The organism is Coleofasciculus sp. G1-WW12-02 (assembly GCF_040219735.1).
In the GTDB taxonomy this organism is placed as follows: Bacteria; Cyanobacteriota; Cyanobacteriia; order Cyanobacteriales; family Coleofasciculaceae; genus Coleofasciculus.
Genome location: NZ_JAVJRX010000029.1, coordinates 1 through 57,671, shown reverse-complemented (window position 1 = coordinate 57,671; position 57,671 = coordinate 1). Strand labels below are relative to the sequence as shown.

Below are 57,671 nucleotides of genomic sequence, written 5' to 3'. Positions count from 1 at the left end.
TAGCTACGAAATTCATCGGCTGTTGCTTCAAAGCCTAGGGATACTTGGTAATTATTGCCCTGATAACTAAAGCAACAAGGGTGCTCACTGACTGAAGTGGTACTAAATTCGTAATTATTTAAACTAATTTGGTGCATCTGCACGTTCAGACGGCAATCGGGTAAAAGGGTAATATCTTCGGGGGTAAGCTGCTGCAACAATTCGGGATGGCAACCTGCACCGCGAACGGTTTCTGGGTCTTTTATCTGATAATACTGTACCTGTAAGCCAGTGGAGGGTTGGTCACTTTGATACAGCCGGAAAATCCTTTGACGGTAGGGGCGAGCGAGGTTAGTAATCGGTGCTTGTTCGGCAAAGAGGGTGAGGCTGTCTTCGCTAAACAAGGGGATAGGGCGTTGCCACAGGTGTAAATGAACATACCAGACGGGTTCAGCCAACGCCTGTTGTTGGTTGTCAAATTCACCAGCCATGTAGCTTGCCAGGGTGATCAGTTCTGGCGGTAGAGTCATAAGTCGAGGGTTCACATTAACAGCGTCAAGCCAAAAAACATTATACTGATTTTTCAGTTTCGCCCAATAGTGTCGAAGGCGAGCGGTAGGAAGTGCGAGTAGGGGAATAACTGGTAAGATGGAAGGAATGACTCGGTTGGGACTCTACCCCCTAGGGTGAAAACCAAGCGTTCATCGTAGTGGATGCGCCCGAAAGGAGTGGAGTAGTAGCTTGGCAAAGGAGAGAGTCATCTCTTCTGGTTCTAGGGAATTGAGTCCCTCAAGCGAGACAATGGTAAAAAATATCCTTTATATTTTGCTCTGTGAGTAACGTTCGCACCGTCTCGGATACGAAACGAGATTTTTATAACTATCACACCCGCCCAATCAACTCGATTTACCGACGGGTGGTAGAAGAATTGATGGTCGAGATGCATTTGCTGGCGGTCAATGGGGATTTTAAGTATGATCCAATCTATGCCTTGGGCGTAGTCGCTTCCTTTAACCGCTTCATGCAAGGCTATCGACCGGAACGGGATAAAGAATCCATTTTTGACGCGCTGTGTCAGGCGGTGGGCAGCAATCCGCAACAGTATCAGCATGATGCCGAAAAACTGAAAGCGGCAGTAGGGCGTTTATCGGGGAAAGAACTGGTTAACTGGTTTAGTTCGCCAACGCCCCTAGAGGGTTCTGAGGATATTCATACCACGGTTGCCGCGATCGCAGATAATCCTAAGTTTAAATACTCTCGCCTGTTTGCGATTGGCTTGTATACCCTTCTGGAACAGGCAGATCCGGAGTTAGTCAAAGACGCGAAACAGTCTACGGAAACTCTCCAGAAAATCGGTCAAACCTTGCATCTTCCCCAAGAGAAATTACAAAAAGACTTGGAGTTGTATCGCAGTAACCTGGAAAAAATGGCTCAAGCTCAGATTGTCCTCGAAGATGCCATCAAAGCTGATCGCAAAAAACGGGAACAGCGGGAACAGGAAAAGAATAAAGCCACGATTCCGCCCAGTGATTCCCCAGAATCCACGACAGCATCGTGAAGCTGATCAGGGCGTGGGGAGGACGGATCTAGTTCTTGATCCAGCTTAAAATTAGTACCAAGTTCCGCGTTGGTAGAGACGTTCCGACGGAACGTCTCTATGCTTAGAGTAAGGGTTGTAGTCGTTCTATAAGCTGCTTTTCGGAGACTAGTCCCTCAATGCGTTCTACGGGTTTGGTACCCTTAAACAGTACCAAGGTAGGCAAGGCTTCAATATGATGCTCAGAGGCAATCTGGGGGTATTTGTCTGTATCAATTTTGACCACTTTTAGCTTACCCTTGAGCTGGACACCAATTTGCTCGAGGATCGGTGCCATCATTTGACATGGACCACACCAGGTCGCGTAAAAATCGACCAAAACGGGTACATCAGATCCAGAGAGGAGTTCCTGAAAACTGGCAAACTGTTTTTTTACTGCCATAACAAAACATCACGGTTATTAGTTGTTTGGCTCGATTCTAGTGCAAAATGCTAAAAGCTGACTTCAGCTAGTAGAGAGAGAGATTTTTTATGGAAGCATCACAGACATCTGCCCAACTCAGCGATCGCGTGGCGATTGTCACTGGGGCGTCGCGGGGAATTGGTCGCGCTGTGGCATTGGCATTAGCCGCAGAGGGCGCGAAGGTAGTGGTTAACTACGCCAGTTCCAGTGGGGCTGCCAATGAAGTTGTCGCCGCAATTACAGAAGCCGGAGGAGATGCGATCGCGCTTCAGGCAGATGTCTCGAAACTGGAAGATGTCGAGACTCTCGTCAAGGAAACCAAAGACAAATTTGGTCGCCTAGACGTATTGGTGAATAATGCCGGGATTACCCGCGACACCCTCTTGATCCGGATGAAACCCGACGATTGGCAGGCGGTGATTGACCTGAATCTGACGGGTGTCTTTTTCTGTACTCGGGCAGCCAGTAAAATCATGCTCAAGCAAAAATCAGGTCGGATTATTAATATTGCCTCCGTTGCTGGACAAATGGGCAATCCGGGTCAGGCTAATTATAGTGCAGCCAAGGCTGGAGTCATTGGGTTTACCAAAACCGTGGCGAAGGAATTAGCGCCTCGTGGGATTACCGTAAATGCTGTGGCTCCTGGATTTATTGAAACCGATATGACCAAAGACATTAAATCTGAGGATATCATCAAATATATTCCCCTAGGTCGCTATGGGAAGCCAGAGGAAATTGCTGGCATGGTGAGATTTTTAGCTGCCGATCCAGCCGCCGCTTATATTACTGGGCAGGTGTTCAATGTCGATGGCGGTATGGTTATGGCGTGAGCGATCGCCGTAGGGTTTGCCACCGTCGTCTAAGTACCTGGTTTTACCGATAATCGACCTAGAGAGTAACCATTTAAAATCTATGGGTCGATTATTGTCTATGGGAGAAGTTTACCCCTTTTTGCCACGGCGATTAAAATCGCTGCTATACAAACAAAGTCCGCTTGACAAGGACTGAATTATAACGGGGATGGGGAACCATGATTTAGTATGAGGCGTTGGGAGCGCTTAAGAAAATTTGTGTTTGTCCTGATAATTTGATTGGGTATTGTATGTAGTAGTGTTTGGCGATCACCTTTTCAGGGATGTTACTGATTGGGTTGTCTCCTCAAGCAATAGAGTGATTAAACTTCTGGATTCAGATGTATTAAAAGAACGTTAAATGCCTCCAACTTTCTTGCCCTCTACTCTAATTCGTAGGGCAAAAATACTCAGCCAATTTGTCTCTGCTCAACTGGTCGTTCAAGCGTTGGGATTTACCAGTGGAATTTTGCTAGTTCGCACTTTGGAACAGCAACAATATGCCTACTTTACTATCGCTAACACCATGCAAGCAACGATGAATGTACTAGCTGATATGGGGATTGGTAGTGGTCTTTCAGTAATTGGGGGTAAAGTCTGGCAAGATCAGTATCGCTTTGGGCAACTCATCAATACAGCTATGCAGTTGCGGCGTTACTTAGCTGTAATCGCTATAATTGTGGTTACGCCAATTCTGCTTTGGTTGCTAATTAGTAATGGCATTTCGATTGTTTATGCTACTTTAATTATCGTGATAGTGTTGGTGGAGTTTAATTTTAGATTAACTACGGGGGTGTTAGTTGTAGTTCCACGACTGCACTCACAGATTAATCGACTTCAAAGCTTGGAGCTAATTTTTGCAGCTTCTCGGCTGTGTATGTTGAGTTTTGCCTATTTAACTTACTTAAATGCTGCTGTTGCCCTGATTGCATCAACTGTTGCGTCAGGATTACAGCGCTTACTAATAGGTTATTGGGTTACCGATAACGTTAACAATAAAGCCTCAGTTCAGCCAAAGGATAGGGAAGAAATTCTCAAGCTTGTCAAAAGTCAGGCTCCTTATTTTATTTTTTATTGTATCCAAGGACAGTTTACTATATGGTTAATTAGTATTTTAGGGAATACCCAAAGTATTGCTGAAGTAGGAGCATTAGGAAGACTTGGAGTCTTGCTTGCAGTTATTGGCTCAGTTATGAGCAGTATTATTGCACCTAGTTTTGCTCGATGTCAGTCAGTCAATCAACTACGGTTTCGCTACTTTCAAACTATTGGTTTATTTATTTTTTTCTCATTATTTTTAATCGGTTTTGCAGCACTATTTCCCAGAGAATTACTTTGGATTTTAGGAGAAAAATATGCTCATCTTGAATCTGAATTAGTTTTTATGGCAGGTAATTCTATGATTAAATCATTGGCTTCTATTATGATATCACTTAATAGTTCTAAGGGATGGATTAAAAATTCATGGATAATAGTTCCTAGTACTATTGTTACGCAATTTATTACAATAACACTAGTACAAGTTTCTACCGTAAAAAAAATATTCATTTTTGAAATATTGTCAATGCTACCAACAATTTTCATAAATGCATTTATGACTTACCGAGGATTGTATGAGGACAAAAAAAGTGATTAAAATGATAAATTTTATTAAAAAATTTATAGAAACATACAAAGAAAAAGGATTAATTGAAGCTTTCAAAAAAGCTAAAAATAAACTTTTATATATGTACAAAGAAAATACATTTAAGCCTTACATTATAACCAAAAAATTTGCCGATGAAGAGTTTAAGGTTTTGATTAGCGATCTATTTGCTCAGGGTTGGTACGACTATCATACCGAGTGGCCGGAATTAGTATGGTTGAAAGAAAATCTTTTGAAAGAAGGTGATATCGTAGCTGATTGCGGAGCTAATATTGGTTTCACTGGCTTATTCTTTGCAAGGTGTGTGGGGTCTACTGGAAAAGTCATTGGCTTTGAAGCACTGCCAGCCAATGCAAAAGTAGCGTGGCAAAATATTAGACTTAACGACGTTACGAATTTTGAAGTTAAAAACGTTGCTGTTGGCGCTCAAAAGGGAGTAACTAAATTTACAAATCATCCAAATGGCTCAGTTGGTGAACGAGATGATATGGAAGTGATTGAAGTGACAATAATAAGTCTTGATGAAGTTTTTGTTCTGGAAAAACCTACTTTTTTGAAAGTTGATGTAGAAGGACATGAAATAGAAGTTTTAAAAGGGGCACGGCAGGTACTCCAAACACGACCAAAATTAGATATTGAGATTCATTGTTGCTACTTTTCAGAGCGTTTAAATGCTGTAAAGGAAATTCTAGAACTATTGCATTTATCCGATTACGAAGCTTATATTCAACTAGAAGTAGATGGTGATATTATACTTTTTGACACAGAAAAACACACGGCAGAATTAATTTCAAGATATAACAATGTTCATTTATTTGCGATACCCAATATAAAATATTTTCTTGAATCATTTTGATTGATTAAAAATAAATCAAACCCTAATGAATAAACTTGGGTTAAACAACTAATATAAATGCTATGAATATTTTGATTTCTCTACCAATTTATCATTCGCATTTACGCTCAGTGAATCAAGTTTTAGATGGTTCTTTGGAAGCTTAAAAATTAATCGCCCGCTGAGTGAAACATAAAATTACAAATAACGAACAGTAAAACAACATGAACAATCGTGAATTATTAAATTATCTTCATAAAGAATTGGCAAAATCCCCTTTAGCTGTTAAATTAGCAATTTTGTTACAAAATCAATGCCGTTGTATCATCAAATATCACTTAAACGAAGATGCTAATTTTTTTTACAATGGAGAAGCCTGGTTGGCTAGGCTCATAGCCCCAAATTCATCTACTTTTATTGATGTCGGTGCAAATATAGGGAACTGGACTAGCTTATTCCTAGAAGCTGCACCAAAACACATTGAAGGACTTCTGTTTGAGCCGTCTGATTACGCTATTGCAAAGCTAAAACAGCGCTTTGAAGGATTAGTAAATCTCTCACTAATCAAAGCAGCCGTTTCAGACAACATTGCAGAAATGTCTTTCTTTGAAGAACCAGAAGCCGGAGAAATGTCATCCTTGGTTGCAGGATTTAGCAACTCCCATGCTACTAAAAAATTGGTGAATGCAACGACTTTAGATGCTGAGGTAGAAAAGCGAAAACTGGGGCATATTGATTTTCTGAAGATTGATACTGAAGGATATGATCTTCATGTACTTCGAGGTGCTTCTGGTTTACTCTCGCAACATCAAATTGGAGTCATCCAATTTGAATACGGTGGTGCGTGGGCAAGCGCTGGTAGCACCCTAGCCGCAGGCTATAGTTTACTTGAATCTTATGATTACCAGGTATTATTACTTAAATCAACTGGATTATTTGAACTAGATTATAGAACTTATGGAGAATATTTTTGCTATTCTAATTTTGTAGCAATTTCGCCTCAAAATCAACTAAAAATGAAGCATTTAGTTAAAGAAAAAGTGTAAAAAAAGAGTTTTGGACTAGGTAAATGGATAATAATTGTATTTTATTTCTTTGTGATATGAATGAGTTAGATAGAGAACGAAGGGGATACTTTAATGGATTTTCTAAGATAACAAATACTGTTTGCATCTCCGATTTTAACAGCAATAAAATTGAAGATATAAATAAACTAATTTACAATGATATAAATCCTAGGTTAATTTTACAACCAGAAGCAAGTCCCAGACTTCCTCATGGTTTATTAAAAACTAAAGTGCCAACTGCTTGTTTTCAAATTGATACGTATAGTGGCACAGATAAACGTATTAAATGGTCAATGTTGTTTGATTATACCTTTGTCTTTCATCCAGGGTTTGAGCAATTTTTTCAAAACGCAGGTCATCCAAGAGCAATTTGTTTACCTCATGCAGTTGAGGTTGATTTGTTTATGAAACCGGAAACGGAAAGGATTTATGACGTGGGTTGGGTAGGCAGGCTTGAGGGAAAACACTACTCAGTGCGTCGTCGCTGTATTGAGCGATTGAAAGATTATTTTAAGATGAATGACATCAACCGTCACTACACTCCTGAAGAGATGGCAATTATATATAATAAATCAAAAGTTGTTGTTAATATTAGTCGTGATAATTATTTGGAAGATGCTAATTTGCGATGCTTTGAAGTCATGGCATCAGGAGCTTTGTTGATAACCTCTAAATATACTGAATTATCTAGAATAGGCTTCATTGAAGGAATCCATTACATTGGCTATGAAAAAGAAGAGGAAATCCCTGAATTGGTTAAGTTTTATTTAAAAGTTGAATTACAAAGAAATAAAATTAGTCGAGCTGCACGTTCTTTAGTTATGCAACATCATACTTATGATAGTAGGGTTAAAAGAATTATTGATATTCTTGATCAAGATAAAGGAAAACTGTTTGCTCCAGCTCGGTATTGGGATAACGCTAAGGTTCATGCAACCTATTTGCATTATTTTGCCAAGCATCTTATGTTAGACGCCGCCTTTCAAGAGTTACGTGAGATTCGTGGTATTTCTCGTAGCTTGGCTTGGTCTATGATTCCTACTGTTGGTAAAGCATTAATTCAGGCATTAAAGCTATCGTTATAGATCCTCTTAATACCATTAATTATGACACAAATGAAGATACTATCAATTAGTAATTGCTCACAAGTTGAATCTCAAGGCTCAGGATATGCAATTTTAAATTTCTCACATGGCTTGCGTAATCGCGGTCATGAGATAGACTTGTTTGCTCCAAATGCTTTTGAACCTTTTTCTTTCTTAAGAAAAGCTAAAAGATACAGGCAAGCTTTAGGTATGTTATTTTTTACTTTGTGTAAGCTTAATACGCAACACTATGATATTGTTGAATTCTACGGTGCTGAATCTTGGCTTACTGCATCAATACTCCGGAGAATCCAAAATCGAAAATTTTTATTGGTCAGTCATTCAAATGGACTAGAGACACATTGTCGCGGAGTATTGGTACAATTTTTAGGAGCTGCATCCTTAAATGGATTACCTCCTAAATGGTATCAATTCAATCAAAATATCCTACTTGAGAAAGCATTTACTCAGGTTGATGGTATCGTTACAGTCAGTGAGTACGACCGATCTTATGCTCTTAAGCAAAATTATCAGGATAAATTACACGTTGCACTAGTTGAATATGGGCTTATTGATAGCTTTTTGAACATCAATGTTGATTTTCATCGAAAACCTATAGTTGGTTATTGTGGGTCTTGGGTAGCGCGAAAAGGAATTAAAAGTATTCAAACTGATTTGTCTCAGTTACTTACTGATTTTCCTGATTGTTTATTTAAGATAATTGGAGTAGATTTATCCTTTGATAAAGAAAAATGGTTTCCGCCAGAAATAATTTCTCGCATAGAAGTTATTCCATTTGTCGAATCCAAAAATGATTTAAAAACAATCTATCAATCAATTTCTATTTTTATTGTTCCTTCTGTTTATGAGAGTTTTGGTTTAGTAACAGCAGAAGCCATGGCTTGTGGTTGTGCAGTTGTAGCAAATAAAACTGGTTTTGCGGCAAACCTTAAGCACCGACAGGAAGCCCTGATTCTTGACGAGCCTGTTTCACCATTTCTTTATGAGTCAGTTAAAGAACTGTTATTAAATGAATCGTTACGTCTACAAATTGCGAAAGCTGGATATCAGCGTGTTCAGAGCTTACGTTGGGATTTAGCAGTAGATCGCTTGGAGCAAACGTATCAAAAGTGGTTGCAAGAGTTGAGGCAAGTACAATGAACATTATCCAGTTTGTCCCCAGACTCCCTCCTGCAATTGACGGAGTAGGCGACTACGCTCTCAATCTAGCTTGCCAGCTACGTCAAGACTTTGGTATAAAAACACACTTTATTGTAAGTGACCCGACTTGGACTGGGGCAACTCATATCGAGGGGTTTCCCGTTCGCAAGGTAACAGTGCATTCTGCTGATACTTTATTATCTTTGTTGCCGAGCGATCGCGCCGCCACAGTCTTGCTGCACTACGTTGGCTATGGTTATGCCAAACGAGGCTGTCCTGTTTGGCTAGCTGATGGCTTACAGCGTTGGCGAACTGCTAGCACTCATCGAACTATTGTAACTATGTTCCATGAAGTTTATGCCTCTGGACGACCACCTTGGACGAGTGCTTTCTGGCTATTCCCACTACAAAGAAACCTGGCTAGTCAGTTAGTCCAACTGAGCGATCGCTGCCTTACCAGCAAGCAAGGTTATGGCGATATCCTCACTTACTTGAGCCAAGGCAAGCATACTTCTATTCCTTGCTTACCTGTCTTCTCCAACATTGGTGAACCAGAGCGAGTTTTACCCTTGACAGAACGTCAGCGACAATTAGTGGTGTTTGGCGGACGTGAAAAGCGGCTGCGCGTTTATCAAAACTCCTGGTCAATACTCAGCCATACCTGTCAACACCTAGAAATTGAGCAAATTTTAGATATTGGAACACCCACACAACTCTCTTTATCAACTATTGACCATGTGCCGATCATGGAAATGGGTCAGCAGTCTGCTAAAGAAATCAGTAGTATCTTGTCCAATTCTCTAGTCGGCTTCTTTGACTATCCTACTGACTTCTTAGCGAAATCAACGATTTTTGCCGCTTATTGCGCTCATGGAGTGCTGCCTGTTAGCGCCCAATGCACGGCATTGCCCGTTGATGGAATAGCACCTGGAAAACATTACTGGTTTCCGGATAAACAGACAACCGACTTGAAAAGTGTGACACAGATGCAGGCGATCGCAAACAATGCTTACAACTGGTATCAAACTCATAACTTATCAGTACAAGCTAAGACTTTTGCCACTCAGCTAACAGCCTTGTCGCAACCCAAATTTAGAAACAACAATTCATGAGTGTCAGTCAAGCTCTCAAAACTAAACGTAAACTGGCTTCTGAAGCCAGCAAGGGTATTAGCAGCGATCCAATCTACAGAACGTTTGAGCAGACATTAATCCGACTCAATCTCAAGGGTGACTTGCTGGACTTTGGTGCTGGTACAGGTAATCTCACTCGGCATATTCAGGCACTTGATCGCTTCCACTCCATCACCGCTATTGACATTATGCCGCGTCCCGTCGAAATTGACGACTCAGTGACATGGTTGAGCTGGGATCTAAACGATTCTATCGATATTCCCGATCAAACGTTCGACGTTATTGTATCTGCTGAAGTTATTGAACATCTAGAAAACCCTAGAGCCGTTACCAGAGAATGGTTCCGATTGCTCCGTCCAGGTGGAACACTTGTCTTTAGCACGCCTAACAATGAAAGCTGGCGCTCTTTATTGGCTCTTCTATTACAAGGTCATTTTGTGGCATTTGGTGATACTTGTTATCCAGCACATATTACTGCACTACTACGCAAAGATATTCAGCGCATCCTCAATGAAACTGGTTTTTCTCAGTTAGAGTTTGTTTTTACTAATGTGGGTGGTGTTCCTAAAATACCTCAGCTTCACTGGCAAATGGTTTCAGGTGGACTACTTAAGGGGATTCGTTATAGCGATAACTTATTAGGGATCGCCCAGAAGAAAATCTGAAACTCCTGTCATCCTAAAGCTAGAAAACTTTAATAATATGAATAAGCAATTCATCGTTTTTTTGAATCGACCAGAATATATTTTTAGATCTCTTCAAATCTATTATCGTATTTTTAATAAAACGAGCCAATCAAAAAAACAATTTGATAACCTTTTTCTTCCATGGGGAGTAGAATTAACAATTCCTACAGATTCAGATGATAAAGTGGGATATTCAATTTCTACACAAGGAATTTATGATTTGAGTGTCACTGAGGTACTGTGGCGGTTGGTTGATCCAGGGGATACTGCTTTAGATATTGGTGCAAATATTGGATACATGACAAGTATCATGGCTAAAAGAGTCGGAAAAACAGGTAAAGTTTGGTGTTTTGAACCCAATAGCGAAGTCTATGAAGAACTACTATCAAATATATACAATTGGTATAATAAATATAATTGGAATCATATTTATTGTCAAAAATTAGCTCTGTCAAATAAATCAGGTGTGGGACTACTGGAAGTCCCCAATAAAAACAGAGGAGAATCTTCTATTATTACAACTGATAAATATCAAAAAGTCGGCAAAGAAATAAATAATTGCAAAACTCATAAAATTCTTTTAACAACTTTAGATAAAACCTTGGACAAAAACGGCAAAATTGGTGTTGTTAAAATTGACGTTGAAGGACACGAGCTACAAGTTTTGCAGGGCGCTACTGAGCTAATAAGTAAACAACGAATCCGCGATATAGTCTTTGAAAATCATTGTGGTTATCCTAGTCCTGTGACTCAGTTATTGGAAGAATATGGGTATACCATATTCCGAATTTGGAAAGGATTTTGGAAACCGCTACTCAAACCTCCAACAAACAATTTAGTTCATCCGTGGGAACCACCTAACTACCTTGCAACTAAAGAACCTAAACGCGCCATTAAGCACTTGAAAAAGCGAGGATGGAATTCACTAACTGGTAAGTAGTCGGACATAAATAAACAGAAATCAAGACGCAAAAAACGGCTTGTAACCTTCGCCCCAAGGGGATTTAAGCTATATTGACAAAACTTTGTACAGCACCTAAAACTTTTGTCCTACTACTTAAGAGATATAGTTAATTGTAAATAGTATGATGAAAATTCTAATATCCTCTAGCTTATTTTATCCAAGTTTGGGTGGCAGTGAAACAGATGCTGAGATATTTGCTCGGGAATTTACGCGCCTAGGACATGTCATTAAAGTTATTACCAGAATTCCCGGCACTAATATAGCCGCCGACAGTTCGGAGTTCCCTTTTGAAGTGATTCGGCAACCAAGTCCTATTCAGCTTCTTAAGCTTGTCCATTGGTGTGACGTATATTTCCATAACGGGATTATCTTGAAGGATGCTTTGCCTCTTCTAATTATCCCTAGACCTTGGATTGTGCGTCACCAAAGCTGGATTAGATCCATTGACGGCACCCTAACTGGAATCGGAGGCAATTCTTCTAGCTGGAGAGTTCGCCTGAAACACTTTTTTGTCCGATTTTCGGTATCCATTTCAATTAGCCAAGCTATAGCTAATCATCTAAGATACCCTTCTACTGTTATTCCCAATCCTTACCGCGATAATTTATTCCGCGTGATTCCTGACAGTGCCAGAACCAAGGACTTAGTTTTTCTGGGGCGGCTCGTTTCAGAAAAGGGTGTAGGAGTATTGCTAGAGGCTTTGGGTAAACTGAAGCAGTGGGAGCTAAAACCTCAGCTAACGATTATTGGCAAAGGACCAGAAGAACCAAAACTACGTCAACAAGTTATAGATTTAGAAATTACTGAACAAGTCACTTTTGTAGGCGCGAAAGTTGGAGAAGAATTAGTCAATTTCTTAAATAAACATCAGATTATGGTAGTTTCTTCCCTTTATGACGAGCCTTTTGGAGTGGTTGCACTAGAAGGTATTGCCTGTGGTTGTGTCGTTGTTGGTTCAGAAGGAGGAGGCTTAAAAGATGCAATCGGTTCTTGCGGAGTAACCTTTCCCAATGGAGATGTTAACGCCTTAACTCAAACTCTGTTCGATTTATTAAGCAATCCCAAAAAACTGGACATTTACAGGGGAAATGCAGAATTCCATTTATCGCGCCACAAACAAGCAGAAGTAGCCAAGGCATATTTACAAGTGATTGAGGCAGCCCTTCAGTGAAACTTCTAATTGGTCTAGTAGCTGTTGTCGTTATAGTTTACATATCATTTCTTAACTGGCGTCGCTCGATTAAGGCAGTTTTTTTTCTGCTTGTGTTTGAAGGTGTTTTGCGAAAATGGGTATTACCCCAGGCGAGCGACATGATGTATTTCCTGAAAGACCTGGTACTTATCGGTGCTTACCTTCGGTACTATGCTTTTTCAGACTCAGAAAGAAAAGTTCCGATTAAAAGTGACTGGATTAAGATGTTAGTCTTTCTGGTTGCAGGTTGGTGCTTATTCCAAACTTTTAATCCTAGCCTGGGATCGCCTATTGTCGGATTTTTTGGACTCAGGGGCTATCTGTTTTACATCCCGCTAATATGGATGACACCAAATTTATTTCAATCTGAGGAAGATCTATATAAATTTTTGCGTTATCACCTCTTATTATTGATTCCTGTTTGCCTCTTAGGGGCGGCTCAATTCTTTAGCCCTGCTTCCAGTCCCATTAATGTCTATGCTGGCGGTGCAGAAGCAACGGCTGGATTTTCCGGAACAGGCAAAGTAAGGGTTACCGGAACATTTTCTTACCTAAGTGGTTACTCCATGTATCTAGCCGTATGCTTTGCTATATTATTACCCCTAGTTTTAAAAAAACAGTCACGCATGTGGCAATGGGTATCTACTGTAGAAATTGCTTTACTAACAGCCAATTCTTTTATGACAGGAGCGCGAGGATTAGTTCTTTTTGAGATTTTATTTTTAGGTGGATATTTAAGTTTAATGCTCCTTAAGCAAACTTCCATTATCCAGAATTACTTACAGCGTTTTACTGTACCAATTATCTTGTCTTTTCTAGCTGCCTACATCGGGTTTCGTCCGGCTGTCGATGCTTTTATGATGCGAACGACTTCCTCTGATAATCTGTCGCAACGTATTTTAAATAGCTTTAATGTAACTGAATATTTTCAATACAAACAAATATATGGCTATGGCACTGGAGCCACACACCAAGCGGTGGGAGCGCTACGCGGCGCACTAAATTTACCATCTGGGGAATTAATTCCAGTTGGGTTTGAATCAGAAATGGGTAGAATTGCTCTAGAATTAGGTCCTATTGGTTTTATTCTTTGGTATGGGTTTAGAACTGTTCTTATTGTTGCTCTTGGACTTACCTTTTGGAAGCTAAAAATATCTTTCCTGCGCCAATTAGCACTCGCTGCTTTTCTGACCCATGCCATCCTAATCAATGGTCAGCTAGTTGTTCACCATACCTTTTTAGTTTACTACTGGTTTCTTGCCAGTTTCATTTTCCTATTACCTCGTTTAGAGAAGATAGAAAATTTTCACAAATATCAAAAACTATTGCAAGAAAATGTTTTATCCGCGTATTTCAATGGTTCAAGCCACCAGTAGTCCATTTTCTCGAAATGCTGCCATCGCTTTGTCGGAAGCCGATTTGCTTTACGAAGTAATTACAACAATTGCTTATGATCCGAAAGGCTCTATTTCACAATACCTAAACTCCCTACCCAAGACAATCAGAAACTGCCTACATCAAGAACTGGGGCGGCGGACATGGACTGTCTCAAAAAAAGGGATTATCCGCACACATATAGGCAAAGAAGTTGTTCGGTTAGCTTTAGTACAGACAGGTTTGTATCGCTATTTAGGTTTGAGTCGTCGGGGACTAGTTGACTGGGTATATACCTCATTAGATCGTCACGCTGCCAAGCATCATCTTCAAAATATTGATGCTGTCTACGCCTACGAAGATGAAGCCGCCACAACGTTCCAAACCGCCAAACAGCAGGGCATCCTCTGCTTGTACGATTTAGCGATTATCTTCTATCACCTGAGTCGAGATATTCAAATTCAAGAAGCTGAACGCTTCCCTGATTTAGCTCCCGCATTATTAGCCACCAAAGAACCAGCTTGGAAAATTGAACGAAAAGAACAGGAAGTGCAACTTGCTGACCATATATTTGTGGCATCTTCGATTACTAAAAAATCATTGCTTGATGTTGGGATAAACTCCGAAAAAATTACTGTCATTCCCTATGGTGCGCCGATTGATTATTTCCAACCGAAACTCAAAGCTGACAAAAATTTCCGAGCGTTGTTTGTTGGTCGTGTCTCACCTCGTAAAGGTGTTCACTACTTACTGCAAGCTTGGCAGGAATTACAATTACCTGATGCCGAGTTATTATTCGTAGGCTCTAACCAGTTTCCAGAAGGTTGGCTAGATCAATACCAGGATTTGTTTCGCCATGTCCCCTCCGTACCCCATGCTTCATTGAATCAATACTACAGTTCTGGTAGTGTTCTTGTCTTTCCTTCTTTAGTCGAAGGCTTTGGTCTGGTTCTGCTAGAAGCAATGGCTTGCGGCATTCCAGTTATTACCACACTTAACACCGCTGCTCCTGATATCCTCACCCATGGGATAGAGGGCTTTATCGTACCCATTCGAGATGTGGAAGCCCTCAAAGAAAAACTTGAATGGTGTTATCGCCATCCCCAAGAATTAGCCGAAATGGGGCAAGCTGCTCGCCGGAAAGCCGAACAACTGACTTGGGATTTATATCGCCAGAAATTGAGCAGTCGGGTACGGGAAATTGTCGAGCATCAAAGGAGTCAGTCAGTCAAGTTACTATATTCATGATGAAAAATATACCTCACTCTACTTCTTTTCACCTTTGGTTACCAGATATATTTGAATTTAAGGGAGGCATTCAAGTCTACTCAGCGTTCTTGTTAGAGGCATTACAGAGTTTATATCCTCAGAGTAATTATGATGTTTTTCTCAAGCATGATAATCACTCCTTACCTGAGTTTTCTTTTTTAGCCCATACCCGATTTCACTTTAGTGGTAATTGGTCTTTACCTGTAAGAACGCCTATTTTTGCTGCCCAGTTGGTAGGCATCGGACTTTGGAAACGACCGAGTTTGGTGATATCTACTCATCTCAATTTCACAGTTGCTGCCTATTGGTTGAAAAAACTTACTGGCATTCCTTACTGGACAGTGGCTCATGGTATAGAAGCTTGGGATATAGAACGCCCCGCCTTACAGACTGCATTGCATCACGCCGATCGCATTCTTGCTGTCAGTTCCTACACCCGTAATCGCCTCCTGAAAGAACAAAACCTCGCTCCGAGCAAAATTTCAATTTTACCTAACACAGTTGATGCCAGTCACTTCCAGATAGCTGCCAAACCTGCTTATTTACTAGAACAATACAACTTCAAAGCCGAACAAGCAATTATCCTAACTGTTGCACGCCTAGCTGAAGCAAAGCGACATAAGGGATACGATCAAATTCTGGAGGCACTCCCTCAAATCCGTCAAGCGATTCCTAATGTTCATTACATAATTGTTGGTAAAGGGAAGGATCAACCTCGCATCGAACAATTAATTGCTCAACTGGGACTGCAAGATTGTGTCACCTTAGCTGGGTTTGTTCCTGATGATCAGCTATGCGATTATTACAATCTCTGTGATGTTTTTGCCATGCCTAGCAAACTAGAAGGGTTTGGCATTGTTTACCTAGAAGCTTTAGCCTGTGGTAAACCAACGCTAGGCGGTAATCAAGATGGCGCGATTGATGCTCTGTGTCAGGGTGAGTTGGGAGCTTTGGTCGATCCTGATGATGTTGGGGAAATTGCCCAAACTCTGATTCAGATTTTGCAAGGAACTTATCCTAATTCCCTGATCTATAAACCAGAAGCTTTACGTCAAAAAGTCATCGATACTTTTGGCTTTGAACGCTTCAAAAAAAATCTTGCCGAAATAATCAAAAATTCTCCAATTGGAGCTGAATTGTGAGAGTTCTCCATGTCATTCCTTCAGTAGCACCAGTACGAGGTGGTCCCAGTCAAGCTGTTTTGGCAATGGTCAAGGCATTGTGTACACAGGGTATTGATGCTGAGATTGCCACAACCAACGACAATGGCTCCGATTTACTCAATGTCCCCTTACAGCAGCGGATCGAGTACCAACAAGTTCCTGTTTGGTTTTTTACTCGTTTTTCCCCAACTATTGAATCTGTTAGAGAATTCGCCTTTTCCTGTCAACTCACTGCATGGCTATGGCAGCATGTTACCGAGTATGACCTCTTACATATCCATGCCATTTTTTCCTATGCTTCAACAGCAGCAATGGTGATTGCCCGTCTCAGAGGCATTCCCTACATTGTTCGACCCCTAGGACAACTTTGTCAATGGTCATTGCAACAAAGCGCTGGCAAAAAGCAAATTTACCTCAATTTAATAGAACGTGCCAATCTACAACATAGTCAAGCGCTTCATTTCACCTCTCAACAGGAACAGCGAGAAGCATCTGAGTTAAATCTCAAGCCGCCAAGTTTTATTCTCCCGCATGGTTTATCTGTACCTACTTTCTTACCAGATGCTCGCTATCAGCTACGGCAGCGGCTGAACATTCCTGAAGATGAGCCGGTCATTTTATTCATCTCTCGCCTACACCCCAAAAAGGGATTAGAGTATCTGATTCCTGCTTTGGGGAAACTGGCAGATCAACGCTTTACTTTTGTACTGGCTGGTAGTGGTTCTTCCGAGTATGAAGCTGAAATTGATGCTCTTTTAATTGCTGCTGGCATCGATAAGCGCACATATCGTTCCGGATTTGTGACAGGAGAGATGAAAGACTTATTACTGCAAGGATCGGATGTGTTTGCTCTGACATCTCACTCGGAAAACTTTGGGGTTGTTGTGCTGGAAGCGTTAGCTGTAGGACTACCTGTTTTAGTTACTCCTGGTGTTGCCCTAGCTTCTGTGGTCAAACAGCATCAACTCGGCTATGTAGCAGAACTGGATGTGGCGGCGATCTCTTCTGCTATGAAACAGTTGCTCAACCATAGACAAGAAACTAAAGTCATGGGAAACCGCGCCCGTCAACTGATTCTCGAACAATACACCTGGGATGGCATTGCCTTAAATTTGATTGCGGTTTATACCGCCATCATTAAAAACTATCCTGTCCCTGCTTTCTACTAATGGAGTACCAATTTATCAATGGAAACCACCATTAGCCAATACAACTATGCTTATCAAGATAATTGTTCAGGGCATCATCATGCCTATCTGATCGATCCACTCCTAAAAATACTCTCTCAGGCAAAACAATTCAACCAACAAAAGCTACGTGTATTAGATATCGGCTGTGGAAATGGCAGTCTGACTAATCTAATTGCACAACAAGGTTATGAAGTCGTTGGTGTTGAAGAATCTGAGTCTGGTGTGACATTTGCTCGTTCTAGTTTCCCAGATTGCCAATTTATCCAGGGGAGTATTTACAATTTACCTTATGCTAAGTTGGGTAACTCATTTGATAGTGTTATTTCCTGCGAAGTCATTGAACATTTATTTTATCCGAGAGAACTTGTTAGAGCTGCTAATAAATGTTTGAAGCCAAATGGGACTTTAATTATTACCACTCCTTATCACGGCTATTTTAAAAATCTGGTTCTAGCTCTTTCCGGAAAAATGGATAGGCATTTTACCACTCTTTGGGATGGTGGTCATATTAAGTTTTTCTCGCCAAAAACTCTAACTGAACTATTAAGGGAAGAAGGTCACACAAGTATTAAATTTACATTCTCTGGCAGATGCCCATATCTTTGGAAATCAATGCTCTGTTCCAGCTCTCCAGTGAATAGTTAAGTTCAAATATTTTAACATTAAACTCAGGCTTATGCTTGAACAAATAACACCTCTTATCCTTACCTTTAATGAAGCCCCTAATATCAATCGCACTCTGGCAAAACTTACTTGGGCAAAGCAAATCGTCGTTATCGACAGCTACAGTACTGATGAAACCCTGGATATTGTAAAATCCTATCCGCAAACCCAAGTTTTTCAGCGGCAGTTTGACACCCATCACAACCAGTGGAACTACGGCTTGTCACAAGTCAAAACGGAATGGATACTCTCCCTCGATGCCGATTATGTTCTCACCGACGAACTGATTGCCGAAATTGAATCTCTTGCCAACAATTCTCCCATAGATGGCTACTTCGTCCGGTTCAAATATTGCGTATTTGGCAAGCCACTGCGCGGAACATTGCTTCCGCCTCGACAAGTTCTATTCCGACGGAAGAAATCTATCTATCTTGATGACGGACATACCCAGCTACTTCACGTCAGAGGCAACTCAGGTACACTCAACTCCTATATCTACCACGACGATCGCAAACCTCTAAGCCGCTGGTTATGGGCGCAAGATCGCTACATGCTCATTGAAAACCAGAAAATCCTGAAAACCCCTCTTAGCGAACTCAGCTTCGGCGATCGCATCCGGCGGCAAAAAATCCTCGCCCCTTTCGTCATCCTATTCTATTGCCTGATCCTCAACAAAGGCATTCTAGATGGCTGGCATGGCTGGTATTATGCTTTCCAGCGAACCCTGGCAGAAATCCTGCTCTCTATTCGTCTCATCGAAAAAAATTTCAATAACGCAGCCACAAGAAATAAACTCTAGTACAATCGCTGAAACCTTGATGTAGCGTGGGTTTCAACCGAGCTCTTATCATATTGCCAAAATACCGATCACGGTATTTTGGCAAGTGCTACATGGGTACAATTTTTGAGGGGCTTGAGCGTTAAAACCATTACGGTATAAGGCGTTCGCCTTGATGCAGTACATCTGTATGGGGGGAACTTCAGGTCAAAGGGGAACTTCAGCTTAAGGCTGGTGGGCAGTGCCCACCCTACGGTATAGGGTTTCGGCGATTCCCAAATGCACGCTTTTGAGTACCATTCAACTTAGGCAGAGTCGGTTGGGTTTCGCGATCGCAAGTGCCCAACCGACTTGAACATTTTGTGCTTTCAGTGACTCCCCACCCCACACCCCGGACAGACTATTGTTCCTGCAATGTATTCGTTTCACGCCCTTTTCTCCCATCCCTTCCATTGAGGCTTGGTGCAAAATCTGATACGATAGACTGGTGCAATAACTTGTAATACTCTCGTGCAATCCGATCCGGGGTAAAATTAGATTGTAAATACCGACGACCGGCTTCACCCATACGCTTGACTAACAATTCATCTGTGGACAAGCGGCGAATAAAATCTGCCAAACCAATCGCATCACCATTACTGAAAGCCGCACCACATTCAGCCTCTGCAATCAGCGCCTGTAAATAAGACTGGGACTCACAAATCGCGGCGATTGGACGCCCTGCGGCTAAGGCGGCGTAAAGTTTGCTAGGGGCGACTAAACCTTCCATCCCTGGACTAATACTGACCAAGGATAAATCGCCTGCAGTGAGAGAATAGGGTAGATTTTGTTTATCCTGATAGGGTAAAAAGCGGCAATTCGTTAAACCAAGCTGACGAGTTCGGGCTTCAAAGGCTTCCCGTTTAGCGCCATTGCCAATGAAAACAAACAGAATTGAGTCATGTTGTAACAGTTGAGCCGCTTCTAAAATAGTCTCCACATCATGACAGCGACCCATGTTCCCAGAATAGAGCACCGTAAACCGATCGACCAGATTGAACGTCTGAGCAAACCAGTTATCCTGTTTGGCAATCGGTACAATCCAATTGGCATCTGCCCAATTATGAATAACGGTAATTTTCTCCTTCAGTTGGGGACATTTGTCGGCGACGCGATTTTTCATCGAAGGACTCAACACTACAATTTGTTGCGCCTGTTTCCATATATGGCAGTTCACCCTATTCCAGAGTTTAACTAACCAGTGGCGACGGGAAAAAACATTGAGTTCGACGGCAACATCCGGATATAAATCGTAGATCAAACAAACATAGGGGAGTCCAAATAACTTGTTGGCAAAATACCCCAGAATCGGTAAAAATGGAGGAGCTGTGGTTAACAAGAGTACATCCCCGCGACTACTGGTTTTGAGTAAATGAAGTCCCGCCCGCAGACAAAAGATGAGTCCATTCAGCGCTTTGCCGCGAATACGCTTCGACCAAATCCGAGTCGCCCGCGATCGCTGAATCACAAGCTGCTGGAAATACTCCCGCGCTGGTGCTGAGTGGCTGTGAAAGGCATAACCGGGCTGTCCAGTAAATACTCGCACAAACAAACCTTGTTTTCCCAACTCAACGGCAAGTTCTTCGATAAGCTGTCCGGTTGCTGCATAATCAGGGGGGTAAAATTGAGTCAAAATCGATAACCGGAGAGGTTTACTATGCCGAAGGGGAGTCTCGCTATTGCTCATGTTACTGTGTTACTGAATGGGGTGCTTGGACAGATGTTAATTTTCACTAACCTTTACACATTCACTTGCTTCTATCCGGATGTTAAGTAAACTCAATATTACAAATTATCCAAAGTCTTATTTACCCCAAAATCAACATATATATATATTAGGTGTTAAAATTATAAAACAAAAATGAATAATTTAGCCTGAATCTAGATTTCGTTCAGAATTAATAGCTTATCATTGATCTAATTTAGGTGATCGCGCTCCGTTCCGCATCACCACATCTTGATAAAAATTTCCAGTACTCTGGGATAGATTTGAGCGATTTGTCGGCATCGAACTCCCCCTCTACCGCAGCGGTTAATGAGATGAGCCAGCCAAACGTGCCTGCACCCTGACCTTTGTAAGGATGATCCTGATTCAGCGCACTAGCGCTGTATTTGTAGGTAGTCATCATGACCAGCGTACACCAGAACCCTGAAAAAAGTTGTTCTACTCCTGTCGCCAGGAGTTTAATTAGCTTTTCAATCAGGTTCAACCGTCGTGCATCCCCACCTCCTCTAGGACAAGGGATCTAATCGCTAACTCAAGTAAGTCAGTGTTAGAAACACCAACGTTTAACTGAATTATGGGTTCAAATGGAGAGTATCAGTCGTTATTATCCCATCATAATGGACACCTACCGCCAGAATTGTCCAGCCTCTCCCTGTATGAGTTAGCCGACACCGAGGACGACAAGCTGGATTTGCGTCAGATTCTGGCGGTAGCGCGGCGACGGGCATTGGTTATCGCTGGCGTGGCGATCGCGGTGACATCGGGAATTGTCACCAAAGTATTGCAGCAGACGCCCAACTACGAAGGCAAGTTTCAGTTATTAGTTGGGTCAGTTTCCGGTGAAAATCAGTTAGAACAGATTAATGAATCGCTGAATCAATCGGCTGGGGTTCAAACTAACAATGTAGACTACGAAACACAGATTCAGGTGCTGTGGAGTCCTCAAGTGATGGCTCCGATTGTCGAACAAATTCAGTCTCGCTATCCCGATATTGACTATAATAAGCTTCGCCAAAAATTAGCAATTAATCAGTTACAAGAAACTAAAATTTTAGAGGTACGCTATCAAGATTCTGATCCGGAAAAAATTCAGTTTATTTTAGAGCAAATTGCTCAAGGGTATGTGAACTACTCGCTCTCTGAACAGCAGACGAGTACGCGACAGGGGATTGAGTTTGTCGAAGAACAACTGCCGAAACTTCAGGAGCGGGTGGATACACTTCAGCAAAAGCTACAACGATTTCGCCAAAATTATACTTTAGTTGAGCCTGATAGTCAGGGTCAACTATTGAGCAGTCGAGTTAGCGCGATTGTCCAAGAACGTCAAAACACCCAAACTAAATTGGATGAAGCCCGCACCTTGGCGCTGCAACTTCAAAGTCAGTTAGGAGAATTAGGACTATCCCCAGAACAAGCAATCGCGGCTTCTGCCCTCTCAGAAGCCCCCCGTTATCAGCAGTTGCTGAATCAGTTGACGGAAATTGAAAGTCAAATTGCGAGCGAGTCGGCGCGGTTTACTGAAGAGAGTCCAACTATTCAGGCGCTGCGGGAGAAGCAACAAAATTTACTTCCCCTGCTGAGTCAGGAAGCGAGAACCGTCTTGGGGACAAACACCGCCGCCGTACCAGAAAATCCGGCATCTCTGGCATCACCAAGTTCCCTGCGTTCGACACTGACTCAGCAACTTGTAGAGACGACAAACCAAATTAATATGTTAGAAGTGCGCTCAGGTGCGATCGCGAAAGCTGAACAGTTGATGAGTCAGCAGCTCAAGCAGTTGGCAGTCATTGCCCGCCAGTATACGGATTTACAACGGGAGTTGAAAGTCGCAACTGAGAGTTTAAACCGCTTTTTGGCAGTGCGAGAGACACTACAAATTGAAGCGGCGCAAAAGACATTACCTTGGCAACTTATTGCCGAACCTCAACAGCCGCAAGTGCCAATCTCACCCAACATCCCGCACGGTATAGCGTTAGGGGCAGTGGCTGGATTGTTAGCAGGTGCTGGGGCGGGGTTTTTAGCCGAAAAGTTGGATAAGGTGTTTCACTCAGCTGAGGAGTTAAAGGAAAAGACAGGGTTAGCGGTTTTGGGCACAATTCCTTTTCATAAGCCTCTGAAGAAACAGAGTAAACCCACTAAAACAGCTAGGCAACCGGAAACTTCGTTGTTGCCATCTCCTCTGAATAAATCCGCTTATCGCTATCACGCTTCTCCATTTTTAGAGGCATTTCGTTCGCTTCAAGCTAATCTTCAGTTTATTAGTCCCGATGTGCCGATTCGTTCGGTGGTGATTAGTTCGGCGGTTCCGGCTGATGGCAAATCCACAACAGCGACATTTATGGCACAAGCCGCCGCTGCGATGGGAAAACGGGTATTATTAGTGGATGCGGATTTGCGGCGTCCCCAAGTGCATGTGATGACGGATTTACCCAATGTGTGGGGATTAAGTCATGTTATTTCCAGTGACATTAATGTAAAAGATGTGATTCAGCCATCGTCGTTGGAGGAGAATCTGTTTGTGTTAACTGCTGGACAAATTCCACCTGATCCAACTCGACTCCTCTGTTCTCAGAAGATGCAGCATTTAGTTGAGTCGTTTCAAGAAATGTTTGATTTAGTTATTTTTGATACACCACCGATGTTAGGTTTAGCTGATGGGCGGTTATTGGCAGCGCATACGGATGGAATTGTTCTGGTGGTGGGATTGGGGAGAACAGATCGGACAGTACTGACGCAGGTGTTATCTGGATTGAGAACCTCTCATGCCCGAGTATTGGGAATGGTGGCGAATAGAGTGAAGAGTTATACTACAAGTTCTTATGATTATTATCATCGCTATTACCGTGAAGTTCCCCAGGAAACGACGGTGTAGAAAGGGAGTAGGGGACGTTTTTACCCTTCACCACCTTCGAGGGAACTAAACCCTTTTATACCCTTGCACCGCTAAGCTGTCATGCATTTAAATTGGGAATGGGTAGCGAGCAAGATGCTCGCACTACAAGGATTTCGCCATTGTTGACATTAATGTTTAAATGCCGAACAGCTTATCAGAGAAAATGTACTATGGCTTCCCCTGCTTCCCCTGCTTCCCCACTCACCAATCCAGACGCGATCCGTTATCGTTCGGATAAAATCTTTAACCCTTCTGGATTTAATAACCGAATCCTAGACCCATTTATCGAAATTAATTCTTCCTGGCTCAACTTGGCAAACACCCGTGATAAGGTTTCAGGAATTGTGCCTAATAAGGATGCTAGTTGAGTCTTGGTAATATCTAATTCGACTTGCTCTAAATGCTCAGTACTTTCGCTTAAATAGAGCAAATAAGCCGCCAATCGCCCCGGAACTTCCTTTAACGATAAATCTTCAATTAATCGGGCAAAGCGTCGCAAATGTCGCGCAAAAATGGCTAACATATTAATCGCTATCTTTGGCTGTTGAGCCAGCAAGGCTAAAAAAGTGGTGCGCTCAAAAAATAATAATTCTGTTTTCTCTAAAGCCGTAGCCGATGCAGGAAAGCATTCACCATCAAAGGCGGGTACTTCGGCAAAATGTTCTCCCACCCCAAAAAATTCTAATATCTGTTCTTTCCCTTCTGCCGATAGCTTAAATACTTTCACTCTACCGGATTTCACCACAAAGAATCCGCTACCCTCCTCCCCTTCGACAAAAATAACCTCTCCTTTATGATAGGATTTAGCGATCGCAATGGTCGCGATCGCGTCTAAGTGCTCATCCGGCAAACCTCGCCAGAGTTGAGTATTGGCGAGAAAGTCCCGCAGTTGAGAGGGTTGACTCACAGTACAAAACCTGCTACTTAGCTTAAAAGGTTACTGATAACAGTAGCCTAGACTTGCCGAATTCACATAGCCATCTATGGGTCTTTCAATGGGCACCCAGCCATCGTACCCTTCGTTGGCAATATAAACCGTCTGATTTTTTTCTAGGGTGCCAATTACTTCGCCATTCGGTTCCGATCGCACCGATAGATTTGGCGAAACCACCTGACGGCAGTTGCTACCGGGTACAGTGGAAATCTGCCCACTTCCTGAGGTAGTCGGCGTTGTTTGGGTAACAGGTTGGGATGGGGGTACTGCACCCGTACAATAGGTTAAATATCTCGCCGCAATATAACCATCCTCAGGGGCGTCAATCTGCACCCATCCATTTTCAGGTTCACCGATAATATTAACGGTTTGTTCATCTTCCAAAGTCCCAATAACTTGCCCATCCGGCTGTCGTCGTATATTCAGGCTTGTATTAACATCCACCTCTCGGCAATCAGTCATTTGGGCAACCTGATAGTCATCAGAACGCTGTACAGATGGTGGTTGATTCGCACTGGCAACCTTGGGAAAAATGGTCAGTGCCAGCGAATAGATTGTCGTAAATCCTAGGAGTTGCCAAGTCTTTTTCGGATATTTCATTTTAGCTACTTTATCCTTTAATACTTCTATACAACTCCTAATTGTCTATAAAGTGAAAGTAACTTCATCTATCTCAAGTTGAATATAAAGATAAATCATCCGGTTGATCTTGGCGAGTTCAAACAACAAGTCGTCGAACTCTACAATCAAAGACATGACACTTACGACGCTAGCGACTTTGTTTTAAGCATATATTTTGTCTATCGTCCGTTTTTGTATTTAGTCCTGTAGGGGCGCAAGGCTTGCGCCCAGGAATTCCGCAAAGCTTGCACCCAGTTATGATGCAGTCGCAGAAATTTGCTCAATAATATCAGCCAAGCGATCGCGTACCTGAAGCATCGCATCCGCTATTTCTTGATCAAGAAGGCTAGGATTGTCCCGGAGTGTGAGAATCTGTTGTTTAAGCTGTTGCAGTTGTTCTAACTGCCCTTGCTCTACATCCTCACCGTTAATCGCGGCTTCGAGTTGAGAGAATTGCTCCTCATTTTGCATCAACGACTCAATCTGTTCCCGTTGGGCAAGCAGTTGCGCGATCGTACTATAGTACGCTTGAATCACCCGCACCCGGGCATAAGACTGATTGGCTTCTTCTTGTTGTCCTAAAGTCGATAATACGCGAGAACGCCCATACCAAGGAATCACGTCATCCGGATGCAGTTCAATGGCTTGATCACAAGCATTGAGAGATGTCTCACCTTGGAGTTCCAGGCAGTTTTGTACCAAAGCATTAAACGTATCAGTTCCAGTGGAGAGGGTTTCAGCCGCCGTCACTGGGGGCATATAGAGTCCTAGCACTAAAGCCACTGTAATGGTTACCTGCCAGAGTCTTGAAAGGTTCATGGAGATTTCTTTTCGATGAATACTATAGACTGTTCTACCTTAACGAATGTGAGCAATGTGTAGAAACCTAGCCTACTACGTCTGGAATCCCCCTGCACGCCTAAGAAAGGGCGGGTTTACATAAGTTAAGGGTTGTCTCCAGAACGTTATTGGTAAAACCCGCCCCTACAACCCTGCACCCCCCAGTCGTTGACAAATTGTCAAATTTTGAAATCCCGATCCCCAGTATCCTTATTTTTAGAAGGAGCAAATCAGATAACCCTGAGGACTGATGCCTTGTCAGGGAAACAACTACTACTTCCGGGGCTTGCGGAATTTACCCCAATATGGGTCTGCCTCTCCTGGAATGGCGAAAGTCTCATCTTAACCACTTAAAACGATTCAAACCATGATTGAAAAAATTTTGCTTGCTGTTGCCGGTCGGGGATTATGTGAAGAAATGTTTAATATGTTGACCGAAATCCCGATCATGCAACAAGCATCGGTTACGGTTCTCCATGTAGTCACACCCCAAGTTAGTGCTGAAGCCATGTCAGCCAAACTGGAAGAGGGCGGTAAGATTTTGGCAGACGCGGTTAAGTCTCTCAAAATCGATCCCAATAAAATCACGCCCCGGCTCAAACAGGGAGATCCCAAAGACGTAGTGCTACAAGTGGCGCAGGAAGAGCAATCTGACCTGATCATTATGGGTTCCAGAGGACTCAAACGGCTGGAATCTATCCTGGAAAACTCTGTCAGCCAATATGTCTTCCAATTGTCCTCCCGTCCCATGTTATTGGTGAAAGACGAGATCTACGTCAAACGGATTAAGCGAGTCATGGTGGCGATGAATAAATCGGAGAGTGCTAAACAAAGCTTAGATTTGGCGCTATCTTTGATTCGGGATGTCAAAGGCGGTCAACTCTATTTGGTTCACGTCAACCCCGACAAAAAAACGCCATCGGGTGAACCGATAACCACTCCTGAAACCGATCCCGTTTTGGCATCGGCTGCAGCGGAAGCGAAAAAGCAAGGCGTTGCCTATAAATGTATCAATAGTCAAGGTCAGGCGGGACGAGAGATTTGCCGCTTAGCCGATGAAATGAATGTGGATTTATTGATCTTGGGTTCTCCTGAACGCCGTCCCACTATTGCTATGTCTCTCCCTGATTTAGACCGATTGCTGGGGACTTCCCTGTCGGACTATGTACGGGTGTATGCGAATTGTCCTGTGCTATTAGCCCGCACACCGGATTGAGTAAAATGGCACGCTCCGTAAGGTTGGTGGGCAATGCCCACCCTACTCACTACTCACTGTCGGACTATGTGCGGGTGTATGGGAATTGTCCCCTGTTGTTAGCCCGCACAGCAGATTGAGTGTCAGCTCCCCGACTTCTTCAAGAAGTCGGGGATTTCATGGGCGGAAGGTAGACAGCTAAGGCTAAGGATTTTTATTACTTTCTCGGCTAGCTGTCTGGATATACAGAATCAACAAAAAAACGGTGGGAACCAGCACAAACAGAAGACTGGCAACGAACCCTAAATCATTAACTTGCATTGAACTAGTGCCTCTACAATTGGTTTTGAACCGCTCTTCTTAGAATATCATTGGCTTCTGCCAATCGTGCAGCTTGACTCCAAATACTAATCAGCTACAGTCTCCCCCTGCTCGCCATAGTGCCATGGAACGTCTAGAACATTGCTTCCCGCAGCTTCAGGGCTTAGTTTTCACGCTGACTGGTCCATTGACCAAGGCTTGGCAGGCTAATCGGTAACTCTCCGGTTTTTTCTTTAGTTTACGCTGTTCTACCTCAGTTCGAGGTGAGAGATTTTCCATCCCTTCGACAACCTCAACAATGCAGGTACCACATTGACCATAGCCTCCACAGTTCATCAACTTCCCTTTGAAGGTATACAGGTCAATCTTGTTTTGCAGGGCTTTCTCACGTAAGTTTGCCCCATCTGCTGCAATGACTTCCTGGTCTTCCTTGACAAATTTAATATTAGCCATCTAGTTCTCCGCTACATCACTCCTGATATATCCTAGAAGAATTTGCACTCAGGATACTTAATCCTCTGATTCACATCGACAACAACTGACTTTCTTCTAGGCTAACGAATTATCAAGATAGTCGTAGGGTACAACGGTGTAGGGATGCAGGGGACGTCAGTTATGATGATTTTTGATATACAGACGGCGATATCCAACACTTGCCCTCTTCCCCAATCGGCAATGTTATCAACGGCTCAATGCGGCGTTGTAAACTTTCTCGTTTGCTTTAACCGACTGCATTAAGTCCACAACTGGATTAGGATAATCTACGCCAATTCTTACCCCAAACTGTTTTTGCTCGGCTGAGGTTAATGTCCAAGGTTGGTGTACTTTAGCGGCGGGTAAGGAATCCAGTTCGGGTAGCCAATGTTTGACATAGTAACCTTGGGGGTCATAATCTTTCGACTGTTTTTGAATATTGAAATAACGAAACCCACGAGCATCATTACCAACTCCCGCCGTATAATTCCAGTTACCCCAATTGCTACAAACATCGTAGTCAATCAGCACCGATTCAAACCACTCAGCACCGATTTGCCAGTTGATTCCTAAGTTTTTGGTGAGAAAACTTGCAACATTTTGTCGTCCCCGATTGGACATAAATCCAGTTGCAGCAAGTTCCCGCATATTGGCATCAACTAAGGGAAAGCCTGTCTTTCCTTGCTGCCAAAGGGTAAAGCGCTCCCAGTCTTCTTTCCAGGGAATGGGTACACCTTGTAAGCCAGATTTGCGAAAGATTCGGTTCCCATGTTTAGCACAAATAAATCGGAAAAAGTCTCGCCAAATTAACTCAAATACTAACCAGTAGGTTGAATCATTTTTGACTCGTTCCTGTTCATAGTGCTGAACCTGTTCATAAATAAAACGTGGTGATAAGCACCCCAATGCCAGCCAGGGCGAAAATTTAGAGGAGTAATCTGCCCCCAACATACCATTGCGGGTTTGTTTGTAAACTTTGAGACAGTCTTTTTTCCAGAAATAGTCTTTTAGTCTGGCTAATCCGGCGGTTTCTCCACCTTTGAATTGTAATACTGCCCGTTTGTCAACTATAGGGGGTTCTAGTCCAAAATTAGCGAGTTGGGGTAATTTTCCAACATCTACAGAGGGGAGAGATGGTAAATGTTTAGGAGTGGGAAAGGGGGGATAAATTGTGGATTTTTTCTCCACCTGCTTGCGAAAGTTGGTAAAAAGTTCGGGAATTTTTGAGAGACTGAACGGTAAGTCGTCGGGATGGTAGAGAGTACTTCCCCAGAACGTTTGTACAGTTATACCAATCTCAGATAAGGCTTTTTTGAGTGCAGATTCTACCGCCACTTCTTCAGCGGTAACTTCTTGGTGAAAATAAACCGCAGTAATACCGAGTTGTTTTGCCAAAGCGGGAATTACTATCTCTGGTAAACCCCGGCGCACCAGTAAATCACTCCCACGCGATCGCAAACTCTCTCGCAAATCGGCTACACTTTCCAGTAGGAATTGGGCGCGAAATGCCCCAGTTTTGAGGAATCCAAAGGATGTGGTGTTAAAGTGGCGATTGTCAAAGCAGTAGAGGGGAACGATTTGCGCCTTTGTCTGAAGCGCCTGGTGTAGGGGTTCGTGATCATGTAGGCGCAAGTCATTGCGATACCAGAGGAGAATTAGTTTTTCACTCACAGCAGTTGATGGAACGTGTAATTGTCCTTTGTTCAGATTACCCGAAATTTAACTCTGGCTGTGTTGTCACCCTATCAGGAGAATTGGGATAGTCGCGATCGCACCGTTCGTAGTTGGCACTTTAGTGCCAGTGCAGCAAATACTATCTTTCCCGTACCGGAGAATGAGGAAGAAGCTTATACTCTGAGGTTTGCACTCAAGTCGATAAACCCTGATTATATCCTGATTCCAAGAGAAGGAATTCCATCATACGTGTCGCAAGTTTTAAAACAATCAACAGGTTTACTACTCTCTATTTATTCTCCAGAAGTTCAAAGGCATATTCAAGGAGCTCGATATGACTTTCTCCGCTTGCGTGATGGAACAGTTTCTCATATCGGTTTAATCCTTCAACACTTATACCCCGGTGGCTTAAATGACAGCAATATTCGTCTAGTAGACTCTGATGGTACTTTCAACTTAGAAATTGCCTTACAATGTGGAATTACTACTCAGTTTTATCAAAATTACCTCGTACAACACTTAATCTTTTCCTAGATGATGGTCATGACATTGGGATACCAACATCTTTTTGGAATTATCAATGGTTTGTTCGACAAAACAAAATATTTTTGCCCAGGGATGCCTTTTTATCAGATCTTGAGCATCATGCTTCCCTAATCGTAGAGTTGATGCCATCCATCAGAGCATTATTCGTGAAAACTCCGCTTAATCGTAAAGATGCAAGTGTTTTGTTCAGTAATCTAAAAAATGCCTTTGCCACAGCAGGTAAAGAAATTTATTTCAAAGTGTCTTATCAAGATTTTCGTTTTGATTGGCTTCAAGGTTCACGTACCTATGAAGGAACTATCAATTTCACGCGATTAGTTAATCCTGACAGTTCTGTTCGGTTTGCTCCACCTGTACCTTTTGGACATGACAATACAAATTTTACTTTTGGTTACGATGCGGAAATTAGGTTTGTTTCCGGTAAAAAATTCTCACTTCCGGCGACACGAGTAGCATCAAAGTTGCTGACAAATGAATTATGGCGAATTGAGCGTGCGGAGAATAAGCAAGATGATTGGGGAGAGGCATGGTTAAGAGACTATTTAGCTGTACGGGCAGAGACTAAGGGTATTACTGGAACAGGATTAGCAGGGAAAGAATGCTGTTTTTTCGTTCATCCCGACGATGTTGTAATTTCCCGACACCTTAAACAGGCTGGTTTTGAGGTTAAACCAAACAAGCATACTCGCTATGTTCAAGGATGTATTCAGCGATTCGGCGGATTTGACAAAGTAATACGTTTGATTGATAAACAAGGAGCAGACATTCTTTCGGCTTTAGTTACTCATCGGGCAGAACAAGGTGGTTTATATAGGGACAATATTAAATCGTTTCTTACGAAACAACGCCGATTGAATCAAAAAGATGCTGACCAAATTATTAAGCAAAAACTTCCTCTGTTATTAGAAAATGGACTGGTACGTCGGGGTTACTCTCTCTGTTGTCCGACTTGTAACCTGACTGATTGGTATTCAACCGCGTCCAAGTTGAAACCTGGAGTTTTGGCACTCCTTGAAGTTAACCTAAAAGTTAAAAGAGAAGTCCCTACCGTGCAGATGTACTATACCGAGGCTAAAGCCTTATGCTGTATCCATTTGAGCGCTCACACCCTTAACAATCGTACCCATTTAGCTCCTGTAAGAATAGTGCGAGCGCTCGTGTTTGAAAAAATGTGACGAAACAAGTTTATTTGACCCCTGTCTTGCCTCCCATAGGCAAGTTTTGGGCACCATCTGGAATTGTGCGATCGCGTCAAACTCTGATACCGCCATTGTGTGCCAATCACAGGGGCAAGTAAAGATTTCACCCCTTCAACCTCAAAAAAAATGATAAGCTCTCGTGCATTTAAACTTCATATTATTCAGTTATAGCGCTGCGCTAGGCGTTTAGTTACACTTTGAAGGTACGAACATCTCGTCTGGACTCGGCTTCAGGTACGGGAGTTGTAAATAGACCCCTAGCGACCTGCTATAGGAAACAAAGGCTAAGGAGAAATCCGTAGTTTTTCCTGCTCAGGTTGAAGATGAGTTGTTACCCATAAGCGCTCACAAATAGCTTGGGGAAATGCATTGATTTGTTGTTCAAACCAGACGACCTGTTTGATCAATGCCGCTTTGCTGTCATAGCAATTGTGATAAGTTACATCTTCACGTAACCATTGCCATAAATGGTCTGTTACTAGGTTAACCTCAAGGAGTGCCAAAACTCCAGGTTTCAACTTGGACGCGGTTTAAATATTAATACTCATCATAAGATCCTTTAATGGAAGTCCGGGTTCCAATACTGATAATTTTTCCCGAATGAGCTGTTTGAGTAAATCCGATCCGTATACTACAACTGGGTTGTATCGAATTGATGAAAGCACCCATGTTAAAGACCGTTGAGAGAAGCGTATCTTGTCCTGCATCTGTTGGTCATATTGACTATAATCGCCCATTGCTACATGATTAGGATTTCCAGCATCATCATATTGTTTAAAGTTAGCCCATGAGTGCAGGAAGCTTGAATGGTAGATAATGTACATCAACAGACTTTTAAGCTCTGATGAATCGTAGTTGGGTGATTGGTCTCCGGAGTAAAGACTTCGTTGTTTTAATTCAGCAAAAAGTTCGTCAATCTGAGTTGCATTTGCTTCAGTGCAAAGTTCATCTTTAAATGGTTGTACTAAACCTTTCTCAACATAATCTTTAAGCAGTTCCCAATAGGCTGTTGCTGCAGGTGTAAAAAGGTCTCCGGGAATATCACGTGGCAAATCAGCGATTGGATTCCACATATAACTTAGTTTACTTAACTCATTTTTAATTACATCAACAATAGAACCCTGCGTTAGCATGGAGGCGATAGGAATGAAACCTGTAGAACCGATAATCTTTGGAACAGATGATGAGTTGATAAACATCAGCCCTTCAAGATGAGGATCAATAAACGCCCGCACAGGATGAGTGGGTGCGAGTCTTCTCTTGATAGCCATAACGTATTGTTCAATATTAAAGTGACAACGGGCTAAATGAAGTTTCAGTTCTTGTGAAACAAATTCGGCCTCCAGGTAGACATGCTTAGCATGTTGCCATTGTTTTTGGCACGGTGTAATTTCATTGTCATCTATTTTAATCGAATGCAACTTGATACCATTTTGTTTATCAACAACAAGCCGACATTGAACAAAATCAGGAAAGTGCAAACCTGGCTTGATGTCATATTTTGCTAGATTGTGAGTAAGCTCATGTGTCCAGCCTTCTTGACCAGAGGATTCGCGAATCGCACCTGGATTGTACCCATTGAGCCGACGTTCCAAAAAGTAGCTGTCAGGAATATCGCTGGGTTCAATACTGCCAACCGCCAAATCCAAAGCCGTAGTAGGCATGGCTGAAACAAGTGCTTCAATCTTATCGTGGTCACCATCTGAAGGGTATAATTTATCTGTAAGAAAATTATATTTTTCTAATAGGAAAAGGAATCTTTTTGAAGGTATTTCAGTCACCGGGAGAGGGAAATAAACTGGTTTTCCAGGCAAATCATCCTTACTTCCATACAAATACTGAGTGCGTTCAGCACGAACAATGGAGCCGAAATAATGAACTAATGCACCAGACACTCCCAGTGATGCAAAATCATCTACACTATATGAATCGGGAAGTCTTAAATCAAAGTGAGTATTGCCTGGATTGTAGGCAATTTCTTGAAAATGATCATTTTCAGATTCATCTTGATCAAGCACTATGGCTGCTATATCGAGCCAAGGATAGGTATTTGGATCCCATGGGTTACTGCAATCTAATGCCTTTTCCTCAATTGATCTGAATTGGGCTTGCAAGACGTACTCCACTATGGCTCCGCCAGTCAATCGTTGGCGAAACTCATTTCTCAGGTAATTTTTTTCGCGAGTATCGCCCCGTTCTCTGGGTAATACCAGTCTAGGACCTATTTCAACATTTTCATCTAATAAACCGCCTTCCGTGCTTTGATTGGGATTTAAAAGGCGAAAGCGGGCATAACGGGATTTCTTTTTGGAATCCACCCATTCAAAACAAAGCTGTGTGTGATAGTACAATTCAGTAAACGAATCTGGATTGCGCAAGGCTGCTTCCACTCCATACCTTCTTAAACTGCCACTGGCAAGCATGTCACTTTTTTGATGAAAATCTGAACCAAAAAATTGATGATATAATCGGGCTGTTGGAAGTCCGAAAACTTCACCGGTATTGAGTACAAGATCCAGTAGTCCGGGCTTACTTAGGTCATCACCTATATTTCCAATTCTAATAGCTGAACCACGACCGTTTATAAGAGCGTCATCTTTTGCACCACCCACAATATTTGCATGACGAAAAATGACATCATATTTTTTACCCGGTGTGAATAGCGAATGAGAGGGGACATCACTACTATACAGTACTGTTAAGTTTCCCTTGACTATAATTCCGTCAGTATGCGTTCCACGGCCTCTTACTGCAAGACCTGCAGCAGAGAACATGGCTTGCAATTCAAGCATGATTTTTTGAGATTCCGAATCCAATCTACTTAATAACTTCAAGTGAGTATTTAAATCCATAATTTAATCCCCCAATAGGTTAGTTTTGTCCAATACGGTGCAAAATAAACTCAACCACTATGCGCTGAAAGTCCTATTACCTCATTCGAGAATTATATTTCCAGTATTCCTGTTCGATAGTTTTCGATGATTCTCTAGATATTCATGGACTAATTAATTAATAACATATCCTGTTGGCCAACCGCCATAACCTTATCTTTTCTATACATTTAAAAAAACGGGCATGGTTCATTTCGTGGGATTTTAGGTAACACTTGCATGGCAAAATGAGCCATCAGCCGACGATGAGTGGGATCTTATCATCCCCATTGAAAAATAGCTGCTCCCCAAGTTAATCCCGCACCAAAACCGGAACTGGCAATAATATCACCGGGTTGAATTTTTCCCGATCGCACGGCTTCATCGAGCATTAAGGGAATCGACGCGGCGGATGTGTTCCCATACTGACTCAGATTACTCAAAACCTTATGGCTGGGAATCTTCAACCGTTGAGCAACTGCATCCAGAATCCGTTGATTGGCTTGGTGAAGTAGCAGCCAGTCTACATCCTCTGCGGTAAGATTCGCCTGAAATAGCGCTTTTTCAATCACTTCTGGCACTTTTTGTACGGCAAATCGATAGACTTCTTTGCCGTTCATGGTAATCGACGCAAAATTTCCTTGACCGACTTCGATGTCCTTGACAAGTTGCTGGGTTTGTGGTTTGTAAGCTAACTGTAAGCATTTATTCTGAGTGCCATCACTGCGAATCTGGAATCCTAATAAGCGATCGCGCTCATTTGCCTGTAACACCACAGCCCCCGCGCCATCACCAAATAATACACAGGTGCCGCGATCGGACCAATCCAGCCAGCGCGACAACATATCCGCACCAATTAATAAAATATTTTGATAAACTCCAGTCCGGATAAACTGGGCGGCGGTTACTAAACCAAACACGAAGCCAGAACAAGCCGCCGTGAGGTCAAAGGCAACAGCATTAGAGGCGCCGAGTAACGCCTGAATTTGACTCGCCGTACCAAACAGATCATCAGGTGTAGACGTTGCCAGAATAATGAGCTGTAACGCTTCAGGCTCAATTCCCGCCATCGCGATCGCCCGCTTTGCCGCTTGGGCTGCTAACCCACTCAAACTGGCTTGAGCGTCAGCTAGACACCGTTGACGAATTCCTGTGCGCGTGGCAATCCACTCATCTGATGTCTCAACTATCTGGCTGAGTTGATGGTTCTCCAAAATAACATCGGGTGTCGCCGAACCACTCCCGGTAATCGCAATCCCTGTGCCTAGTTGATTCAAAATGATTCTCCATCAAAGAAACCGCCAATTCACTTCCCGCCCCACTATCGCGTCTGCTTGCATTCTCATCGCGATCGCATCAAGCTAACCTGTAGCCTCCTCTGATGGCTCATTGGTCACCTCTAACGCTTCAGTGCCCCCACTCCGGGTTACCGATTGTTTCGCCGGTTTGATCTCAGTAGACTGAATTCGCTCCAGCACCTGATTATCAATCGCTTCTTTTGCCAAGCGAATCGCATTAAAAATAGACGGTGCTTGAGAACTGCCATGGCTAATAATACAGACTCCATCCACTCCCAATAGCAACCCACCACCATGTTCGGCATGATCGATACGCTGCTTAATCCGCTTCAGATTCGGCTTGAGAATCGCCGTCCCCAGTTGACCATGTAAGCCTTGGGGCAATTCCTCCCGCAAAATTTGCAAGACGATTTCTCCCACGGCTTCAGCAAACTTGAGTAAGATGTTGCCGACAAAGCCATCACAGACAATCACATCAAACTGACCTGAGAGTACATCTCTCCCTTCAGCATTACCCAGAAAGGAAACTCTGGGATTGTCCTGTAGCAGTTGATGAGTCCGAATTGCTAAATCATTCCCCTTACAGTCTTCTTCCCCGATATTGAGCAACCCGACTTTGGGTTCTGGTATTCCTAGCACATACTGGCTGTATACCGTGCCCATCACCGCAAATTGCTCCAGATATTTGGGACGACAATCCACATTTGCACCCACATCTAGTATAATCACCGGCTTTCCAGCTATGAGGGTGGGGAACATGGCGCCAATCGCTGGGCGATCGATGCCCTTGAGCCGTCCCAAACGCAGTAATGCTGCTGCCATAGCTGCGCCAGAATGCCCCGCCGACACCACAGCTTGCGCTTGCTTGGTTTTGACTAAATCCATCGCCACGTTGATTGACGCCTTGGGTTTGCGTTTTATCGCCACCAAGGGTTCCTCTTCCATGGCAACTACGTCTTCCGCCTGGGCTATTTCTAGCTGGCAGGGACTTTTGTGTTCTTTCAGGGACGCTTCAATAGCCTGAGTATCGCCAACCAATATAACCTCTACGCCCAACTCTTCTTGGGCTCGGATAGCTCCAGCCACAATTTCTGAGGGAGCGTGATCCCCTCCCATCGCGTCGATTGCGATCCGTTCGCGAGATGCCATTGCTCAAAGAGATAGAAACCTTAAAGATTTTAACAGAAGCCCTCACCTCTAGAACGTTGATCGAGTAATCCTGTTTTAACTTATTTAGCGAGAAGCCCCACATTCTACACCCTACAACGCGCTTAAAAGTGCTGATCTCTCAGAAAAACCTCTGAAGAAACCTTTTCATCGGTGCCATCCACTTCGTACAATAAAGCACCGTGGAGGAGAAACGGAATGTTACAACGAATTGGTGCTGGATTGATTGCTTCTTCGATAGCCGCGTTATTGGTCAAGATTGTGGGGATGCAGGCAGCTACGTTGGATTTGGATAAGGTGGAAACTGTCCAACCCTTGCCATGGCAAGAAACCTCCTTGTTTACTCTGCCCAAGCCTGACCCTAGCGCCGAAGCGACGATTAATCAATATCTCCAAGACCTAAGAAACAAAGGTTCACTAGCAGACAATCAAGGAATCTGGATACAATCAGGGCTGAATGTTATGGCAGAACATCAGGGTAAAGTTCCCCTCCCTGCTGCTTCATTGACTAAAATTGCTACCACATTGGTGACGTTAAGTCAATGGAAACCTGATCATAAATTTGAGACGCAAGTGGGTGCTACAGGTGATATCCGTGATGGCATATTAGAAGGAGATTTGGTAATTAAAGGCAGTGGTGATCCGTTGTTTGTTTGGGAAGAAGCGATCGCACTCGCTAATAGTCTCAACCAGGTTGGTATTCGCCGCGTCAATGGCAATTTAGTCATTGCTGGCAATTTTCATCTCAACTACGAAGAAAATCAGATGCGATCGGGTGAGTTGCTAAAGACAGGATTGAATGCCAAAACCTGGTCTCGTTCTATTATTACTCACCATGGCAGAATGTCTCCCGGAACCCCCAAACCTGAGCTGGTGATTAGCGGTCAAATCAAAACGGTGAAAACTCCGCCTGACGACATGAGGATACTATTACGTCACCAATCCCTACCCTTGGCGGAAATCCTCAGAGAAATGAATATCTATAGTAACAATGGCATGGCTCAGATTTTAGCCGATGCTGTTGGTGGGGCTGAGGTAGTTGCCAAAGAAGCCGCCAAGTTAGCTAATGTACCTCAAGGGGAAATCCAACTGATCAATGGATCGGGGTTAGGAACAGAAAACAAAATCTCTCCCCGTGCGGCTACAGCTATGCTGATAGCACTGGACAAAATATTAATACCTCATAACTTAGGTGTTATTGATCTATTCCCCCTAGCTGGGCGGGATAAAAACGGGACAATCTATGCTCGCAACCTGCCAGAGGGAACCGCGATGAAAACCGGAACCCTACGCCAGGTGAGTGCTTTAGCTGGGGTGATGCCAACGCGCGATCGCGATCGGGTTTGGTTTGCGATTATTAATGGTGGTAATAACGTCTGGGAATTTCGCCAACAGCAAGACCAATTGTTAGACAAGCTTACCCAAAAATGGGGCAATCAACCCAGTCTCAACCCGAAAAGCTCTCAATCCCGTTCCCAACTTGGCGATCCCAAGCGCAATAAGGTTATTGCCAATTAAGATCAATGACACTGGAAATTTGCCCTGTTGGAGCGCCGAAACCCTTGATATCCCGTAGGGTGGGCATTGCCCACCAGCCCTTAAATCACCTGGATTCTTATTCATCATTCAAATAGCTTTATGTTAACTCATACTCCCACTATTCTCGCCCTCGACTTTGATGGCGTTATATGTGATGGACTTCTGGAATATTTCCAAACGGCTTGGCGTACCTACTGCAAAATTTGGCAACCTAAAAACACAACACCCCCGCCAGACTTAGCCGAAAAATTTTACCGCTTGCGCCCTGTTATTGAAACAGGGTGGGAAATGCCTGTTTTAGTGAGAGTTTTACTTTTAGGCGTTTCAGAATCCCAAATTTTGCACGATTGGTCAACTGTTTTGCAGCAATGTGTTGATTCCGAAAACTTGCAGCCACAAAACTTGGGTCAACAGTTAGATAAAATTCGCGATGAATGGATTACGACTGATTTAGATAGCTGGTTAGCGCTGCACCGCTTTTATCCTGGGGTGATTGAGCGCTTACAGCAAATATTAGAAACGCCAACGCAGGTTTTTATTGTAACTACAAAAGAAGGGCGCTTTGCAAAGCAGTTATTACAACAACAAGGTATCGAACTATCAGAGGATAGAATTATTGGCAAAGAAATTAAACGTCCCAAACATCAAACTCTACGACAACTGATCAATGAATTTACGGGAAATTTTGACAGTCTTTGGTTTGTAGAAGATCGGTTAAATACCCTACTATCAGTAGCACAACAATCAGACTTAGCTCAGGTGAGACTGTATTTAGCAGATTGGGGTTATAATACAGCAGCGCATCGCAACGAAGTCCGCTGTCATCCAAGAATTCAGTTATTGTCTCTGTCCAAGTTTGCTCAGGATTTCTCAGCTTGGTCTAACTAGAGTTCAGATCATGGGTTCCTGAAATTGATGTCTTGCACCCTCTTTTTAAAAGCTAAATTTTAGCTTAAGAACGTCACGTCTAGTGCAAATCCATGTATCATGGACATAAAAGATTGAGCTAAGTAAGGAGCGATGAGGTATGCAATATGTTAGATGCAATCTCTGCGGTAGCGATGACTACAGTATTTTGTTTGAACCTGGTATAGCTCAAATCAGTCAAATTGTTCAGTGTAACTGTTGCAACTTGATGTATGCTAACCCTAGGGCAAAAGATGCGGATCATGTAGGGATCGAGACGTGGAATCCAGATTGGGTTCTATCTAATCCAGATCGACAAAAGTTAGAAAAAGAATCACTTCAGGTTAAAGATTATGAATCAACCAAAAAATTTCTGACTGAATATTATCCCCAAAAAGGCAAACTACTGGAAATAGGCAGTAGTTTTGGTTACTTATTAAATTTTTTTAAAGAAGATGAATGGGATGTGATGGGAGTTGAACCTAGTTTAGGTGCATGTAAATATGCAGAATCTCATTTTGGCATAAAAGCTATTCCTAGCATCTTAGAAAAAGCAGAAATTAGCGATAATTCAGTCGATGTAGTATTAATGATGCATGTTATAGAGCATGTACCTAATCCATCTATGACTTTTAAAGAAGTTTATCGCCTCTTGAAGCCAGGTGGTGTCTTTGTCGTAGAAACGCCCAGATACGACACATTAGTGTTCAAATTGTTGGGCAAAAGAGAAAGAAGCCTAAGTTGCAATGGACATATTTACTTTTTTACCAGCCAGACTCTAGAAAAAATGGCAACTCAAGCTGGCTTGACAATGCTGAAGTTAGACTATGTTGGTCGTTCCCTAACCCTAGACAGGCTTTTTTATAATTTTGGTGTTATGAGTAAAAATAAACTAATCAAAGATAAACTCAATGATTTTTCCAAAAAATTTAATCTAAATCGAGTAAGAATCTCCATTAACGCTAGGGATATGCAACGGGCGTATTTGATGAAACCTGCGTAAAAGTTTTATGCAAATTTGTAATAAAATTTTATTATCACCCCAAGTACGGGACGTCTCTAGCGAACCTGTTATGTGAAACAAAAATGAAATCCCTCGCCTCGACCTGAGAACATAGTACAGTTCTGTTCTCTAGGCGAGGGATACGCTTAATTTTTGGTCAATTCTTCAGTAGCTTCATTCCCATCAAAACCTTATCCTTAAGCGTTTTTTGCGACACGCAGGTAATCAAACAAAGTTTACCGCAGTCCAATGTCTGCTGGCGAATCTCTTTGGCTTTTTCTCCATACCAGATTTCTTTAGCACTCTGGTGTTTAACATTACCAATGACTGGATAATCATTACAGAGTTTCACATTCCCATCTGTTTCAATCCAGAAATTGCGAAGCCCAACTCGACAGGGGCGAACGGATTCAGGAGCCTTTTCTTCACGGAAGTGAGGTAAGAAAAGCCGCAGAACATCATCACCCGTCATAATCGGCGCACCGTTTTGCTTCATTTCAATCAGGCGCTCAATTACCTGAGCAAAGTCTTCATAGTCTTCAGTTTTGAGCCACAGTTCATTATAGGTTTCTGGTGTCCAAAGATTGACGGGCTGGAAATTAACAGCCGTAGCGCCAATCTGTTGCGCCCATTCTACCAGTTCAGGCATTAAACGGAAATTGAGGCGATTAAGTGTCGGTTTGACAATAATTGGAAAACTTATGCCTTGTTTTTCCTGTTCCTGACGTAGATACTTAATGCCGTTAGAAAGCTTAGTAAATAAACCAGGTTGACCCCGCAGGTAATCATGGAGTTCTGCATTGGGTGCATCCACTGACATATTTACATTAAAGGGACGCGCTGCTACAGTTTTGGCAGCGTTTTCCTGGGTCATGCATGAGCCATTTGTGGTCACACCGCAGTGGATACCATTGCTATTGGCAAACGCCAGTATGTCGAGAAATCCTTTTTTGATATAAGGTTCGCCGCCACTAAAGTTGATGGAATACTCGCCCACAAAGTCTTTTATGCTGAGGAGGGCGCGTTTCCAATCCTCTACCGTCATTTCGTCCTTATATTTCGGGAGTCGCCAATACTCACACTGGCGACATTTAACATTACAACGTTCATTGATAATCCCGTAGAACGTAACCGGCTTTGTCCAATCTAATCCGGTTTGAATCCGCAGGGATTCGGCTACGGCATTTTCAGCATGTTTTACACCAAGTTTGGAAAGGGTTGCAACATCCATAGTGTACCTCGTCAGTATTATTGATTAACAAACTTTATGCCAACGGCATCAATTTATTTTTTATTTGAAATCTCCTTATTCATGGGAAACAGTTTTCCGATTATTCGCTACACAACTTTGAGCTAAATTAAGTCGCAGTTATCGAGCTTTTTCTACCTGGATTCCACAATACTCTCATGAATATTAATTGGATTGTGTTGACTCTAGGATGACTATCGCGATAAATGCAAGTTTTTTTTATATAACTTAATATTTACCGCGTGAAGTTTATCCTAAATGAAGTTGATAATTGTAAAATTGGATACACTAATTAACTGAAGAGTCGGTATTTGGCTGGTTTAAGCAATAGTTTGAATTATTATTACCGAAAATACTAAATAAAAATAAAATAATGATACTTATTCTGCCGGGATGACTATAATTATATGCTCGATCTCACGAAACTCGCGAAACAAATCCCTGGAATTAGCCAGCACCTGAAAGGGGAGGCGCTAGCAAGTCGCCAACGCTGGGAACTGGCGCAAAAGCTGCTGCTGGAGACTAATCGCCGACAAGATGAGCTGATTCAATCCCACCAGCAATGGCGCGATCGCATAACCTTTACGGCGGCTGTTCCCGTCGAACCCCTGGATACTCGCCTTGATCTGGATTCCCCTCCCGAAAGCCATACGGTTTTTGCCACCGATGGGTCTCAAATGTCTCCCTCCCATCACGAAATCGCCTATTGTTATTTAATTAATGTCGGTCGGGTGATGTTGCACTATGGGCAGAGTTTACACCCGCTCTTGGATAGCCTACCCGAAGTCTTTTACCGACCGGAAGATTTATATATATCCCGCCAATGGGGGATTCGTACCGAGGAATGGATGGGGTATCGTCGCACTGTGTCTGAGGTATCGGTATTGGCAGAAATGGCGTGTCGCTGGGTCAATCCGCCAGGTTCTCACTTTGATATTCCTAATCTGGCGATGGTGGATGGATCACTGATTTACTGGTTTCTGGAATCCTTACCCACAGAAGCGCGCGATCGCATCCTTCCCCCGATTCTAGCGGCTTGGGATCAGTTGCGATCAGTCAATGTACCGCTGATGGGCTATTTGAGTGCGTCTCGCAGCAACGAAGCCCTGCATTTTCTCCGGTTACAAGCCTGTGCTTATGACACCCCCAACTGTATCAACCATTGCGCCTCTGTTACTGATAAATTGCCTTGTCAGGTTGTTGAACCCTTACGTGATACGATGCTTTGGTCGAGTTTACTTGAACCCGGACAACGTAGTCCTTTATTTCGCAGTTCGGTGCGAATTTTGGATCTATACGATCATCACCGGATTTATTTCTGCTATGTTCACGTTGGTACAGAAATTGCCCGCATCGAAGTCCCAGAATGGGTAGCACAGGATACTATGTTATTCAATCAATCTCTAAGTTTAATGCTGGCACAGGTTTACAAAGGCTATGGCTATCCCATTGCTATAGCAGAAGCCCATAATCAGGCTGTGGTTCGAGGAGGCGATCGCGTCCGCTTTTTTAGCTTATTAGAACAGCAGATGATTCGCGCTGGGTTAAGAAATGTGGGAATATCCTACAAAGAAGCCCGCAAGCGTGGCAGTATTTCCTAAGAATGAAGGGAAAGAATTTGTGTAGGGGCGGGTTTCACTATTATCATTTATTGCCTCACCCAGATGCAACTAAACCCGCCCCGATCAAGTGTTAAGAGTGGGCATAATTTTACAAATGACGAATGACAATTAAAGGAACTATCAAACTATGGTTAGCTTAGTCCGAATGCTGTCTACCCAAGATACAATTCTTAAACAAGAACCCATTCAATCAAGTTTACTGCCAAGCTATAAACTTCAGCCCATTCCTGCTAGCACCCTATTAGTCCTACAATCCTACACTCCCCCAGATCTAACCCGACATATTCGGATCAGTTTCCAGGATATTGGCTTTCAGGGCAGAAGTTTAAACTGGTATGCGTTTATTGACCATGTTCAAATCACCAAAGAACCCCTGAGACCAACAGAAACGGTGGCACAGATGCTCTCAAAGCAAATAGAAAAAGATGTTGTCAAAATGATGGTTTACCGAAAAACATTGCCGCCTCAAGGGGGGTTGATCAAAATTGTTTTTAACGTGGATACCGTAGTTAAGCGTGCCCCGGTTCAATCTATGTATCTAAGTCCAAATGCCCTGCAACCGATTCCCGCCGGGACTGAACTGGTGCTATTAACCAATAAACCTGATGCCTATAATATGGTATCGTTGCCAATTGAAGATTCTCACATAAAATTTACCCTCAAGGATGTTGAATTTAAAGGCTTTAGTCAAGATTGGTATGCTTTTATTAAACACGTTGGTTTGCAATTAGTGGGCTAATAATATAGAGAATAATTTCTTTAAAATTAGTTATGATCAACAAAAGTTACATTGTTTGTTCCACAGGACGATCAGGCAGCACTCTCTTATGTTCAACGCTAAGCGATCTAGGCTTTTGTGGGAAACCATTGGAGTATTTTCATCCGGCTAAAATTGAAAAGTATATTGCTCAAGATAGTGCCAACAGTTTTCAAGATTACCTTTCTCAAGTACTTCAGAAAGGGACAAGCCAAAATGGAATTTTTGGCATAAAAATTCACTGGGAGCATTTCCGGAATTTTATCAATTTAGCCCGAAAATACTTGGGCTTGAGCAGGCAATCTGATTGGGAAATAATTTCGACTATATTTCCTAATCCTTATTTTATCTATATATGGCGTAGAAATTTAGTCAAACAAGCCGTATCTACTGAAATTGCTTACCAAACGCAAAAATGGGTCAAAACTGATGAAAATCTGATCTCCGAAGCACCTAAAAATTTAGCTTTTAAACCTTTGAATATCTACAGATATAAGCAGGGAATTGAGGCTCGCAACCAAAAGTGGAGAAAGTTTTTTGCCAAAAATTATGTGGATTTTTATGAAATTGTATACGAGGATTTTATTCAATCCTTTGAAGAGACAATTCGAGGATTAATAAGTTTCATTAAAATTGGTTCTTTGCCTGAGATCTACGAAATTAAAATGCCGATTCATCGGCAATCTAGTGATATTAATGAGCGCTGGTGTCAATACTATAGTTATATACCAGAGAATTTTTTGAAGCTCTATGGAGAACTTAGAAGTGATGTCAAAAAAATTCTCAAACTTTAAAGGATTAGAAACACCCTAAATCAGAGTATTGTCAACTTTTTGGGGGATTATTGCCACCATTTACACGATTTGATAGGACTCAGATACTGTTTGTCTCAATTATAGCAACCGCCATAGCGGTTAGGACACATCATTTAGTAGAGACGTTCCGGCGGAACGTCTCTACAACAGTTCTTATTCAGCAACCCCTAAATAATGACTTTGCCAATCATTAAAACCCCCTGATCTGCTCGCAGATAGGGAACAGACGTACCCTTAAACCCGGTAATAAATGGCTTGTGATGCAACTGCCAATAGCTGGAACTCATATCATTGGCGATCGATTTTAAAGCCCTAAGTTCTTCCACCAGTTCTGTGGCGAGTTCATTAATCCGATTGGCATGATCATAAGCCTGTTGAGTGGCTATCTCAACCTCGTCAGCTAACCTTAAGGGTTGCTTGGGTTTGGCGAGAGGCTGTAGCTGTTGCTGTTTTTGCTCTAACTGCGCCTGCAACGCCGCGATCGCATTATCAATTCCTTCAACTACCCCAACTTACTCCGTTCCGCCTTGAGGTGTCACTTCGTTGAAGTTGGGGATTGCATCTTGGCTCCACCTCAGCCCTGAATACCTTAAGCGGCAATCAGTTTTGGTTTCATCACCAGATACATCAGGGACGGCTGAAATACGCCCCGTACTCTCCCACTCTTGGCGAGAGAGCAACACTCTAAGTGCAACATTTCTAGCACCCACTAAATCGGCATGGAGAGTATAACCACATTGCTGACACACAAAAGTTAGACCTTTATTGGGTCTATTTTCTTTAGATGTGTGACCGCAGTGCGGACAAGCCTGAGAAGTGTAATGAGCATCCACTTTAACGGCAAGACTCCCTTTGAGAACAGCTTTGTAGTCAATGAAGCCGTGTAGTTCGGCAAATGACCATTTAGCTCTATTGCTATTAGCCCTGCGTTGTTTCTTGGATGCTTTTTTGCCTTTTTTCTTCTGTCTTGTCCGCTCTCGGATGTGGGTTAAATTCTCCAATCCAATCAAGGTTTCAGGTGTTACCACTTGGTTGGCAATACAGTGATTCGTGTCAGCGATGAACCGTCTCTCCCGTCCAGACAATGCAACCAATCTACGAGTTGCACTACGGGTGCCTCTACGCTGTAAGGACTTTCTCGCTTTTACATAACGAGAAGCCGTATGTCTCACATGAGAGCCACTGAAAAACTGAGTCTTGTTGCGAGTATCTGCTGCAACAGCAATATACCGTTGCCCTACATCCACTCCAACGACTCTATTAATGTCATTGGGGGTCAGGTCTGGTACTTCTAATTCCATACTAACTAGCAGGTAGTAGGTCTTAGTCGGTTTAGAGTACCAAATCTTTCCAGCTCCAATCTTTGCTACTCCAGACTGAATCATTTCTAGATGCTTGGAGTAGCCTTTGTAGCTCACTTTGATGCGACCCGTCGTAGTGGTAATACCCACCTGACCATCTTTAGCGAATGAATAATCTTTCTGGTAGTTTAAGGTGCAGGTTCTGGAAACAAATTTAGGCGGTACATCTAATCCTTTGTACCGCTTAGGAGTGCGACCTGCTTTAATTGCCTCCTCGTTTTGCTTCAACTTTGTTCGCAAAGATTTGTATGTTGCCCCCACCTGTCGGGGAACGTTACAAGCCATCTGAGATGGAAGATTAAACTTTTCGCGAAGTATGTAATACACTTGTTTCTGAATTTTCGTGCCGTTGTATGTTTTACCCATCTCAAAGGCAACACCGGACGTATAATTCAGTGCATCCCTATATGCCAAAGAAGTCACCCGGAGTTGTTCTTTTTGCTCCTGGGTGACTTCTAGTTTTAATTTGGCAGTTAGGACTTGTTGCATAACACTTTCACGAACTTGTTCTATATTAACACTCTCGTGAACTAGCGACAAGTATTTGGATGCCTTCGCCCCTCCGGCATCCCGCTATCCCTCCCCACCCTAAGCATCGTTTGCTGAACGCGCACTCGCTTCGAGGGTGGGGACTCTCGCGAAACTGTTGAATTTACCAGAATACAGGTTTGTCCGTTCTTGAGCAACGACTGGCAGAGCTTCACGCACTTGAGCCGTTACCGCCACGGTTTTGACATCATAGGTTTGGGTAGCAACTTTGGGATATAAACCAATGCAGACAATTGGGATTAACAAGCACAGGGCGACAAATATTTCCCGTGGGTTGGCATCTCCAAAATAATTATCCATCGCCAATTCCGCTTTAGCTGTGCCATAGAACACTTGGCGCAGCATGGAGAGTAGATAGATAGGAGTGAGGATTAATCCCACGGCGGCTAGCAGCACCATGACCACTTTAAAGGATGAGTTATAGGCATCGCTAGTAGACATGCCGAGGAAGATAGACAATTCTCCCACAAACCCACTCATTCCCGGTAATGCTAGAGACGCCATAGCACCAGCCGTGAACAGGGCAAATACTTTAGGCATTTGTTTTGCCATACCGCCCATATTTTCCATTTCCAGAGTATGGGTGCGATCATAGGTGACACCCGACAGGAAGAATAACGCGGCGGCAATCAATCCGTGAGAGATCATTTGTAGCATCGCGCCATTGGTGCCTAACGCTGTAAAGGAGGCAATACCAACCAGGACAAATCCCATGTGCGAAATGGAAGAATACGCTAAGCGCCGTTTCAGGTTATCTTGAGCAAAGGCAGTCAATGCCCCATAGATAATATTGACGACGCCTAAAACAGCCAGTACCGGGGCAAAGCGAATATGGGCATCCGGGAGCATTTCCATATTCATCCGGATCAATCCGTAACCCCCCATTTTCAGCAACACACCCGCTAAAATCATCGAGACAGGGGCAGAGGCTTGAGAGTGAGCATCGGGTAACCAGGTATGTAAGGGAAAAATCGGTAATTTTACGCCATAAGCAATTAAGAAGCCTACATATACCGCCAATTCCATCCCAATTGGGTAATGTTTCTGGGCTAGCTGTTGCATATCAAAGGTAACGGTGTCGCCGTAGAATGCCATGGCTAATGCGGCGATGAGAATGAATATAGAACCTGCGGCAGTATAAAGGATAAACTTGGTTGCGGCATAGAGGCGCTTTTCTCCACCCCAGATGGAAATCAGCAGATACACGGGAATTAGTTCTAGTTCCCACATTAAGAAGAATAATAATAAGTCCTGAGCCGCGAAGACGCCAATCTGGGCGCTGTACATCACCAGCATCAGGGCATAAAACAAACGAGGCTTACGGTTGACTTTCCAAGATGCCAGGATGGCGAGGGTGGTGACTAAGCCCGATAGTGCAATCAGGGGCATTGAGAGTCCATCTACGCCGACTGACCAGTTTAAGCCTAATTGGGAAATCCAGGAATAGGTTTCTTGGAGTTGGAACTGAGAATTTTGTAAATCGTAGTGACGCCAAAAGGCATGGATGGTGAGGAGGAAGTTTGCCATGCCAACCCCTAGGGCATACCAGCGGACGGTTTTACCTTCTTTGTCAGGGATTAGAGGAATCGCTAGGGATGCCAGCAGCGGCAATACAATAATCGTCGTTATCCAGGGAATCTGACTGCCAATCATGACTAAGGATATATGCCTATCGTTACTGTTGGTTACATTGTATTAAGTTTGGTAAAGGTTTGAGAAGAGGTGAAACACAGATATACCAAATCTTCACGATAAACAGGACTAATACAAAGTTTCTCTGGGATTCAGCTTGAGGAGCATCTATTAACATATAATATTTAAATTGTCAACAGCGTAATCCTATTAACAATTAGGTTTCACTTGGCTACTGATTCCACGCGATCGCGCATCCATTATCCTTAGTGGTATGGGCTTAATCACTGATTGGGGATGTGAGCGTAGGGTGGCGCGATCGCGTTGAACTTTGCTTTAACTGACTCTAAGCCAAATGCCATGGTTTTCCCGTAGCCGCCAGTAATTCTTTTTGATTCCAAGACTTGACGCAAGCCGGATTAGACGGATCGGGTTGGCATAAATAAATCTCGTGTCCCGGATACCCGATAACCTGTAAACCACTCGAACGTAGCATCGCCTCAATCCCCGCATGATTAGGAATCCACCAATTCGTAGGATCACCAGCAAAGTGATGTTCAATAAACGCCATTTTGGGCCACCCTAGTTGATTTAAAGCCTCGCGATCATTAATTTGGCGATCGCCTGTATCCTGGGAAATATCTTCACCAGGTAAGCTGAGGGTTTGGAATACCAACAAGCGTTTAACCTTCTGTGCCACAATATCTAGGGCAAGTAAGGGATAGCGTAGGTGATAGAAAACCCCCATAAACAAAACTAGGTCAAAGGATTCCTCAATGTGAGCTAAGTCATAAACTTGCATTTGCTTAAACTCAACCCGATCCGCTAAGTCAAATTGCTTAAGCGCCCATTGAGCTTGTGCCAGATAATGGACATCATGGTCAATCCCGGTTACTATTGCACCACGACGGGCAAGTTCAAAACTATAGAATCCAGCATTACAGCCAATATCCAAAACCCGCCAGCCGTCTAATTTTTCCGGTAGGTGGGGGGCAAGTTGCTGCCATTTAAACGCCGGAAAATCACCCAGGAAATGATTGGGTGCGGTTTGAGTGCCATTGGGGAGATGGAGGTTGTGGAACCAAGGGGCGAGTTGTGCGATCGCGTCTGGTAAATTTTCCGATTTAGGGGGATTGATCATCCAATACTAGGCTATCTTCATAACTGATAACCCTATCAAACCTATCTAGATTCCTGTCATCCCTCATGAGTCAGAGAAATCTGAAGATTTGATCATCTCGCTGCCATAATATACTGTTCTAATTCTAAGGCGCGATGAGCAGCCGTATGTTCTGCTAGGACGCGCTTACGGGCGCGAAAACCAATAGCACGACGTTCTGAGTCAGGTATTTCCCGCAAATAGTCGAGAACGTCTTCTGGAGAGTAAGCCACCAGGATTTCCTTGTCAATCTCAAAAATCGTCTCCAATCCTTGCCAATAATCGCTGATAATCGGCGTTCCGCAAGCCGCCGCTTCAAACAGACGCACACTGGGGGAATATCCCGCCCGCACCATATCCGCTCTGGTAATATTCAACGTAAACTGCTGGGCACTATAAAAGCGTTGATGTTCAGCCGGTGGGAGATGTTCAATTCGCTCCACATTACTCGACCACTGAATGGTATCAGGATATTGAGGACCTGCAACCACAAAGCGCCCTTCTCCCCACTGACGGGCGGGTTCTAAGAGTAAGCGTTCCAAGGGCGGTTGTCGGTCATCACTGTAAGTACCCATATACCCCAGATTCCAGGTTTGATCACATTCCTGGGGATAATACAAGCTTGGGTCAACTGAACAATTTCTCAAAAGTATTAGAACAGTATTTTATGCTTTTTCTATACAACTTAATTGCCTGTGGGATGATATTTCGGCTTACTATTCGCTCCAAGCCTATCCCCTGATCCATGAGATAGAAAATCTTATGCGAAAGTTGCTGACTAAATTTATGATTACCAATGTAGGAGTTAATTGGGAAAAGGAAACTTTACCCAAAGAGGTAAAATCAGTTATTGAAACTAATAAAGCTAGAGATAGGAAAGAATTGAATAATTTTTTATATAAAGTTGATTTCATTCATTTATCGGATTTTTTGTTTAAACCTTATCATAATCAAGCTATTGACGAACTTTACAATAAAATAAAAAAAGCTAAACGTCCTGAAGACTTAAGTATTGATGAACTAAACAATTTCATTCCTAAATCAAATTGGCAAAGATATTTTTCAGACTTAGTTGAGTATGAAGATAGTCAGTTACAAAAGAAATGGGAAGAGCTTTATCAATTAAGATGTAAAGTCGCGCACAATAATACAATTACAAAAGATGAATTTGTAAAAATTGAATTTCTTGTTAGGGAATTAAAGAAAAAACTACAAACTGCCGTTGATAAACTTGATAAAATTGAGATATCAGAAGAGGAAAAAGAAACAATTGCAGAAAATGTCACTGTTAACAATAAAATTCTGCAAGCAGGAATTATTAACTCTTTTATCCAAACGGTAAAAGCCTCTAAAGAAATGGCAAATCTGGATGATAGAGTTGATGAAGCTTGAGTGATCGCGCCTCCAATAGTGGACGTGACCGCTCCTGTACCTGAAATATTCGTACATAAGTACAGTTAATTGACGTAGATCAGCTCATGAGGATTGGAAGCGCATTTCTGGTATAGCAGTAGACACATCGATTAAGACAAACGAACTGTTGTTCCAGACGTTCCGGCGGAACGTCTCTACTAAATGATGTGTCCTAACAGCTATGGCGGTTGCTATACTAAGTCTCATCATCGATTTCTCGAAGTATCGACACAGAAACAGTTAATCCCTGTTTCAGTAAGGTTTCCAGGTATTCATTAACCGATTTGGGTGGATTTTTGAGTCGCTTCCGACATATCTGTGCTGCCTCAGCAACCTTGCCTGGTCTCAAATCAATCAAATCAGAGATGAAATCATCAGGATGCTGGGCTTCAATTTCATATTGATTGAGTGTAGATTCAGGGAAATCTGAAAGGTTAAATGTCACGATTACATTTACATTTCCTTTAATTGCTGCTGCCAAGATATGTCGATCATCTGGATCAGGCAATTGAAGGGAGGGAATTAAGTCTTCATAATTCGTGATTAGGCAATCACGAACATAGCTATTCATTAACTCTTGGGTGCGAGTAAGTTGCTCCAGCGTTAAATCAGGGCGATTTTTAAGAACGTTACGGCTCCATTCCTCTTGAATTGCATTTGTCCAGCGAGCTCTGAAGAGGTCAGTCAGCGCTAACTGCATCAGCAGATCTCGCAGTGGAGCTGGGTATAGGACGCAGGAATCGTAGAGGACTGTGAAGTTGGATGTCATACGTCACTCATAGCCCATATTCAACTCTTGAGCCTGAGCAGCGAGTTCATCAAGGGCGTGCATCCGTTGACTATCAATCTGTTCTTTATAGTTCATCAAATCGGCAAAGCGGATGCGGCGGTGTCGTCCCACTTTGCGATAGGGAATTTCACCGGATGAGAGCAATTTCACTAGGAAGGGACGCGAAACATTAAGGATGTCTGCGGCTTCCTGAGTTGTAAGTTCCGCATGGATAGGAATTAGGGAGATGGCATTTCCCTGAGCCATTTGTGACAGGATGTCTATAAGCAAATGAAAGGCAGCAGCAGGAATAACAACATCTTGCTCACTGCCGTCATCTTCAACAATTTTGAGACGATGGGTAGCACTGTCAGGGGTAATATGAGAAGCAAGGATACGACTACTCTGTTGAGAGTGCCTGGTGTCGGATTCTGTGGGAATAAAAGGTTTGCCGTAAGCAGTAGCAATCGCCATGGGAAGTCCTCCAGATGGTGAGGTAAGCCTGAGTTCAAGCTAGAGATAGCCTTTGGGTTCACTAATACTACTATAGACAGCCAACGAATTAAACGCAATTATCGAAATAAGTGAAAAGACTGTAGCCACGATGATGAGCGACTGCACAGATGAGAAAATCAGTATTTGAACCTTGAATACCATGACGGCGACAGGTGTTGAAAAATTCTGCGGCTAGTTCATAGTCTTTCGTGGTTATCTCCAAGTCTGGAAAAGCACGAAGATAGTCTCGTAATTTAACGAACTGTTCCGTGTAGCGAATTCCAGAAAGCACTTCTTGACGAATTGCTCCCAGTAAAACGACTCGTCCATCTGCAATCAACTCTCGCAGCACATTAACGATAGAAGTCCTATCGTCTGGTGTATTGCGCCGCAATGCAAGTGACCAAACGGATGTGTCAACAATAACGTTCATCTTATTTGTCTTTGTTGCTTATAATCATAATTCTCTTCATAATCTATAGTTCCAAATAACTCCAAAATTTTTAGTTTTTTGCGGCGTTGAATATATTCACGTAAAGCTGCTTCAATTACCAAATCTGCTGTTGAATGATCGCACAAAGCAAGAGCTTCTTCAAGAAGTTCTTCGTCAATTTTAAAGTTAGTTATCATTTATTTCTATCGTGCAATTTAACTATGACAACATATTTAATTATAAGGCATAGGGCAGAGAAAGCCAGACTATATCCTAACCTACATCTACTCTCTTGTACTTAAGATCAATGTTGCTGATTTAAGGCTGGTGGGCATTGCCCACCCTACAATTGGGTTTGCCCTTGAATGATTTGTTTTGTAGCTAAAGCTTATCAAGAATTAGTTTTTCGGGAATCGAAGCCGGAAAATAGGATGGCTTCTAGTTGTTCAGCTCGATGTGCGTAGGTGTGTTTAGCCAAAACGCGCTGACGAGCCGCATCCCCAATTTTGCTAGCTTTCTCCGGGGTCAGTTGGCGCAAAATTTCAGCAACTTCATCACCATTTTCAGCAACAAGAATTTCCCGCTCCGGTTCCAGAAATAGCTCTATCCCTTTCCAGAAATCGGTAATAATACAAGCCCCCGCTCCTGCTGCTTCAAACACTCGCGTTGCTGGAGAAAACCCATAGCGTGCCATGCTTTCACGACTGATATTTAAAACGGCTATGGGTGTACAGTTAAAGGCATTGTGGTCACGAGTATAAATATGTCCCAGATAATTAACATTGACTGGCATTTCTTTACTCCCCCAACCATTACCGCCTAAGATGAATTTATAGTCAGGGAGTTGAGCCGCTGCCCGAAAGAAAAATTCCTCAACACGAGTCTCTCGGTCTGGCATTCGGTTCCCTAAGAAACCTAGGTCACCCGCAAATCGAGAGTCAGGAGAAACGGGGTAGTGAGTGGTGGCATCAAGGGCATTGTAAATCGGGATACATTCACGCGCTCCCAAGGCTTTATAAGCGTTGATAACGGGTTCGCCGCCACCGTAGGTGAGGATGAGGTCATAGTTGGGAATTAGAGGGTGGAAAGGGTCAGCAGAGTTGTTTTGCACCCGGTCAAGGGTGGCTGGTGCATCTACATCCCAGAATGCGACGAGGGCGTCGGGTTTTTTGATGTCTAAAACAGCCGTTTCTAAGTATTCATCAAAGACGCCAATCCCACTGGCTTTGACTATTAAGTCTGCGCTGCTGGCATCTTCAAGGGCGCGGTTTACCCCCTGATTTCCCTCTGCTGAGTATACGACAACCTTCGCCCAATCTGGGTCAGGAATATCACGGTGCTTTTGGCGCTCATAAGCGTCGGGTTCGTAGAAGGTAATCTGATGTCCGCGCTCGTGTAAGGCTCGGATAATACCGCGATAGTAGGTGGCTGCACCGTTCCAGTAAGCGGATACTAAGCTGGAGCCGAAAAAGGCGATGTTAATCTTTTTTGTCATATTAAGTTGATTGAACCTTTACTACGGGAGGCAGAGCCTCCTCAGGAGCATTCCTAGGCAGAGCCTAGGAACAAGGCTATCTGAAATGCAGTGTGGCGTAAATGTCCAAGAGTTCATCCACGCGATGAGCGCAGGTATGTCGCTCTAGGATGGTACGGCGTCCGTTTTGGGCAAGGTTTTGTGCTATATCTGGGTCGTGAAGTACGTCTTTTAAGTGTTGCTGCATTTCCTCACCCGTGTGAGCGATGAGAAAATCTTGTCCGGGTGTAAATAAACCCTCTACATCGTCCCACGGTGCTGAAATCAGGGGAATCCCACAGGCGAGGGCTTCAAAGACGCGAATTGTGGGAATACCAGGGAGGATTTGGGTATAGAAGCGTCGCGGAACGTGTATGGTAACGCGAAAACGAGCAAAGACTTGCGGCACTTCGTAGTTGGGCAACCATTCCCCATAATCAATTCCTGCGGCGTTGAGGGATGCGATCGCGTCTTTAGGATAGCGTACTCCATGTACCTTTGCTTTTATTCCTAACGCCTTGATGGGTTCAATCAGAAACTCGTATAACTCAGCCGTTCGTTCTTCATCTCCCCAATTGCCAATCCAGACTAAATCGCCGACTGATTCAACCCCTGTAATTGGGTGGAAAATACGAGTATCGGCGGCTTCGTGCCATGTCCAAGCCTGTTTTGTCCAGCCCTCGGTTAAATAAATGTCGCGGATAATACTGCCAAATGCTAGGACTCCATCATAATTAGAAAGATTATAGGCTGCCATACTGGCGCGATCGCTCACTGACCGATGATGAGTATCGTGAAATAACAGCCGATAGCCACCTACCTTGTCTCGATGTTCGCCAATCCTAGCCACGAACTCCCGGTTATTCCATTCGTGGACAATGACTAAATCTGCACCATCGAGCACCTTATCCAAGTCCAGGGTGTCCTGATGATAACGGATACTCTCTAAACCCGGATAAATGGCTTTGAATTGGGCAATGGGTGCATCCCCATGTTCGGCTAAGAGATTTTGGAGACTCCAAGCATCATGGGGTTCATAAACACTAACCTGATGACCGCGCGATCGCAACTCGCTCACAATTCCGCGTAAAAAGTGAGCATTCCCGTGATTCCAGTCAGATAACAGGGAATGACAGAACATAACAATGTGTAAGGGGTTTTGCGTCATTTTTGGTCAATCAAGGCTTGATAGGTGTTTAAATAGCTATTTGCCATGCGTTGGGGTGTGAATTTCAGGGCGCGATCGCGTGCTAAACTGGCTAGTTGACGGCGTTTGGCTGAATCTGTAATTAAACCCTCAATCGCATCTTTCAGGGCGTCTCGATTATCCGGTGGCACAAATACAGCCACATTCTGCCAAATTTCCCGCAAGCTGGGAATATCTCCCAATACCAGCGCACATCCTGACAGCGCTGCTTCCAGCACCGATAACCCAAAGGATTCATATCGTGCAGGTAATACGTAAATTGAAGCACGAGCATACCAAAACGCCATTTCCTCAGCAGACAGACGCCCTAACCAACATACAGTCTTTTGACCCGTTTTATTCCTCTTATCCGTCTTATCTATAGCCCCCCTTTTTAAGGAAGGTTGGGGGGATTCCTCTGGATGCTGCTGTTCCCCAGCAATACAAACACACCAAGATAAATCAGGCGCAATATCTTTTAATAGTCCTACATTCTTTGCCTCATCCCACAAACGCCCCGCCGTGAAGATAACGTCTTGTTTCTGGGCTACATAAAACTGATCGGGATTACAACCATTCGGCACAACTTTTTTATTCGCCAATGTACCATAATGCTGCTCAAGTGCCGCCAGCATTGCCGCAGATGGCGCAATCACCCTATCTGCTGATTGTAAACCCTGCCGGACTTGCTGACGGTATGGCTCCCAGCTAGGGGGTGCAGCTTCTCCTTTTACCGCCTCCCACCACGACAAAACACAGGAATGTCCCACTACTAAAACGGGTATCCTCCAAGGTAATGCACCATGGGCATAGCCATTGAGATGTACCACATCCGGCTTCAGCCGTTCTCCCAATTGCAGCAACCATTCCCCGGCTTGTTGCACATCATCCCAGGGATTATCCATCCACTCCAGCTTAAAATGACTCTGGAATACTGTCACATTAGAAATAGCATCTACGGCGGTGCGTTGCTGCGGTGTTAGCGGTGCGCCCATGGTACAGAGTGCGATTTCTATCTCATATTTTCTTAAAGCAGCTGCCAATTCTAACGCATAAGTCCAGACACCGCCGATAGTGTCAGCCGTCATCAAAATGCGTTTGGGTATTGTTAATTTATGATTACCATGAATCATGAATTATGACAGCTAAAGCGTCGATATAGTAACCTTCATTGTTTGTAGTAAGCGCTTTAGCGCTTATGGCACTAAAGTGCCTACTACGAACCTCATTTTTTATAACTCAGCGGCTCAAATTCCAACTCAGATAAAGGAAGCGGCTGTTGTTCCTGAATATCGCTAAACTCGGCATAAACATTCAGGTAATATTCATTCGCCCTTTCCCAGGCATTTTCATCGGGAATTCCCCATTTTTTAGTATAGTCAGGAGAACCGGGATAGGGAAACATTGGCACCGGTTTATTTGCCCAAACCCCTGCTTGCTGTAAATGTTGACGCCAAGCGGCAATAGCTTCTAAATCATCAACTTTGCTATCTAACAAATTCCCTTGAACGAATGGAATATGTTTCTTAGCAAAAATCAATAACTTGGTCAGTTCATCGGTAGACAACTTACACTGTTTATCAAGCAATTCTCGTCCGGCGGGCGAAATACTCTCAACACCCGCTTCTAAGGAAACGCAACCCGCACGCCCCAATAATTCCAACAGAGGTAGCGTCCACAGGTCAATTCGGGTCTGTACGCCAAACTTGACATTTCGCTCAACTAATGCTTTAAGTAAAGTGCGATTGGGTAAGAAAATCTCATCAATAAAATAGACGTATTCCACACCTTGAGCAATTAAACCATCCAATTCTTCGAGAATTATCTCTAGAGGGCGCTTACGATAGCGATCGCGGAAATTGTCTTTGGCGCAGAATGAACAGTGAAAAGGACAACCGCGTGAGGTTTCCATTTCCGCACCAAAACCAATAGGGGGGGCGTCAAAACGGTGGTGATGGTGATGATGCTTCTGGATGGTATCCTTAGACCAGTGTAAGGCTGGCAATCTATTCATATCGGTGGCATTGAGACTGCCTTGGATGCGGGGTTTCTCCCCATCCCAGTAGCAAATGGAGGATACATTCTGCCAGTCTTGACTTAATTTAGGCAGAATATCCTCGCATTCTCCCAAAACAACACCATCCACCCCTAACTTTTTCAAGGTGGCTGTGGGAGTTGTGGAGGCGTGAGGTCCAACAGCAACCAGAATACCGCCGCAATCTTTTAAATCTAAGACAGTTTCGTGACGTTCTCTCCCGTTAAGCTTTCGCTATAACGGGAGCTTCTAATTCAGAATAGTGGGACTTGAACGAAAAAAAGAACTAAAACAGGTTATAATGTATTTGTAGCAAGTCTTTCACGTTTTCTGGACTTGACATGAAAGAGACTCATCCAGCAGCGATGCCTAATTGCTTTGATAAATGGTGTCAAAGATTTGA

At 43.1% G+C, this 57,671-nt stretch carries 56 protein-coding genes (1 of these 56 running past the window's edge); 28 read left to right on the top strand and 28 right to left on the bottom strand.

Annotation, left to right across the window (positions count from 1 at the left end):
- A protein-coding gene (locus RID09_RS03975) for a CpcT/CpeT family chromophore lyase (RefSeq protein WP_446334653.1) crosses the window boundary here: on the bottom strand, positions 1–509 show its 5' portion. The gene continues 106 nt to the left of window position 1, outside the view; the window shows 509 of its 615 coding nt (coding positions 1–509); its start codon is at positions 507–509; its stop codon lies beyond the left edge, outside the window.
- Between the two features lie 302 nt (positions 510–811).
- On the opposite strand from RID09_RS03975, the gene psb29 reads away from it, so the two are divergent.
- Entirely contained in the window at positions 812–1,537 is a 726-nt protein-coding gene (psb29, locus tag RID09_RS03970; protein ID WP_446334652.1) for a photosystem II biogenesis protein Psp29, read from the top strand.
- A gap of 103 nt (positions 1,538–1,640) precedes the next feature.
- Here psb29 and trxA read toward each other — a convergent pair whose 3' ends face one another.
- Positions 1,641–1,958: a thioredoxin gene (gene trxA, locus RID09_RS03965; RefSeq protein ID WP_446334651.1), complete on the bottom strand. Its 318-nt coding sequence runs from the start codon at positions 1,956–1,958 to the stop codon at positions 1,641–1,643.
- 89 nt (positions 1,959–2,047) lie between these two features.
- Between trxA and fabG the strand changes: the two genes are divergently transcribed.
- The 16 genes from fabG (at position 2,048) to RID09_RS03885 (ending at position 19,056) form a co-directional block, all read left to right on the top strand.
- Positions 2,048–2,809, top strand: a complete 762-nt coding sequence (gene fabG, locus RID09_RS03960) for a 3-oxoacyl-[acyl-carrier-protein] reductase (RefSeq protein WP_446334650.1) — start codon at positions 2,048–2,050, stop codon at positions 2,807–2,809.
- Positions 2,810–3,191: 382 nt separating this feature from the next.
- Positions 3,192–4,466, top strand: a complete 1,275-nt coding sequence (locus tag RID09_RS03955) for a polysaccharide biosynthesis protein (protein ID WP_446334649.1) — start codon at positions 3,192–3,194, stop codon at positions 4,464–4,466.
- 1 nt (position 4,467) lies between these two features.
- A complete protein-coding gene (locus tag RID09_RS03950) occupies positions 4,468–5,331 on the top strand; it encodes an FkbM family methyltransferase (RefSeq protein ID WP_446334648.1) in 864 nt (287 codons plus the stop codon).
- Between the two features lie 203 nt (positions 5,332–5,534).
- On the top strand, positions 5,535–6,356 hold the full coding sequence (locus tag RID09_RS03945; protein WP_446334647.1) for an FkbM family methyltransferase: 822 nt from the start codon (positions 5,535–5,537) through the stop codon (positions 6,354–6,356).
- 56 nt (positions 6,357–6,412) lie between these two features.
- Positions 6,413–7,462 (top strand): glycosyltransferase family protein, encoded by a 1,050-nt coding sequence (locus RID09_RS03940; RefSeq protein WP_446334646.1) that lies wholly within the window; start codon positions 6,413–6,415, stop codon positions 7,460–7,462.
- A 21-nt stretch (positions 7,463–7,483) separates the two neighbouring features.
- A complete protein-coding gene (locus RID09_RS03935) occupies positions 7,484–8,623 on the top strand; it encodes a glycosyltransferase family 4 protein (RefSeq protein WP_446334645.1) in 1,140 nt (379 codons plus the stop codon).
- A complete protein-coding gene (locus RID09_RS03930) occupies positions 8,620–9,735 on the top strand; it encodes a glycosyltransferase family 1 protein (RefSeq protein ID WP_446334644.1) in 1,116 nt (371 codons plus the stop codon). Before RID09_RS03935 ends, RID09_RS03930 begins: the two co-directional genes overlap by 4 nt.
- Positions 9,732–10,421 carry a class I SAM-dependent methyltransferase gene (locus tag RID09_RS03925; protein ID WP_446334643.1) on the top strand — a complete coding sequence of 230 codons (690 nt, stop codon included), beginning with the start codon at positions 9,732–9,734 and terminating at the stop codon, positions 10,419–10,421. The genes RID09_RS03930 and RID09_RS03925 overlap by 4 nt, the downstream gene beginning before the upstream one ends.
- Before the next feature lie 37 nt (positions 10,422–10,458).
- Positions 10,459–11,382, top strand: a complete 924-nt coding sequence (locus RID09_RS03920) for an FkbM family methyltransferase (RefSeq protein ID WP_446334642.1) — start codon at positions 10,459–10,461, stop codon at positions 11,380–11,382.
- Positions 11,383–11,527: 145 nt separating this feature from the next.
- Entirely contained in the window at positions 11,528–12,577 is a 1,050-nt protein-coding gene (locus tag RID09_RS03915; protein WP_446334641.1) for a glycosyltransferase family 4 protein, read from the top strand.
- Entirely contained in the window at positions 12,574–13,974 is a 1,401-nt protein-coding gene (locus tag RID09_RS03910; protein WP_446334640.1) for a hypothetical protein, read from the top strand. The genes RID09_RS03915 and RID09_RS03910 overlap by 4 nt, the downstream gene beginning before the upstream one ends.
- Positions 13,934–15,220, top strand: a complete 1,287-nt coding sequence (locus tag RID09_RS03905; RefSeq protein ID WP_446334639.1) for a glycosyltransferase family 4 protein — start codon at positions 13,934–13,936, stop codon at positions 15,218–15,220. Before RID09_RS03910 ends, RID09_RS03905 begins: the two co-directional genes overlap by 41 nt.
- Positions 15,220–16,383 (top strand): glycosyltransferase, encoded by a 1,164-nt coding sequence (locus tag RID09_RS03900; RefSeq protein ID WP_446334662.1) that lies wholly within the window; start codon positions 15,220–15,222, stop codon positions 16,381–16,383. Before RID09_RS03905 ends, RID09_RS03900 begins: the two co-directional genes overlap by 1 nt.
- Complete coding sequence (locus tag RID09_RS03895) at positions 16,380–17,573, top strand: glycosyltransferase (RefSeq protein ID WP_446334638.1); 1,194 nt, start codon at positions 16,380–16,382, stop codon at positions 17,571–17,573. Before RID09_RS03900 ends, RID09_RS03895 begins: the two co-directional genes overlap by 4 nt.
- Before the next feature lie 18 nt (positions 17,574–17,591).
- Complete coding sequence (locus tag RID09_RS03890; protein ID WP_446334637.1) at positions 17,592–18,239, top strand: class I SAM-dependent methyltransferase; 648 nt, start codon at positions 17,592–17,594, stop codon at positions 18,237–18,239.
- Between the two features lie 31 nt (positions 18,240–18,270).
- Entirely contained in the window at positions 18,271–19,056 is a 786-nt protein-coding gene (locus tag RID09_RS03885; RefSeq protein ID WP_446334636.1) for a glycosyltransferase family 2 protein, read from the top strand.
- A 379-nt stretch (positions 19,057–19,435) separates the two neighbouring features.
- Here the strand turns inward: RID09_RS03885 and RID09_RS03880 are convergent, their stop codons facing one another.
- Both RID09_RS03880 and RID09_RS03875 read right to left on the bottom strand, forming a co-directional pair.
- Complete coding sequence (locus RID09_RS03880) at positions 19,436–20,707, bottom strand: glycosyltransferase family 4 protein (protein WP_446334635.1); 1,272 nt, start codon at positions 20,705–20,707, stop codon at positions 19,436–19,438.
- A gap of 289 nt (positions 20,708–20,996) precedes the next feature.
- Positions 20,997–21,284, bottom strand: coding sequence for a hypothetical protein (locus RID09_RS03875; RefSeq protein WP_446334634.1), 288 nt, complete (start codon positions 21,282–21,284; stop codon positions 20,997–20,999).
- Between the two features lie 90 nt (positions 21,285–21,374).
- Here RID09_RS03875 and RID09_RS03870 point away from each other — a divergent pair, with 90 nt between their 5' ends.
- A complete protein-coding gene (locus tag RID09_RS03870; RefSeq protein ID WP_446334633.1) occupies positions 21,375–23,672 on the top strand; it encodes a GumC family protein in 2,298 nt (765 codons plus the stop codon).
- 244 nt (positions 23,673–23,916) lie between these two features.
- Here RID09_RS03870 and RID09_RS03865 read toward each other — a convergent pair whose 3' ends face one another.
- From RID09_RS03865 to RID09_RS03855, 3 genes are all read right to left on the bottom strand, one after another.
- Positions 23,917–24,600, bottom strand: coding sequence for a Crp/Fnr family transcriptional regulator (locus RID09_RS03865; RefSeq protein WP_446334632.1), 684 nt, complete (start codon positions 24,598–24,600; stop codon positions 23,917–23,919).
- A 30-nt stretch (positions 24,601–24,630) separates the two neighbouring features.
- A complete protein-coding gene (locus RID09_RS03860) occupies positions 24,631–25,227 on the bottom strand; it encodes an SH3 domain-containing protein (protein ID WP_446334631.1) in 597 nt (198 codons plus the stop codon).
- Positions 25,228–25,503: 276 nt separating this feature from the next.
- Positions 25,504–26,067 carry a hypothetical protein gene (locus RID09_RS03855; RefSeq protein ID WP_446334630.1) on the bottom strand — a complete coding sequence of 188 codons (564 nt, stop codon included), beginning with the start codon at positions 26,065–26,067 and terminating at the stop codon, positions 25,504–25,506.
- 388 nt (positions 26,068–26,455) lie between these two features.
- Here RID09_RS03855 and RID09_RS03850 point away from each other — a divergent pair, with 388 nt between their 5' ends.
- Positions 26,456–27,304 (top strand): universal stress protein, encoded by an 849-nt coding sequence (locus RID09_RS03850; RefSeq protein ID WP_446334629.1) that lies wholly within the window; start codon positions 26,456–26,458, stop codon positions 27,302–27,304.
- 183 nt (positions 27,305–27,487) lie between these two features.
- Here the strand turns inward: RID09_RS03850 and psbM are convergent, their stop codons facing one another.
- From psbM to RID09_RS03835, 3 genes are all read right to left on the bottom strand, one after another.
- The gene (gene psbM, locus RID09_RS03845; protein ID WP_446334628.1) at positions 27,488–27,604 is read right to left on the bottom strand and encodes a photosystem II reaction center protein PsbM; all 117 of its coding nucleotides are present in this window, start codon (positions 27,602–27,604) and stop codon (positions 27,488–27,490) included.
- 156 nt (positions 27,605–27,760) lie between these two features.
- Positions 27,761–28,057 carry a 2Fe-2S iron-sulfur cluster-binding protein gene (locus tag RID09_RS03840; protein ID WP_446334627.1) on the bottom strand — a complete coding sequence of 99 codons (297 nt, stop codon included), beginning with the start codon at positions 28,055–28,057 and terminating at the stop codon, positions 27,761–27,763.
- Positions 28,058–28,285: 228 nt separating this feature from the next.
- Positions 28,286–29,749: a DASH family cryptochrome gene (locus RID09_RS03835; RefSeq protein WP_446334626.1), complete on the bottom strand. Its 1,464-nt coding sequence runs from the start codon at positions 29,747–29,749 to the stop codon at positions 28,286–28,288.
- 21 nt (positions 29,750–29,770) lie between these two features.
- Between RID09_RS03835 and RID09_RS03830 the strand changes: the two genes are divergently transcribed.
- On the top strand, positions 29,771–30,286 hold the full coding sequence (locus tag RID09_RS03830) for a hypothetical protein (RefSeq protein WP_446334625.1): 516 nt from the start codon (positions 29,771–29,773) through the stop codon (positions 30,284–30,286).
- Positions 30,226–31,473 carry a hypothetical protein gene (locus tag RID09_RS03825; protein WP_446334624.1) on the top strand — a complete coding sequence of 416 codons (1,248 nt, stop codon included), beginning with the start codon at positions 30,226–30,228 and terminating at the stop codon, positions 31,471–31,473. The genes RID09_RS03830 and RID09_RS03825 overlap by 61 nt, the downstream gene beginning before the upstream one ends.
- A 308-nt stretch (positions 31,474–31,781) precedes the next feature.
- On the opposite strand, the gene RID09_RS03820 is transcribed toward RID09_RS03825, so the two are convergent.
- The 4 genes from RID09_RS03820 to plsX all read right to left on the bottom strand — a co-directional run bounded on the left by RID09_RS03820 (position 31,782) and on the right by plsX (position 36,814).
- The gene (locus tag RID09_RS03820; protein ID WP_446334623.1) at positions 31,782–32,000 is read right to left on the bottom strand and encodes a hypothetical protein; all 219 of its coding nucleotides are present in this window, start codon (positions 31,998–32,000) and stop codon (positions 31,782–31,784) included.
- A 27-nt stretch (positions 32,001–32,027) separates the two neighbouring features.
- On the bottom strand, positions 32,028–34,349 hold the full coding sequence (locus RID09_RS03815) for a linolenate 9R-lipoxygenase (RefSeq protein WP_446334622.1): 2,322 nt from the start codon (positions 34,347–34,349) through the stop codon (positions 32,028–32,030).
- A gap of 299 nt (positions 34,350–34,648) precedes the next feature.
- A complete protein-coding gene (locus tag RID09_RS03810) occupies positions 34,649–35,644 on the bottom strand; it encodes a beta-ketoacyl-ACP synthase 3 (RefSeq protein ID WP_446334621.1) in 996 nt (331 codons plus the stop codon).
- An 84-nt stretch (positions 35,645–35,728) separates the two neighbouring features.
- Positions 35,729–36,814: a phosphate acyltransferase PlsX gene (gene plsX / locus RID09_RS03805; protein ID WP_446334620.1), complete on the bottom strand. Its 1,086-nt coding sequence runs from the start codon at positions 36,812–36,814 to the stop codon at positions 35,729–35,731.
- 216 nt (positions 36,815–37,030) lie between these two features.
- Between plsX and RID09_RS03800 the strand changes: the two genes are divergently transcribed.
- The 3 genes from RID09_RS03800 to RID09_RS03790 all read left to right on the top strand — a co-directional run bounded on the left by RID09_RS03800 (position 37,031) and on the right by RID09_RS03790 (position 40,280).
- Complete coding sequence (locus tag RID09_RS03800; protein ID WP_446334619.1) at positions 37,031–38,350, top strand: D-alanyl-D-alanine carboxypeptidase; 1,320 nt, start codon at positions 37,031–37,033, stop codon at positions 38,348–38,350.
- 120 nt (positions 38,351–38,470) lie between these two features.
- Positions 38,471–39,259, top strand: a complete 789-nt coding sequence (locus RID09_RS03795) for an HAD family hydrolase (RefSeq protein ID WP_446334618.1) — start codon at positions 38,471–38,473, stop codon at positions 39,257–39,259.
- 139 nt (positions 39,260–39,398) lie between these two features.
- The gene (locus RID09_RS03790) at positions 39,399–40,280 is read left to right on the top strand and encodes a methyltransferase domain-containing protein (RefSeq protein WP_446334617.1); all 882 of its coding nucleotides are present in this window, start codon (positions 39,399–39,401) and stop codon (positions 40,278–40,280) included.
- A gap of 157 nt (positions 40,281–40,437) precedes the next feature.
- Here the strand turns inward: RID09_RS03790 and RID09_RS03785 are convergent, their stop codons facing one another.
- Positions 40,438–41,511, bottom strand: coding sequence for a radical SAM/SPASM domain-containing protein (locus RID09_RS03785; RefSeq protein WP_446334616.1), 1,074 nt, complete (start codon positions 41,509–41,511; stop codon positions 40,438–40,440).
- A gap of 425 nt (positions 41,512–41,936) precedes the next feature.
- Between RID09_RS03785 and RID09_RS03780 the strand changes: the two genes are divergently transcribed.
- The 3 genes from RID09_RS03780 to RID09_RS03770 all read left to right on the top strand — a co-directional run bounded on the left by RID09_RS03780 (position 41,937) and on the right by RID09_RS03770 (position 44,702).
- Positions 41,937–43,130 carry a DNA double-strand break repair nuclease NurA gene (locus RID09_RS03780; RefSeq protein ID WP_446334615.1) on the top strand — a complete coding sequence of 398 codons (1,194 nt, stop codon included), beginning with the start codon at positions 41,937–41,939 and terminating at the stop codon, positions 43,128–43,130.
- Positions 43,131–43,278: 148 nt separating this feature from the next.
- Positions 43,279–43,890 carry a hypothetical protein gene (locus tag RID09_RS03775; RefSeq protein ID WP_446334614.1) on the top strand — a complete coding sequence of 204 codons (612 nt, stop codon included), beginning with the start codon at positions 43,279–43,281 and terminating at the stop codon, positions 43,888–43,890.
- A gap of 32 nt (positions 43,891–43,922) precedes the next feature.
- The gene (locus tag RID09_RS03770) at positions 43,923–44,702 is read left to right on the top strand and encodes a Stf0 family sulfotransferase (protein WP_446334613.1); all 780 of its coding nucleotides are present in this window, start codon (positions 43,923–43,925) and stop codon (positions 44,700–44,702) included.
- Positions 44,703–44,890: 188 nt separating this feature from the next.
- Here RID09_RS03770 and RID09_RS03765 read toward each other — a convergent pair whose 3' ends face one another.
- From RID09_RS03765 to RID09_RS03745, 5 genes are all read right to left on the bottom strand, one after another.
- The gene (locus tag RID09_RS03765; RefSeq protein ID WP_446334612.1) at positions 44,891–45,196 is read right to left on the bottom strand and encodes a hypothetical protein; all 306 of its coding nucleotides are present in this window, start codon (positions 45,194–45,196) and stop codon (positions 44,891–44,893) included.
- Between the two features lie 39 nt (positions 45,197–45,235).
- The gene (locus tag RID09_RS03760; protein WP_446334611.1) at positions 45,236–46,573 is read right to left on the bottom strand and encodes an RNA-guided endonuclease InsQ/TnpB family protein; all 1,338 of its coding nucleotides are present in this window, start codon (positions 46,571–46,573) and stop codon (positions 45,236–45,238) included.
- Between the two features lie 99 nt (positions 46,574–46,672).
- Positions 46,673–48,283: an NAD(P)H-quinone oxidoreductase subunit 4 gene (locus RID09_RS03755; protein ID WP_446334661.1), complete on the bottom strand. Its 1,611-nt coding sequence runs from the start codon at positions 48,281–48,283 to the stop codon at positions 46,673–46,675.
- Between the two features lie 328 nt (positions 48,284–48,611).
- The gene (locus tag RID09_RS03750; protein WP_446334610.1) at positions 48,612–49,406 is read right to left on the bottom strand and encodes a TIGR04290 family methyltransferase; all 795 of its coding nucleotides are present in this window, start codon (positions 49,404–49,406) and stop codon (positions 48,612–48,614) included.
- Positions 49,407–49,498: 92 nt separating this feature from the next.
- Positions 49,499–50,071: a CgeB family protein gene (locus RID09_RS03745; RefSeq protein WP_446334609.1), complete on the bottom strand. Its 573-nt coding sequence runs from the start codon at positions 50,069–50,071 to the stop codon at positions 49,499–49,501.
- 139 nt (positions 50,072–50,210) lie between these two features.
- Here RID09_RS03745 and RID09_RS03740 point away from each other — a divergent pair, with 139 nt between their 5' ends.
- A complete protein-coding gene (locus RID09_RS03740; protein WP_446334608.1) occupies positions 50,211–50,816 on the top strand; it encodes a hypothetical protein in 606 nt (201 codons plus the stop codon).
- 217 nt (positions 50,817–51,033) lie between these two features.
- On the opposite strand, the gene RID09_RS03735 is transcribed toward RID09_RS03740, so the two are convergent.
- The 8 genes from RID09_RS03735 to RID09_RS03700 form a co-directional block, all read right to left on the bottom strand.
- Positions 51,034–51,606 (bottom strand): PIN domain-containing protein, encoded by a 573-nt coding sequence (locus tag RID09_RS03735; protein ID WP_446334607.1) that lies wholly within the window; start codon positions 51,604–51,606, stop codon positions 51,034–51,036.
- Positions 51,607–51,609: 3 nt separating this feature from the next.
- Entirely contained in the window at positions 51,610–52,080 is a 471-nt protein-coding gene (locus tag RID09_RS03730) for a helix-turn-helix domain-containing protein (protein WP_446334606.1), read from the bottom strand.
- An 88-nt stretch (positions 52,081–52,168) separates the two neighbouring features.
- Positions 52,169–52,534 (bottom strand): PIN domain-containing protein, encoded by a 366-nt coding sequence (locus RID09_RS03725; protein WP_446334605.1) that lies wholly within the window; start codon positions 52,532–52,534, stop codon positions 52,169–52,171.
- Positions 52,531–52,731, bottom strand: coding sequence for a type II toxin-antitoxin system VapB family antitoxin (locus tag RID09_RS03720; protein WP_446334604.1), 201 nt, complete (start codon positions 52,729–52,731; stop codon positions 52,531–52,533). The genes RID09_RS03725 and RID09_RS03720 overlap by 4 nt, the downstream gene beginning before the upstream one ends.
- A gap of 194 nt (positions 52,732–52,925) precedes the next feature.
- On the bottom strand, positions 52,926–54,029 hold the full coding sequence (locus RID09_RS03715) for a CgeB family protein (protein ID WP_446334603.1): 1,104 nt from the start codon (positions 54,027–54,029) through the stop codon (positions 52,926–52,928).
- A 76-nt stretch (positions 54,030–54,105) separates the two neighbouring features.
- Positions 54,106–55,215: a CgeB family protein gene (locus tag RID09_RS03710; protein WP_446334602.1), complete on the bottom strand. Its 1,110-nt coding sequence runs from the start codon at positions 55,213–55,215 to the stop codon at positions 54,106–54,108.
- Positions 55,212–56,321 carry a glycosyltransferase family 4 protein gene (locus RID09_RS03705; protein WP_446334601.1) on the bottom strand — a complete coding sequence of 370 codons (1,110 nt, stop codon included), beginning with the start codon at positions 56,319–56,321 and terminating at the stop codon, positions 55,212–55,214. Before RID09_RS03705 ends, RID09_RS03710 begins: the two co-directional genes overlap by 4 nt.
- 137 nt (positions 56,322–56,458) lie before the next feature.
- Positions 56,459–57,439, bottom strand: a complete 981-nt coding sequence (locus RID09_RS03700) for a TIGR04295 family B12-binding domain-containing radical SAM protein (RefSeq protein ID WP_446334660.1) — start codon at positions 57,437–57,439, stop codon at positions 56,459–56,461.
- Between the last annotated feature and the right edge of the window lie 232 nt (positions 57,440–57,671).

Bases quoted from the DNA above. Each gene is read 5' to 3' on its own strand.
- RID09_RS03760 (WP_446334611.1), bottom strand. From the start codon at position 46,573: ATGCAACAAGTCCTAACTGCCAAATTAAAACTAGAAGTCACCCAGGAG.
- RID09_RS03785 (WP_446334616.1), bottom strand. From the start codon at position 41,511: ATGGATGTTGCAACCCTTTCCAAACTTGGTGTAAAACATGCTGAAAAT.
- RID09_RS03900 (WP_446334662.1), top strand. From the start codon at position 15,220: ATGAAAAATATACCTCACTCTACTTCTTTTCACCTTTGGTTACCAGAT.
- RID09_RS03840 (WP_446334627.1), bottom strand. From the start codon at position 28,057: ATGGCTAATATTAAATTTGTCAAGGAAGACCAGGAAGTCATTGCAGCA.
- RID09_RS03735 (WP_446334607.1), bottom strand. From the start codon at position 51,606: ATGACATCCAACTTCACAGTCCTCTACGATTCCTGCGTCCTATACCCA.
- RID09_RS03915 (WP_446334641.1), top strand. From the start codon at position 11,528: ATGATGAAAATTCTAATATCCTCTAGCTTATTTTATCCAAGTTTGGGT.
- RID09_RS03825 (WP_446334624.1), top strand. From the start codon at position 30,226: ATGTGGAATTACTACTCAGTTTTATCAAAATTACCTCGTACAACACTT.
- RID09_RS03905 (WP_446334639.1), top strand. From the start codon at position 13,934: ATGTTTTATCCGCGTATTTCAATGGTTCAAGCCACCAGTAGTCCATTT.
- RID09_RS03790 (WP_446334617.1), top strand. From the start codon at position 39,399: ATGCAATATGTTAGATGCAATCTCTGCGGTAGCGATGACTACAGTATT.
- RID09_RS03925 (WP_446334643.1), top strand. From the start codon at position 9,732: ATGAGTGTCAGTCAAGCTCTCAAAACTAAACGTAAACTGGCTTCTGAA.
- trxA (WP_446334651.1), bottom strand. From the start codon at position 1,958: ATGGCAGTAAAAAAACAGTTTGCCAGTTTTCAGGAACTCCTCTCTGGA.
- RID09_RS03740 (WP_446334608.1), top strand. From the start codon at position 50,211: ATGATTACCAATGTAGGAGTTAATTGGGAAAAGGAAACTTTACCCAAA.
- fabG (WP_446334650.1), top strand. From the start codon at position 2,048: ATGGAAGCATCACAGACATCTGCCCAACTCAGCGATCGCGTGGCGATT.
- RID09_RS03885 (WP_446334636.1), top strand. From the start codon at position 18,271: ATGCTTGAACAAATAACACCTCTTATCCTTACCTTTAATGAAGCCCCT.
- RID09_RS03855 (WP_446334630.1), bottom strand. From the start codon at position 26,067: ATGAACCTTTCAAGACTCTGGCAGGTAACCATTACAGTGGCTTTAGTG.
- RID09_RS03930 (WP_446334644.1), top strand. From the start codon at position 8,620: ATGAACATTATCCAGTTTGTCCCCAGACTCCCTCCTGCAATTGACGGA.
- RID09_RS03850 (WP_446334629.1), top strand. From the start codon at position 26,456: ATGATTGAAAAAATTTTGCTTGCTGTTGCCGGTCGGGGATTATGTGAA.
- psbM (WP_446334628.1), bottom strand. From the start codon at position 27,604: ATGCAAGTTAATGATTTAGGGTTCGTTGCCAGTCTTCTGTTTGTGCTG.
- RID09_RS03860 (WP_446334631.1), bottom strand. From the start codon at position 25,227: ATGAAATATCCGAAAAAGACTTGGCAACTCCTAGGATTTACGACAATC.
- RID09_RS03730 (WP_446334606.1), bottom strand. From the start codon at position 52,080: ATGGCGATTGCTACTGCTTACGGCAAACCTTTTATTCCCACAGAATCC.
- RID09_RS03715 (WP_446334603.1), bottom strand. From the start codon at position 54,029: ATGACAAAAAAGATTAACATCGCCTTTTTCGGCTCCAGCTTAGTATCC.
- RID09_RS03945 (WP_446334647.1), top strand. From the start codon at position 5,535: ATGAACAATCGTGAATTATTAAATTATCTTCATAAAGAATTGGCAAAA.
- RID09_RS03795 (WP_446334618.1), top strand. From the start codon at position 38,471: ATGTTAACTCATACTCCCACTATTCTCGCCCTCGACTTTGATGGCGTT.
- RID09_RS03950 (WP_446334648.1), top strand. From the start codon at position 4,468: ATGATAAATTTTATTAAAAAATTTATAGAAACATACAAAGAAAAAGGA.
- RID09_RS03750 (WP_446334610.1), bottom strand. From the start codon at position 49,406: ATGATCAATCCCCCTAAATCGGAAAATTTACCAGACGCGATCGCACAA.
- RID09_RS03920 (WP_446334642.1), top strand. From the start codon at position 10,459: ATGAATAAGCAATTCATCGTTTTTTTGAATCGACCAGAATATATTTTT.
- RID09_RS03940 (WP_446334646.1), top strand. From the start codon at position 6,413: ATGAATGAGTTAGATAGAGAACGAAGGGGATACTTTAATGGATTTTCT.
- RID09_RS03815 (WP_446334622.1), bottom strand. From the start codon at position 34,349: ATGGATTTAAATACTCACTTGAAGTTATTAAGTAGATTGGATTCGGAA.
- RID09_RS03935 (WP_446334645.1), top strand. From the start codon at position 7,484: ATGACACAAATGAAGATACTATCAATTAGTAATTGCTCACAAGTTGAA.
- RID09_RS03890 (WP_446334637.1), top strand. From the start codon at position 17,592: ATGGAAACCACCATTAGCCAATACAACTATGCTTATCAAGATAATTGT.
- RID09_RS03800 (WP_446334619.1), top strand. From the start codon at position 37,031: ATGTTACAACGAATTGGTGCTGGATTGATTGCTTCTTCGATAGCCGCG.
- RID09_RS03955 (WP_446334649.1), top strand. From the start codon at position 3,192: ATGCCTCCAACTTTCTTGCCCTCTACTCTAATTCGTAGGGCAAAAATA.
- RID09_RS03770 (WP_446334613.1), top strand. From the start codon at position 43,923: ATGATCAACAAAAGTTACATTGTTTGTTCCACAGGACGATCAGGCAGC.
- RID09_RS03705 (WP_446334601.1), bottom strand. From the start codon at position 56,321: ATGACGGCTGACACTATCGGCGGTGTCTGGACTTATGCGTTAGAATTG.
- RID09_RS03780 (WP_446334615.1), top strand. From the start codon at position 41,937: ATGCTCGATCTCACGAAACTCGCGAAACAAATCCCTGGAATTAGCCAG.
- RID09_RS03720 (WP_446334604.1), bottom strand. From the start codon at position 52,731: ATGATAACTAACTTTAAAATTGACGAAGAACTTCTTGAAGAAGCTCTT.
- RID09_RS03870 (WP_446334633.1), top strand. From the start codon at position 21,375: ATGGGTTCAAATGGAGAGTATCAGTCGTTATTATCCCATCATAATGGA.
- RID09_RS03775 (WP_446334614.1), top strand. From the start codon at position 43,279: ATGGTTAGCTTAGTCCGAATGCTGTCTACCCAAGATACAATTCTTAAA.
- RID09_RS03710 (WP_446334602.1), bottom strand. From the start codon at position 55,215: ATGACGCAAAACCCCTTACACATTGTTATGTTCTGTCATTCCCTGTTA.
- plsX (WP_446334620.1), bottom strand. From the start codon at position 36,814: ATGGCATCTCGCGAACGGATCGCAATCGACGCGATGGGAGGGGATCAC.
- RID09_RS03725 (WP_446334605.1), bottom strand. From the start codon at position 52,534: ATGAACGTTATTGTTGACACATCCGTTTGGTCACTTGCATTGCGGCGC.